Origin of the sequence: Peribacillus frigoritolerans (assembly GCF_001636405.1) — a bacterium.
Taxonomy (GTDB): domain Bacteria; phylum Bacillota; class Bacilli; order Bacillales; family DSM-1321; genus Peribacillus; species Peribacillus frigoritolerans.
Genome location: NZ_KV440950.1, coordinates 4,889,977 through 4,947,647, shown reverse-complemented (window position 1 = coordinate 4,947,647; position 57,671 = coordinate 4,889,977). Strand labels below are relative to the sequence as shown.

The following is a 57,671-nucleotide window of genomic DNA, read 5'->3' as shown; positions in this document are numbered from 1 at the left end:
ACTCATAACCATTCTGTGGGGGTTATCCAATAAGAATTGGAAAGGCATCATGGAGTATTACCTTATTCCATTCATTCATTTAGGGATAAGCATATCCATTTTGGAAACGGCGATCCGGGACTTTCCACTTAACCACGAGTTAGTCTGGGTAGGAGTGATGACTGTACAGCTCTTGTTTGCCTGGTATCTGCTCATGCAAAGGAACTGGCGGAACTTTGTTGCCGCTCCTCTAAGCCTGGCGTTCATCTTCTATAATTTGTATGTAAATACATTGCCGCTGGTTATGGCGTTTATCGTATTGCTTGTATGTATGGTTGTGATGTTGATGGCTAGCAGACGCCTTTTCAAAGGATTGCTCAACCAAGAGGGAACGAAGAGAGTCATTGATCATTATCGGATTTTTGGCTTGCTATATCTGTGTACTCTGAATCTGGAAGTGTTTACGAGTGACTCAGATTCTGTGATTTTGGGGATTTTTGTTTCCCTGCTGTTGCCTAGCTACTTCATCCTGATAGGAAGAATCACAATCTATAAGAAAGAAAAAAGCATTTACTCGGGAATAGCGGCCATCATCGGCCTTTTCCCGTTCATCAATATCATAGATTATGCCCATACACTTCCAATCGTCATGAGTTTGGCTGTTCTTTTTGGCTGTATGGCAGGAATGTTGTTGTTAAGCAGGCTGTATTCCAGCGGATTACTCAAGAAAAACGGATCAGGCATCATCAACTTTGATCCTTTCAGGATTTATGGTTTATTCTTTTTGATCGATATGAATGCAGAGGTTTTTAATGATATTAAACATCAGTTACTCCAAGTCTTTGTATCGCTGCTGTTAACCGCTTATTTCATTTTCCTGAGAAGCTTGACAGCGGAAAAGCTAGAAAGGAAAATCTATTCCAATATTGCTGCACTAGTCAGTCTGTATCCCTTCCTGATCATAGTTGGCTATGCCGACAGCTTATCTGTTGTAATGGGATTGCTATTCCTTTTTGGCTGTATGTCAGGGATGCTGCTTTTAAGCTGGCGTTATTTCGATGGTTTAATCAAAAAGGAAGAAACAGGAATTACCTTCGATGCATACAGGATATATGGCCTGCTGTTTTTACTGGCCATGAATAGGGGAATCCTAGCAACTGAAACATCAAGCCAATTACTTCAGGTTTTCGTCTCGCTCTTGATCACGGTTTACTTCATCTTGATTGGAAGTTTCTCAAAGGGTGTAAAAGAAAAGGGCATCTACGTTTGGCTGACGGGAGTTCTCAGTTTGTATCCGTATTGGATCATCATCATGTACGCGGACACATTACAGCCTTTCGTTGGAACGGCAGTCTTTTTTGGATGTACGGCCATAATGGTCTTGCTAAGCAAGAAATACTTTAAAGGCTTGCTTGATAAAGGTGGGGCAGGACTTCAATTGGATTTTTACAGAGTCTATGGTCTGCTGTTTCTTATTGCCATGAACATGGATGTTTTGACAGGGGGACCGACACATTTCATTTTGGAAATCATCGCGGCACTTCTGATTCCGGCCTATTTCATTTTGATGAGAAGCACGACGACAGGCATGTTGGAAAGAAAATCCCAGATGGCAGCAGCGATTTTGTTCAGCCTATATCCGTATTGGGTCATTGTCGATCAGCTCACGATCCCTCCTGTATTTGAGGAGGAGGTGAATATTCTGCCGCTGTTCATTGTCAGCACCACTCTGCTGAGGAAAATATTTGTTAAAGGCAAAATCACACAATATATCGAAAGCGGCATTGTTTTCCTTTTGTTTTTAGCCCTGATCATTGATGCAATGGCAGGAAACACCTTATATGATGCCCTCATTATCGGAACCGTGTCATTGGCAGCAATGCTCTTTGGATTCATGATGAAATACAAATCCTATTTCATCGCTGGAACTGGGACGATTTTATTCAATGTCTATATGAATACCAATTCGATGTGGGGCGAGATGCCATGGTGGCTGTATTTAATCATCGGCGGAGGGCTGCTTATCGGAATTGCATCTTTCTTTGAATGGAAAAAACAAAAAGACAACCGGACATCGAAGGAGGTTCTTGAGAAAAATAAACAAAGAATCAAGAATTGGTTCAATCGGTGGAATTAATGATGAAGGAAATGGACTGCGTCAGATATCCAAGTTCAAAACCTTGGACGAAAATTCAAAGGGGTTCGGAATTTATTAATTCCGAACCCCTTTTGCCTGTAAAATCGAGAGCACTTAAAAGCTCTCTTTCTCTACTTCTATTTTATTAATTTCTTCTTGCCGATCATGAATTTCTATTTCCCGCTGATCTATATTAGTTTGTAAATAAAAATGGTGATAGGACATTTCCTTATTTTTCCAGTTCCTGAATTAATTTCACTCGATCCTCAGTTAAACCTTGCACTAATTTTTTTTTACTTTCCAAATTTGCATATACAAAAACTGGCTTGAATTTTGAATCTCATTATCATCCATATCAGTTGTAACTCCTTTAAAATTGAGTGAAAAACTAAGCACGATCAATCAGTTCATCTAATGCTTGTGTATACAAAAACGCTTGGATTTCTCCAAGCGAAAAGCTCAAGACGAACAAGAACTGCATGAAGAACAGCTGGAAGAGGAATCAGAACTGCTGTCATGGGAACCGGTATGGCCACCATGATCGGCATGGCCCGATCCGGAGGAAACTGTGTTCGGTTCATTCCCGAATATATCTTTAAATTCGCTGTCAAAATCATCGGTGCTTGCATAAGTGAAATAGGCAGGAGCTGCGTAGTCAGTCTGATCGTACGTTTTCCGCCAATTCAATTCTGTCATGGGGCGATTTTCTTTAAATTGGGAACTGAAAGCTTCAAAGGTCCGTTCCGCCTGTATACTGGTCGGTTTCCGCATATATTTCTCTTTTAACTGCTCCAGCTCCAACGTTTCAAAATCACGGAGAAGTGTTAGCCCTTTATCATGTTTGAAAAATTTGCCCCATTTTTGAATGGAATAGGAGTCCACCGTAAATAGCTGTACATAGTAAAAGTCAAAAAGAGTGCGCTCATCGGGTTTGAAAACAGGTTTTGAATGAGGATGGTGCTGAATGGTCCTACCGATGAAAACCTGGCAAAACTCATCATATTCCTGACTATAGTTCAGCATGATATGCCATAACTCATCGATGACTGAATTAAACATTTCAACTTTTCCAAACACTGCTGCCATAATCAAATAGCGTTTCAATTCACGCCAGGCCTGATTGACCTTTAACTGTGAGTACCGTGGATGCTTCAGGCGGAATTCAGTATTGACCTTTTCCATATAATCGAAATCAAGTGCTTTATTAAGCTTTTCTATCAATGCTTCTGAAACGACTTCAGTTGCATGAAGATCTAAAGTTTCTTCACGGTATTTACGGAATTCATTTTGATAGCGTTCCATTTTAGCCGGTTCACTTAGCCCTTTAACGAAATTGACAAGTAAAACAGCAAAAATTGCCGCAAGAATGACATAAAAGAAGGTCATTTTTGTCCACTCCTCTTAATCTATGGATATATTGCTAACATTATCTTACATGTTAATGGAAGGGATTGTAAGTTGTTTTATCTAAAATGTTCCAGGAAATTGATTAATCTCGTGAGGTTGCATGACAATACCCTGAATCGGGTATCGTCCTTTCCTTGGCATGTAAGGGGTTTTCAGTTAAAAATCAAGCGCTTCAAATAATGCCTCATATCTAGTATAGTTAGAGGGGAAAAGGGGTGAAGGCATGTACTTGACAGTAAAAGAGACTGCGGAATATCTATCGATGCCGGAATCTTATATAGAAAGTTTAATCGTTCAAAATAAAATTCGCACCGTTCATGATGGTGAGCAGCATTTGATTTTTAAAGATCAGTTTAATATGCATCTTGAACAGATGGAGAAATATAAGAAGGATTTAGCGGATTATTATAACGAACCCATCCCCGAAGATATCGATGTGAAGGATGAAGATTAGCATCTGTCCATTTGGCTGATGCTGAGTTTCAAAAAGGAGGAAGGTACGAGAACTCCTGCTTAGAAAAGCGCGTTTAGGGGAGGACCCTGCAGGCTCAAGCCGATGAGGCTCCACGACCGCTCATGGAAAGTGAGTGCCTGGAGTGGAAACCAACGCCCAAATTGTACAGCCATAACAAAAGCTGAGGCCATAGCCTCAGCTTTTGTTTGAAGATAGAAGGGGGCCTGGAAAACATCTCTTTCATCAAAGTTGAAGTTCCGGACCTATTGATCCAAAGCAACACCTTCAATTCCAAAGGTATGGTTCTATCTGTATTTTATACAGAGTTGATTGGAGCGGAAGGTACGAGACTCCTGCTTAGAAAATTGCGTCTAGGGGAGGCTCCGCGACTGCCCGCAGCGAGTGCCTGGAGCATAAATCAACGTTCGAATCGTACAAGCCAAAGCGGAGGCAAATGGGGGTCGGAAAACGTAACGTACCTTTCATCAAAAAGAAGTTCCCGAATCATTTGCCCCAAAACAACACCTTCAACTCCATAGGTAGGTTCGTTCTAAATTTAAGAACAGAGTTGATTGAAGTGAAAGGTACGAGACTCCTGCGGGGAAAGCGTGTCTAGGGGAGACCCCACAGGCGCAAGCCGAGGAGGCTCCCCGACCGCCCGCGGAAAGCGAGTGCCTGGAGCGGAAATCAACGTCCAAATAGTACAAACCAATAAAAAACCTTAGACATACTCGATTTTCATTGAGTTTGTCCAAGGTCTGGCATCTGCCGATTTGTCAGATGTTTTTTCATGCAGAAATGGCTGTCAAAGTAATGGTCGAATTTCCGAAAAAGGTCTTAACTACGTCTCTATCCTGGGTCATACTGATCATTCAAATAATTTTGTTGTCATTGGAAGGTAATTGTAGTAGAATTCCTCAATTCCGTGTAAAATGAAAGGTAGATGGAATTATCACGGCAGAATGGTAGTTAGGAGATAGGTAAGTGGTAAAAGAGTATTTGCAAAGCGAAGGTTTTTCAAGGTTAATTACATTAATTGTGTTAGTTCTCTTTTTAATAAGCATCGGCAGTATGGTTAATATCGTGTTATTCACATTTGTTTTCACTTTCCTGATGGGAAGGCTGGAGCAATTTATCATGATTCGGCTGAATAAAGTGGTGCATATCAACTCTAAGGTTGTCATAAGCTTTTTATATGCAGTCGTAATTTCTTGTTTAGCCATCGTACTTTATAAATATCTACCGGTCATTACGCTACAATTCACGGAATTAGTGACACAGATCGTTTTCTTCTTTCAACATCCACCAGATAGCAGGGTCATTCAATATGCTATTAATATAATGAACGAGCTGGAATCGCCGCTCGATCTTCAAAAACAGATGAATACACTCTATCTTTATATATCCGATTTCGGTAAACTGGCATTTCAAATTTTCATTTCCATGTTACTTAGTCTATTTTTCTTATTGGAAAAAGATAAAATCATTCGCTTCACTTCTAAATTCAAGCGCGCCAAATTCAAGTCTTTCTTTATAAACTTAAGCCACTTTGGCGTCAAATTCATCAATTCATTCGGGAAGGTGATCGAGGTCCAGTTCTTGATAGCCATTACGAATGCTGTCCTATCCGTAACTTTCTTATGGATTCTTGGCTTCCCGCAGTTGCTTGGTCTAGGGATCATGATTTTCTTCCTTGGTTTGATTCCGGTTGCAGGGGTCATCATCTCCCTCATCCCGCTTAGCATGATTGCCTATAGCATCGGCGGCATGCCCAAAGTGATTGCTGTATTAATCATGATTGTTGTGATCCATGCAATTGAAAGCTATATTTTAAATCCGAAATTCATGTCGGCAAAAACGAATCTTCCAACATTTTTCACCTTCATCATCCTATTGTTTTCCGAGCATTTCCTTGGGATATGGGGATTGATCATCGGAATACCGATATTCATCTTCCTGTTGGATATGTTGGATATTGAAGAGGGGAATACGGAAGTACCATAATAATCATTTGAGCAGCGGCCGCTAATATGGCCGCTGCTTTTTTTGTTCCTTAAATCTTTTGAACGGTGGCACTATCTGTTTTCAATATAATATCCATTAACTCGAGTGAAGGGGAGAAAGTTGCCTCTTTCCCTATTAGAGCACAGTTGCGTTTTTAATTTACCGAGTTAATTGATTGAAATTTTATTTTACTAAAGTTATTTATCGACTTTTTATTGCATAAAAAAACAAATAAACGTATAATATTCTTAAAAGAATAAACTGAAAGTTCTCTAAAGTTAGATTTATCTGTTTTTTTTAAAAATGAGAGTTTACGAGAGAGAAGAGGGGATTATTTTGAAAAAGGTTTCTTTTTTAGTGTTTGCCATGGTTGCTTCTTTGTTACTAGTCATGACAGGATGCGGGAAGGATAAGGAAGTCTCGACAACTGGTAAAGAAGAAGAGTCAAATGGGAAAACACTCAGGATCGTGACTGACGCAAACTATGCTCCATTTGAATATCTTGAAGGCGATAAGATTGTAGGATTCGATGTTGATTTCATCAATGCCGTTGCAAAAGAAGCGGGATATGAAGTTAAATTGGAAAGTGTCGGTTGGGATCCGATTTTTGTTGAAATCGAAGGTAAGAGAGCGGATGTCGCCATATCTGCGATTACAGTGAATGACGAAAGAAAACAATCTTATGACTTCTCGGTTCCGTATTTCTTATCCACAAACAAAATTCTCGTTCCTGAGGATAGTGATATAAAATCCGGAGATGAATTGAAAGGTAACGTCATTGCCGTTCAGACCGGTACTACTGGACAGGAAGCGGTAGAGAAACTCCTTGGAAAGAATCATAAGGATATCAAAAAATTCGAAAATAATAACCTGGCCATTCAGGAATTACTGAAGGGCGGAGCATCGGCTGTCGTCGCTGATAATACGGTTGTTGAAGAATATGTAAAAAATAACCCCGATCAAAAACTGAAAGTCGTTGAAGACAGCAAAAGTTTCAATGAGGAGTTTTATGGTCTTATGTTCCCAAAAGGCAGTGAATTGAAATCGGAGTTCGATAAAGCCGTGAATGCCATTTATGAAAATGGGAAATATGCAGAAATTTATAAAGAGTGGTTTGGTACTGACCCAGATATTGAAACGTTGAAAGCACAACAATAAAACAAATGGATAGTAAAAGATTGCGTAACTTTACGTATGAAGTTACGCAGTTTTTTTGGCCTTTAGGAGGGGAACGAAATGAGTTTTCGCTGGGATATTATTTTTGAGTATGCTCCTTTCTTATTAAAAGGGACATTGCTTACTATTGGGCTTTCGGTTTCCTCCATCCTGATCGGAACTTTTTTGGGGTTATTGATCGGTTTAGGGAAAATCATGAAAAACAAAGTGCTTGCCTTTCCATTTTACGGTTATGTCACGGTTTTTCGCGGAACACCGCTTTTAGTTCAAATCTTTTTAATCCATTTTGGAATCGTGCCCTTTTTTACCGGGGAAACGAATGCAGTAACCGCCGGAGTCATTGCTTTATCGTTAAATGCAGCCGCGTATATCGCAGAAATATTCCGGGCGGGCATTCAATCCATCGATAAAGGGCAAATGGAAGGGGCGCGTTCATTAGGGATGACCCATGCCCAAACAATGATACATATTGTATTGCCACAAGCTTTCAAACGAATGATTCCTCCGTTAGGAAATGAATTCATCGTATTATTGAAGGATTCATCCCTGCTTTGTGTCATTGCTGCCCCGGAATTAATGTACTGGGGGAAAGCGATGGGGAGCCAGTACTTTAAAGTGTGGGAGCCATACTTGGCTTGTGCCTTCATCTATCTATTCCTGACCCTCATTTTAAGTTTCGTATTAAATAGACTCGAAAGAAGGTTGAAAACAGAATGATAAAGGTGGAGAATCTAAAGAAGTCATTTGGCGAAAATGATGTATTGAAAAATATCAATGCAATCGTTTCCCCTCGGGAAGTAGTCGTGGTGATTGGTCCTTCTGGGTCGGGTAAATCCACTTTTCTCAGGTGCATCAATCAACTTGAAACGATAACGGGGGGCCATATTTTCATTGAAGGGCTTGATACGACAGACAAGAAGGTCAATATCAATAAAGTCCGGACGGAAGTTGGCATGGTATTTCAGCATTTTAACTTATTTCCGCATAAGACTGTTCTTGAGAATATAATGCTGGCGCCTATAAAGGTCCGCAAGATATCCAAAGAGCAGGCTTCCCAAAGAGGGATGGAACTGCTTAAGAAAGTGGGACTTGCAGAGAAAGCGAACGCATATCCGGATTCATTATCAGGTGGACAAAAGCAACGCGTCGCAATTGCCAGGGCGTTGGCGATGGAACCCAAAATCATGCTATTCGACGAGCCGACTTCCGCCCTGGATCCGGAAATGGTCGGTGAAGTCCTTGAGGTCATGAAGCAACTGGCCAAGGAAGGCATGACCATGGTAGTTGTGACCCATGAGATGGGGTTTGCAAAAGAAGTTGGAGATCGCGTGATCTTCATGGACGAAGGTTATATTATTGAAGAAAATATTCCTAGTGAGATTTTTAATAATCCCCAGCAGGAAAGAACTAAAGCCTTTTTGAGTAAGGTGCTTTAATTAAAGAAAAAAACCTTCCTTATGGGAGGTTTTTTTTTGGGGGGCATATCAGGGGGCGTCATTTGATGCATGAAGCGCCTAAAAGCGATTCAGGGCTTTTACCGAGCACAAGCATACTGATTTTTGCATATCCAATATTTTTACTTTGGGAGAAGGTCTGAAGTAATGCCTGGATATTCGGATCATCCTTTAACTTTTGAACTTCCTCAATATATAATTCGATAACGGAGGGCATAACGAATTCAGGGGTGTATTCGTTAGGGTTTTCATCCATGATTAATGTGCCCATAAATTGATATTTAAATTGGAGAGCCCGTGTTAAGGCAACGACATGGAGCAGTTTATTAAATAGTTCGGGGTAAGAATATTTAATTTTCTCCAGAGCTGCTTCTGATGCCTGTAACTCATCGACATTAGATAAAGTGATCATGAATATCTCCTTTTTAGAACATATGGAATCAATCAGCATTTAACGTGCTTTTTACTCATACTAGTCTAACCCCGCCGTAACTCATTGTAAAATGGTTAGATGTTATCACGTGCATAACCCAAATCTATGATAGTGCTTTCATCAATCTTGCTGGATAATCCACTACTTATGGGACAATGCTTCCCTAGTATATTTCAGCCATTCTTTTGCAGCGTATGAAAGGTAATGGTCCTTACTCCATATAAATCCTAAATTCCAGCTAATGGAGGGGTTTCTAACCTTGATTGTCTTTACGCGTTCATCATGACGGCATAAGCTTTCCGGTAACAAAGCAACGCCAAGTTTACAGTAAACCATTTCCTCAATGAAATCCCAGCGTGAGCTTTCAGTTACGATATGTGGAGTAAAACCAGCTTCATTACAGGATGAAATGATGAGATCTCGAAGGACGTAATCTTTATTGAATAAGATGAAAGATTCATTTTCCAAGTCGGCCAAATCAATTTCTTCCCCACAAGCAAGGGGATGGGAGGGATGAACTATCAAGTTGATGTCTTCTTCCAAAAAAGCAAAATGGTGAAAAAGCGCGTTGTTGGTTGGCAGGACTATTACGCCTATATCGATTAAATCATTTTGGACGGATTCTTCTATTTTCTTTGAACCATCCTCTACTAATTGAAAGGTGATATTGGGATAGTCCAGGTGAAAACGGCTAAGAATTCGGGGGAAGAAAGAAGCGTCGATGATCGGCGGCAGCCCGATGCGTATATGTCCCTTTTTTAAACCTAATAAATTGTCCATTTCCGTTTCTAAATTGTGAAAGGCCTTATCGATCAATTTTGCCTGGTCTAAGACAACCCTGCCTGCATCGGTCAAGATCAGTTGCTTACGTGAACGATCAAAAAGCTCAACACCTAGCTCGGTTTCCAGGTTTTTAATCATCTTGCTGATGGTCGGCTGTGTAATGAATAAATGATCGGCAGCCCGAGTGAAGCTATTGAAATTGGCAACCTCTATAAAGTATTGCAAATGTTTAATATCCATTGCGTCACCTGTTATCCTCGTTTGAAATTAGTTTCATTTTACCCGTAAACGGAAGTGTTTGTAAAACATGATAAGTTTGGAGTTCATGCACGCATAAATAAGCTGGATTCCAAAGGGGAACCCAGCTTATGAAGGGGCTGGCCATATCTGCCGTAAATTTCATTTGACCAACAAGACTGGAACTGGAGAATGTTGAACGATATAGTGGCTCACGCTGCCCAGGAATTCCTTGAAGCCGCTCAATCCGCGGCTGCCCATGATAATAAGGTCACAATTCTCGGATTTTGCATGTTCCAATAAAGTCGTGATGGCTGAACCTTCTACGACAAATGTTTGGGATGCATTCGGGATTTCGGATAAAAGTGCTTCCGCTTTTTTAATCACTTCCTTGCCATACTTAAGCATGGATTCTTCAATTTCCTGAAAAGCATTGCCATATATATTTGGCTTGATTGGCAGTGTAACAGCGTGAAGCACCTGGATTTCGATAGCGGGATCCAGCTTCGCTAATTCAATCGCTTTTTCTAAAGACTTAAGTGCCAACTCAGATTCATCATAAGCAACTAATATTTTTGAACATAGCATTGATCGATCATTCCCTTCTATAAAAAGAATATACCTATAGTATATCAATATAAATCTATCAGGCAGTTTCATATATTATAAATTTTGTGAATATTTCATTGAAGTTTACGTTAACGTTAATGTTAGAATAAAGGTAAATAATCCCTTTGCAAAGTGTGGTTTTAACATGTACACCATTTCTGATTTAGCAAAAGAATTCGAATTGACGACAAGGACCCTCCGTTATTATGAGGAACTGGGTATGCTTAGGCCAATGCGTACCGAAACGGGAAAAAGAGTTTATGGAAAGAAAGAATATGCACAGCTCAAAATCATAATGCGCGGTAAGAAGTATGGTTTTTCGTTAGTGGAAATAAAGGATATAGTCCTTTTATTCGATAAGGATAGGACAGGCATTAAGCAATTGGAAAAAACGATTGAAACTGCAGGACAGAAGTTAAACGAACTTAATGAACGAATTAAAGAGCTGGATGGGTTGAAGCAGGACTTTGAACAGGTAATCAAAGGCTTTACCGAAACCCTTCATGAGTTGAAAATGAACGATAAAACAGGCAAGCGGTGAAATTAATCTTGAAAATAGGTTTTGATGATAGTGAAAGATGAATATATATTCTAGAAACAGATGGGGTGAGAATTTGGAAATTCAAGAAACCATTGCAGTTGTGACAGGCGGGGCTTCAGGTCTGGGAGCGGCGGCAGTAAGAAACATCATTAAAAAAGGTGGAAAAGCGGTCATATTCGACCTCTCGGAAGAAAATGGCGCTAAAATGGCTCAGGAGTTGGGCGATTCGATCCTGTTTATTAAAACGGATGTAACTAGTGAAGATAGCGTATCTGTAGCATTGGATGAAGGAATAAAAAAATTCGGTAGCATCAATACTGTCATCAACTGTGCAGGCATTGCCATTGCAGAGAAGGTCATAGGCAGGAAAGGCATACATGAATTGAAAGCGTTCTCAAAAGTCGTGCAAATCAATTTGGTCGGTACATTTAACGTAATCCGGCTTGCGGCTGAAAAAATGGTCGAAAATGAACCGAATCAAGAGGGGGAGCGTGGAGTCATCATCAATACAGCTTCGGTCGCTGCCTTTGAAGGACAAATCGGACAAGCCGCATATAGTGCCTCCAAGGGAGGGATTGTCGGTATGACTCTGCCAATCGCAAGGGAGCTTGCCATCAAAGGGATACGTGTCGTATCGATTGCACCGGGTCTATTCCATACACCGATGTTCGATTCATTACCTGAAGAAGCCAGGACGTCATTAGGGAAAACCGTGCCATTCCCATCAAGGCTCGGGTATCCAGAAGAGTACGCTAAACTAACGGAAAGCATCATAACGAATCCAATGCTGAATGGGGAAACAATCAGACTGGATGGGGCCATTAGAATGTCACCAAGGTAAGTTGTCAATCAAACCATTGTAAATCTAGAAAAAGAGCCTCCGACAAAGGAATGGAGAGGAGATAAAACAGATGAAGCATCCGTACCTAAGTGAAGAACATGAAATATTCCGTATGACCTTCCGAAAGTTTTTAGAAAAAGAAGCAGCTCCCCACTATGAACGTTGGGAAGAAGAGAGGATCATTCCCCGGTCTTTTTGGGTGAAAATGGGGGAACAGGGTTTTTTATGTCCGGACCTTGAAGAAGATTATGGGGGTTCCGGGGTAGATTGGGGCTTTGCCGTTATCATTAATGAAGAATTGGAAAGGGTTGGTTCTGGGTTCATTGGTTTCGGACTTCACAGTGATATCACCGTACCGTATATTTCCGCCTACGGAAATGAGTCGCAGAAACAGCGCTGGCTTCGAAAATGTACGACAGGGGAAATCATTACAGCCATTGCCATGACAGAGCCTGGTACAGGTTCGGATTTGGCCAATATTAAAACGACTGCCATTTTGGATGGAGATCATTACATATTAAATGGTCAAAAGACATTCATCACAAATGGCATTCATTCGGATTTGATCATTGTTGCCTGTAAAACGGATCCCAGCGCCGTTCCGAAACATAAAGGCGTTAGCTTAGTCGTGGTCGAAAGGGATACACCCGGATTTTCCAGGGGGAGAAAACTGAAGAAACTTGGCTTGCACAGTCAGGATACAGCAGAACTCATCTTTGAGGATTGCCGTGTTCCAAAGGAAAACCTGCTTGGTGAAGAAGGCAAGGGGTTTATTTATTTAATGGAAAAACTGCAGCAGGAACGCCTTGTGGTGGCAATTTGTGCTCAAACCGCGTCTGAGGATATGCTTGCCGATACGATTGAGTATGTGAAGGGCAGGGAAGCGTTCGGAAAGTCTGTAAGTCAGTTACAAAATACTCAATTCAAAATCGCGGAAATGGCTACGGAGATAAAAATGGGGCGTGCTTTCCTAGATCAATTGATCACCAAACATATGGCTGGTGAACAGGTTGTAACGGAAGTTTCGATGGCGAAATGGCGTTTGACGGAGACTGCCAGAAAAATATCTATTGAATGCATGCAGCTCCATGGCGGCTATGGATATATGGAGGAATACAAAATTGCCAGAAGATATCGGGATATTCCGGTAGCAAGCATCTATGCCGGCACAAATGAAATCATGAAGAAAATCATCGCTAAGAATCTAGGCCTATAGTAAAGATGAGAAGGGAAGAGAGTATATGCGGGAAGTGGTTATCGTTGAAGGAATTCGCACGCCGGTAGGCAGAAGGAACGGTGTCTTGAAAGACGTTCGCCCTGATGATCTGGCAGGGGAAGTATTGAAGAAGCTGATTGAAAAGGCGGGCATCGATCCTGCTATTGTCGATGATGTCATTTTAGGTTGTGTTTCACAGTCGGGCGAACAGGCCGGTGATATAGCAAGGGTTGCCGCACTGATAGCCGGATTTCCGATTGAAGTGCCGGGAACGACGATTGACCGTCAATGCGGATCAAGTCAGCAGGCAGTCCATTTTGCTTCCCAGGCCATCCTGTCGGGTGATATGGATGTGGTAGTGGCAGGTGGAGTGGAAAACATGTCACGAGTTCCCATGGGGTCGAATATTCAAGGTGCTGTAACAAGCCAAAAGTATATGGACCTTTACGAGGTGATCAACCAAGGTTTATCAGCTGAAAGAATCGCAGACAAGTGGGGAATAACACGTGAAGATTGTGATCGGTTTTCCGTTGAAAGTCATGCCAAGGCAATACGTGCTCAAAAAGAAGGACATTTTAACCGAGAAATGATATCAGTAATGGGTACTGATAAAGAAGGAAATCAAATCGAAGTTACGGAAGATCAAGGCCCAAGGGGCGGAACTACGCTTGAAGTGCTGGCTGGATTGAAACCGGCATTTCAAGAAGGCGGTTTAATCCATGCAGGGAATTCTAGTCAGATCAGTGACGGTGCTGCCGCTTTATTATTGATGGAACGCAGTAAAGCAGAAGAACTTGGATTGAAACCGCGCTTTAAAGTGCATACACGGGTTGTTGTCGGGTCGGATCCCACCCTGATGCTAACGGGACCGATTCCCGCCACCCAAAAAGCTTTGGAAAAAGCGGGTCTTACAATTGATGATATCGATATCTTTGAAGTGAACGAGGCTTTCGCTCCTGTACCGATTGCATGGCTAAAAGAAACGGGGGCAGACCCAAAGAAGCTGAATCCAAATGGCGGGTCGATTGCATTGGGGCATCCTCTTGGCGGCAGCGGGGCCCGTTTGATGGTGTCCATGATACATGAATTAGAAAGGACGGGCGGCCGTTATGGGCTGCAAACGATGTGTGAAGGCCACGGCATGGCGAATGCCACCATCATTGAAAGAATGGACTGAAGCTGGACTATCCATTTATGAATATTCGTAATTCGCATGAAAGTAAAAGCTGAAAAAGGGATGAAGTCGACCATCGGCAGGCTTTGCTGAATTCTTCCTGTTGATGGTGGTTACTTGAGGAGGAGAATGATTTGTCAGTAACGATTAAAAATATCTTTGATCAGACGGTTCAGAAATTCCCCATTAAAGAAGCTATCTACGACGTGAGAAGAAATATCCGCTATACGTACATCCAATGGAATGAACAGGTGAATAGGTTGGCGGCGGCCCTTCAAGCGGAAGGGGTGCGAAAAGGGGACAGGGTATCTACGTACCTTTACAACAATGAAGAGCTTGCAACAGCGTTCTTTGCCTGTGCAAAAATCGGTGCAATCTTCAATCCGATCAACTTCCGTTTAATGCCGGAAGAGTTGGCCTTCATCTTGAACGATGCTGCTCCAAAGGTCGTTCTATTCGAACGCGAATTGGAAACGAACGTCGCCGCGGTTGAAAAGCGATTTCCGGAAACGGCCTTCTGGTATATTGATGGGGATGTGCCTGGGTATGCCAAAGGTTACCGCCAAAAATTGGCCATTATCTCCTCAAAGCCAGATGAAGTTGAAGTTCACGAAGATGACATTTATGCCATCATGTATACGAGCGGAACTACCGGACGTCCCAAAGGGGTCATCCACCTTCATAAAGACATGGTCAAACAAGCCGAGATTTTAATAGAGGCCATGAAGTATGAACGCTCTGATATCGGTTTGATTACTGCACCGATGTTTCATTGTGCTGAATTGCACTGCTCTTTTTTACCTCGTGTACAGGTCGGTGCAGCTAATGTCATATTACATCAGTTTCATCCCAAAAAGGTCATGGAACTGATTGAATCCGAGGGGGTCACCAAGTTTTTTGCTGCACCTACGATGTGGAACATGCTCATTCAGGAAAAATTGGAGGAGTATAAATTCCAGAGCTTGAAGTTAGGGCTTTACGGGGCAGCCCCGATGGCTCCATCCCTTGTCCGTGCCTGTCAGGAGAAACTCGGCATCCAGTTCATCCAGGCCTATGGAATGACTGAAATGGGGCCGGCCATAACTCTCCTATTGGAGGAAGATCAAATTAGGAAAGCGGGTTCTGCCGGCAAGGCATGTTCCGAACATGAAATCATCATTGCCCGTCCGAATGACGAAGGGCCATCAGATCCCGAGGATATGCTGGAACCTGGGGAAACAGGAGAAATCCTTGTAAAGGGCCCGTGTATCATGCAGGGTTACTTTCAAAAAGATAGAGAGACCGAAAAGGCGCTTTACAAAGGCTGGTACCATTCCGGTGACATCGGTTTCCTAGATGAAGATGGATATCTGTGGGTCAAGGACCGTGTGGACGACATGATTATTTCTGGAGGGGAAAATATTTATCCGCGTGAAGTGGAAGATACACTATATGAGCATCAAGGAGTTCTCGACTGTGCGGTACTTGGTCAGCCAGATGATCAATGGGGGGAAACGGTAACGGCATTCATCGTAGCCAAAGACCCAATGCTTGCCGAAAGAGATTTAGAAACTTGGTGTAAGAACAGTAATAGATTGGCGAACTATAAACGTCCAAGGAGATATATCTTCTGTAATGAACTGCCTCGGAACGCAAGTGGGAAGATACAAAAGTTCTTGCTACGTAAACAGTTGGAAGAAAATGTTGATGGCAAAGGTTTGGGGAACCTTCTTTAAATGCAGGGGTCAGCAGCCGATGAAATACCAAGATAGGGTTTAGAATTGCTGGAAAAAGATTTGGATAAATTATTTTATAAATAATAACCTTGTGGAACAAATGAAGGAGAGAGAATAGTTATCCACAACGAAAATGTAGCGTGGTTAGCCCAATCCCTCCTTTATCCACATAATCCACAGGGTTATCCAGAAATAACATTATTTTCATGTTGATAAGGTGAGTTAATTGACTTATTTTTTGTCAGTATTTTCAGAATATATCCACAATATACACAGGGTTGTGGATAAGCTATGTAAATAAAGATGACCAAGGGGCTAACTTATAGCCCCTTGGGTTGGTTTATTCTGCTTATCGGCGATTATGAGCACGGCGGTCAGCCGCATTTGCACGGGCTTGTGCCTCGATATCTTCCTGGTCAGCCAGTTCGGAAGAATATTCAACGTCAAGTCCGTCACTTTTCAGGTTTTTGGGAACCTGAGGAAGTTTCTGTTTGTTCTTATCTCGATTATGGTGTATGTTATTTCGTCCCATGTTATCGTCGCCCCCTGGAATATAAAATAAGCTGGAGATGAATTTCATTAATCATCTCCAGCTTATTTTGTGTTTAGTGGCTGTTCAAAATGTAAGGGAAAAAACTCCAAAACTAACGACGGGATTTCTTCTCGGTATATCCACCAGCTCGATCTGCCTTTTTAAATTCGCGAGCATAAAGAATCGCTTGTGTACTAGTTAAGTTACTTTTTTCTTTATCGTGTTTTTTGAGCAATTAGATCATCTCCATTCACTTAATATCCCTATTTTTTCCTAAAATGACCCTTTCATACGTGGGAATCTTCTTTTAGGATATTTTGTAAGGCTTCTTTAAGGGTTGGAAAGGAGAAGGTGAATCCTTCTTCTTTAAGTTTAGCGGGAAGGACATTTTGCCCTTCAAGTACAAGGATGCTCATTTCCCCCAACAATTTCTTGAGGAAGAAAGGGGGGACAGTTAACCAATGGGGCCGGTGCAGGACAGCTCCTATCGTTTTACCGAATGTATCCATCTGGACGGGGTTCGGTGCCGTAAAATTGACTGGACCTTCTATCCTAGCATCATTCATGCTAAAGATGATTGCACGGACCGCGTCATGGATATGAATCCAGGAAAGCCACTGATTCCCTTTGCCGATCTTTCCTCCGCCAAATAGTTTATAGGGGAAGGCCATCATTGGCAGTGCTCCGTCTTTTTCTCCAAGAATCACCCCGAATCTTGTAAAGATCAACCTTTTACTGTAAGAGCGTGATTTAGCCGCTTCCTTTTCCCATAGTTGAACAGTACGGGCCAAGAAATCATCACCAATGGATTCAGAGGTTTCGGTAAAGGTCTCATCGTCCGAAATACCATAATATCCGATTGCACTTGCATTAATGATGACGGACACTTTAGAGGGCAGTATGGATATGATCCGGTTCATCTCTTTGGAAGCCTCGATCCTGCTTTCGACAATCCGGCGCTTTCGTTCAGGTGTCCAACGGCCGCTGTTCAGAGATTCACCAGCAAGGTTAATGAACACATCGAGCCCCTCCAAGTGCATTTCCGGCGTTGCCTCCTCGGTCAACCAGCCGATATATGTCAAATTAGTCTGTTTCTTAAATTTTTCGGGATGACGTGTCAAAATATATATATCATGATTTTCTTTTGATAATTCTTCAATTAGGGCTGTGCCGACAAAACCGCTTCCACCAGCAATGGCTATTTTCATGAAAACCACTTCCTTTCCCTGTCTTTCCTTCACTTTAACATGCCCATGTTCTTTTTTCATTTTTAGGCATGCTATATATAGAAATGGTAAACGTAAAGGGGTAAAGTAGGTGTGGGGGGTGGATTTATGCCAAACATAACAAAAATAACAACCCAAAAGAAACGTAAAGATCGTTATAACATCTTCGTTGACGAAAAATATGCCTTCAGTGTAGACGAAGAAGTGCTATTGAAATTTCAGTTGAAAAAGGGTATGGAACTTGATGACCTGCTTTTGGCCGAGATACAATTCCATGATGAAATCCAAAAAGCATTTACCGATGCACTTAATTATTTATCATACCGGATGCGCTCGGAATCGGAAATTCGCCTTTATTTAAAAAAGAAGGAAACGGAAGAGCCGATCATTAAGGAAGCGATACATAAACTATACAGTTTTAACTATTTAGACGACCTTGAATTTTCCAAGGCTTACGTGCGGACCCATGTGAATGGAGGGAATAAAGGGCCCACCACCCTTAAGCTTGAGCTTAAGGAAAAAGGGGTGCAAGATAAGTTGATTGTCGAGGCATTGAAGGAATACCCTTATGGTATTCAAATTGAACATGCAAGGAATCTGGCTGGAAAAGCGGTCAAAAAGGAAAAAAACATTTCCGAACGAGCTTTAAGGCTGAAGGTTGAACAAACCTTGTTACGGAAAGGTTTCCCAAGAGATATCATCCATGAAGCACTTGAAGATGTGACGGTGGAAAAGGATGAGGATGAACAATGGGATTCCCTTTGCCACCATGTCGAAAAAATGCAACGCCGATATAAAAACCATGAAGGCTTCGAATATGAACAAAAAATGAAGCAGGCATTATACCGAAAAGGTTTTCCAATAGAATTGATTGAGCGTTATCTTTCCAATCCTGATGGTGATTAAGTGCATCAATAGCCAAATCACAAAATTTTGTTTAATATAGAAGTAAATTAATTATTTCATTTGAGGAGTCATATATATGAGCGACGTAAGATACAGCAAGCTGTCTGCCTATGAACTGCAACAGGAAATCGCAGCGTTGACTGAAAAAGCGAGAAAAGCAGAGCAATTGGGAATGGTTAATGAATATTCAGTATTGGAACGAAAAGTGACGATGGCCAAGGCCTATTTGTTAAATCCTGATGATTTCAAAAAAGGTGAAATATATCAAATTGACGGAGATCCCGGTGTCTATTTCAAAATTGATTATATGAACGGCGTATTCGCTTGGGGTTACCGCTTGGGCGGTAGCGGTAAGGAAGAAGCACTCCCGATTTCAATGCTGAAATAAAAAGGAACCGGGGAAGTACCCGGTTCCTTCTGATGTACCTTTTAATTCGAACGCTCGTTTGAAGCTTTCATTCTTTCTTGAGGGTGTGTATTAATACTTCCATCTGCACGCTTTGAAGCATATCTTGCCTTTGCACGAGGTTCGCCTTGGAATTTGTTATTGTTTTGGTTGGGGAATCCTTTTTGTTTATTTCGCAAATTTTTTCTCCTCCAAGCATCAGATTAAGAAAGAAGCGTTTCCGCTTACAACTAGTATGGGTATGGGACAGTATAGTTCATTCTGTAAAAATATTGGCAATGAGGTGGTTCTAATGAATGATTACCATGAAAGATTAACCAAGATACTGCTTGAGAAAAATGAACACATCACGTATGAGCAAGCTTTGACTTGGGTGGAATTATTATGGGAAGATTTCGAAGCGACCTATGCAAAGGCTGGGCATGAATATGCCGGTGAAGAAATGACATCGCGCGTTGTAAGGACCTGGATTGATAACTACGGTGAGCAATTCCACGAATTCATTGCAAAGAACCCTAAATATCAGCAGTTATTAAATCAGCAGAATCGACTACATTAAAAAAGCTGATTCCAGAGGAGTTCCCTGGAATCAGCTCTTTTTCAATATACTACAAAATAATATTCAATTTCTTCTGCAGCTTCGCTTCGCTAAAGATCCAGCCGGTATAAGAATTCAAGATATTCAATTCGCTGTCTAAATGGACCACTGCCACAAACGGGTAATATCCATTGCTGCGATATCTTAAATCGATAAAACGGACTTCATAATATTCTTTTATCTGTTCGATTTCGAAGCGGTAAACCGGAGAAAAGGACAGAAAGGCTGCCAAGTTGATATCCTTCTTGGCGGCTTCGAGAATTTCACTTTCAGGCAATGGCACCCGATCGAACGTATCAAGAATCTTCACATATCCATTATCGGCTCGTGCCACATAATAATTCTTTTCGGTAATCACCGCAATTTTCCAGCGGTGAAAGCGCATCGTCGGTGATAAAAGAATTTTCCTTGCTCCAGGAATTTGCTGTTTGACCACTCTTTTTATAAAAGCTTGTTCCCTGAACCTGGAAATGTAATAAATGACGAGTATCCCGTAAATGGAAAGAAATAAATAGCCTGGAGGAAATCCGAAGCCCCATAGTATCAGGCCTGCAACATGTATTCCAAAAATGAATGGATCGAATGTATTGATGACCCCTAAAGCTACCCATTTTGACGAAATCGGCCTAAGTGCCTGGGTCCCATAAGCATTGAATATATCCACGAATACGTGAAGGAATACGGCTAAAAAGGTCCAAAGCCAAAGATGAAGGTAATTTGCTTCAGGTATGATGGCGAAAATTGCTACGCTGATAATCAAGGGCCAAAGTAAAACAGCGGGAATTGAATGCGTGATTCCACGGTGGTTACGTATATATACAGCGTTATTCCTTAATTTTAAAACGGTGTCAATGTCCGGAGCTTGTGATCCCAATATCGTACCTGCTATGACTGCACTTGCAGTAACTGGGCTCTGCGCAATGACGGGATCTAATGTGGCAAGACCTCCAAGAGCAATTCCCATGACAAAGTGAGTACCTGTATCCAAAAAACTAACCTCCCTGCCACAAATTGAAAAAAATGGTCTTCTTTCATCATACCGTATTTATATATTAACCATCAAATGAATATAATTTTGACTTATTTCAAGTGACCCGCTACAAATAAATGGATATGAACATGATATTAAAAAAAGAATGGCCTACTATAGGTATTCCCAATTTTGATTAGAGTGTAACATCTTTGGAGGAACTGATGTGAAAGAAATAACGATCCCGACAATAGAAAAAATAAAAATCGATGAATTTCAAAAAGATTTGGTTTCCTGGTTTCTCGAAGAACAAAGAGAATTGCCATGGAGGGAGAATAAGGACCCCTACCGTGTTTGGGTTTCTGAAATAATGCTGCAGCAAACGAGAGTGGACACGGTGATTCCTTATTTCAACCGGTTTATGGAATGGTTCCCGACACTCGAGGTCTTTGCCAATGCGGATGAAGAGAAGGTCCTGAAAGCTTGGGAAGGGCTGGGATATTACTCGCGTGTAAGGAATCTGCATAGTGCCGTTCAGGAAGTGAAGGCTTCCTACAATGGGATTGTACCGGATGATCCCGAGGAAATCTCCAAATTGAAAGGTGTCGGCCCATATACTGCCGGTGCGATTCTAAGTATCGCATACGGCAAGCCGGAGCCAGCCGTTGATGGAAACGTCATGCGTGTTTTATCACGGATATTAATGATATATGAAGACATAGCAAAGCCAAAGACAAGAAAAACATTCGAAGCTGCCGTCAGGAAGCTGATCGATCATGAACATACCTCTGCCTTCAATCAAGCCTTGATGGAACTTGGAGCATTAATCTGCACACCTGGTAAGCCTGCCTGCCTATTATGCCCCGTTCAAAGCCATTGTCTAGCATTTGAAGCAGGGGTTCAGTCGGAATTGCCGGTAAAAATCCAAAAGAAAAAAACAAGGGATGTACCAATTGTAGCTGCCGTTTTAACGAATGAAAAAGGTGAATTTTTAATTCACAAGCGAGCCTCAGAAGGATTGCTAGCTAATCTTTGGGAATATCCGAATTTCGAAAACCATACATCCCTCTTGCATAAGAGGGAATTCTTCGAGAGTCGGTTTAAGGAAATGTATGGCGTCAAACCGGAAATCACTGAATCACTTGTGAGAATTGAACATGTTTTCTCACATCTCGTTTGGAAAATGGACACGTATATCGGTGTGGTCAAAGAGGATATCGGTGAAGAGACGCTAAAAGAACAGCAACTTAAGTGGGTGAGTGAAGCAGAGATGGAGCAGTTGGCATTTCCGGTCTCCCACCAAAAAATGATGAAGGCGTATAAAGAAAAAGGAGTGCATTGAATAAGCGAATGAAATCGTGATATATGCATAAAAGAGGATATCCGATAAGATATCCTCTTCCTTTTGTTGATTTTCAAAGCAATATCCGTATAAAATCATTCGTAACTGGTTTTCGTTCCATGAGTATAATCGGCTTCTTGCCTGTTAAGTCCGCCTCTATTTTCAATTTCTTTGACGATTTCGCTATGGATACTCTGTCCTTCTTGGTTTAAATAAGGTACCATTTGTTGAAGGGAGTGATGAAAATAGGCAAGTTCACTATTTTCCCAATCCGATTTTTTCATCATCGACAACTCAGTCATATCACGTCCAACATACATAACAGTAACACTCCTTAAAAAATGATTTTTATTACTCGGTGTTTACTCAGAAAGGATGAATAAACGAATGGAACAAAAAGTGGCACTCGTTACAGGTAGCAGTAAAGGTTTAGGCAGAAGCACGGCAATAAGGCTTGCGGAGGAGGGTTACGACCTCGTTATTAATTATGCCCGGAGCAAGTCGAAAGCATTAGAAGTGGCAGCCGAAATTGAAGCGTTGGGGCGAAAAGCCCTTGTAGTCAAGGCAAATGTCGGTGATGTTGCGAAAGTGAAAAGCATGTTTGAGGAAATCGATGCTTATTACGGACGTTTGGATATTTTCATCAATAATGCGGCCTCTGGCGTCCAGCGTCCATTGATGGAGCTGGAGGAATCCCATTGGAACTGGACCATGGACATCAATACAAAAGCCCTCCTTTTCTGCGCACAGGAAGCGGCGAAACTAATGGAGAGGAACGGCGGGGGGAAAATCGTCAGCATCAGTTCACTAGGATCCATTCGCTATTTGAAAAATTATACAGCTGTTGGAGTTTCCAAAGCTGCGCTTGAAGCCCTGACAAGATATTTAGCGGTCGAATTGGCTGCTAAAAATATTTGTGTCAATGCCGTTTCAGGCGGTGTGATCGATACGGATGCCCTGAAGTCTTTCCCGAATCGGGATGAAATGCTTGCTGAGGCGGCAGAACAGACTCCCGCTGGACGGATGGTCGAGGTGGAAGATATGGTGAATACCATCATGTTTTTAATTTCCGATGGAGCCAGGATGATTCGTGGACAAACCGTAATAGTTGATGGAGGCATTTCATTGCTTGTTTAATGTAACTGGAAAAATTTAAATGATTTTTGTTGGATAGCCCTCCTGGATAATGGTTATCTTATTATCGTGGAGGTGATATCAATGGCTAAAAACAACATGAATAAATCACAAGCAGGTACTGACGTTCAACAAGTAAGACAACAAAACGCGCAATCTCAGCAAGGCCAAGGCCAATTCGGTACAGAATTTGCTTCTGAAACTAACGTTCAAGAAGTAAGACAACAAAACGCGCAATCTCAACAAAGAAAAGGCCAAGGTCAAGCACAAGGCCAATTCGGTACAGAGTTTGCTTCTGAAACTAACGTTCAAGAAGTGAAACAACAAAACCAAAGATCTCAAAGCAATAAAAACCAAGGCTAATTGCCGATGAAAAGCATCCTTCTTATGAAGGATGTTTTTTTTTGCCTTCCATTGGATTCGACAAATGTTTCGTTGTGTTTACATTTTATGTCAAAGGAGAAAGGTGATAAAAATAGAATATACATACTATAGAAAAAATACAGATTAGGAAGGTGCATTCATGGAGGAATTTAACCGGCTTATAAACAACCAGTTGAAAACGATGGATAAGCTTTTACTTTTACAATCCGAAATCGAAAGATGCCAAGATATAGAGAAGCAACTCCTTGCCCTTGAAGAGGAGAGTGAAGCGGTCACCATTCAGGAAGAGATTCAACTTAAAAAGCAGGAATTGAAAAGTATCCATGAAATGTTCGAAAAGCAAACGGAAGAAGTAATCCGTTATTTTCAGCAAGGACAGGCAGCCATACGATAAATAACCGGCTAATTTCTTAGATGAAATGGGTGGATGGTCAGACTTTTTCGACTTATTTACACATTTTCACTGGGAGATTAGCCACTTTTGTTTTAAATTTATGAATAAATCGCTATAATATAGGAATATAGGGTAAATGGAAAAAAGTATATATTTTAAATACACAAAACAACTGCAAACGGAATAGGGCACAGTACGCTGTCAGGGTGTCTATAGAAAGTAGGGAGAGATAAATGGGGATTGTTCCTGCCGAAGGAGGAAAAATCCAAATCCATAGCTATAAACATAATGGACATATCCATCGTATCTGGGAAGAGACAACCGTTTTAAAAGGGACCCAAAATCTGGTGATAGCAGCGAATGACCGTACTATGGTAACGGAATCAGATGGAAGGACCTGGATTACTAGAGAGCCGGCGATTTGCTATTTTCATTCAAAGTATTGGTTTAATGTTATTGGTATGTTGAGAGAGGACGGGGTTTATTATTATTGCAATATCAGTTCGCCGTTCACATACGATTCGGGAGCATTGAAATACATTGATTATGACCTGGACATTAAAGTATTCCCAGATATGACGTTTAATTTGCTGGATGAGGATGAATATGAAAGGCATCGGAAAGAAATGAATTACCCGGATGCCATCGATTCAATATTGAAACAGAACGTAGACTATTTGATTTATATGATACGCCAGCGAAAAGGACCATTCTCCGCAGAGTTTATTGATAGTTGGTATGAACGCTTTTTAACCTATCGATGATAGAAAAGGCCTGCTGCATAATTGGCAGGCTTTTTCATTGTGTATCTTACCTACACATCTGATTCACTCTTTCAATACGCAGGAACCATTTAACCTCCTACAAATGTTTATGAAAGTAATCCTTTTGATAGTTAATTACCGAAAAGGAAAATATAATTGAATAGTGCATATAAGATTCCAAAATGACCGTTATGGGCTTTTTTAGCATTTGGCTTTATTGATTAAGAAAAGGAGGGATTCCGTGGGGAGCATTAAGAGATATTTGCAATTCGTCAAACCATATAAATGGCAGATAATCGGAACGGTACTGATTGGACTGCTAAAGTTCGCGATTCCGCTTTTGCTTCCATTGCTCAGTAAGTATATAGTGGATGACATCATCGGAAACGGTGATCTGTCCAAAGCCGTGAAGTCCGAACGCCTTATATGGGCGATGGCCATCATGATATTCATTTTTGTTGCAGTTAGACCGCCGATTGAGTATTACAGACAATATTTCGCTCAATGGACCGGAACGAAAATCTTATATGATATTCGTAATGATTTATTTACCCATATACAGAAACTGAGTTTTAAATATTATTCCAATACAAGGGTGGGCGAGGTCATTTCAAGGATGATCACGGACGTGGAACAAACGAAGAACTTTGTCATCACGGGTTTAATGAACCTTTGGCTCGATATCGCAACGATCATCATAGTGATAGTCATCATGTTTACGATGGATGTGAAATTAACCATTGTATCCATCATCATGCTACCATTTTACGCATTTTCGATTAAGCATTTCTTTGGCAAGCTGAGAACGTATACAAGGATTCGGTCCCAAGCCTTAGCGGATGTACAGAGTCACCTTCATGAACGGGTTTCAGGGATGTCAGTCATCAAAAGCTTTGCGATAGAAGACAGGGAACAGGAATTGTTTGCGAAGCAGAACAAGAATTTCCTCGATAAAGCCCTAAAGCATACGAGCTGGAATGCCAAGTCATTTGCTGTCGTGAATACAATCACCGATATTGCCCCCTTGCTCGTGATAGGATTTGCCGGTTATCAGGTCATTCATGAACAATTGTCACTGGGTACCATGGTTGCTTTCGTCGGTTTCATTGACCGGCTATATAATCCCCTCAGACGTTTAGTTAACTCTTCGACGACAATGACCCAGACATTGGCGTCCATGGACAGGGTTTTTGAGTTTGTGGATGAGAAGTATGATATCGATGATGAACCAGGGGCGAAAGAGCTGAAGCATGTAGATGGCCGAATAACCTTTCAGGATGTATCGTTTGCTTATGACGAGAAAGAGGCACCCGTTTTGAAACATATAAACTTGGATGTTAAACCAGGGGAAACCATTGCACTTGTCGGTATGAGCGGTGGCGGGAAATCCTCGATCGTCAGTTTGATTTCCCGTTTCTATGATGTGACGGAGGGAAGGGTATTATTGGATGGGACGGATATCCGTAAATATCAAGTCCGCAGCCTAAGAGATAAAATAGGAATGGTTCTACAGGATAATATCTTATTTAGTGAATCGGTTAAGGCCAACATCCTTATGGGACGACCTGATGCAAGTGATGAAGAAGTATTTGAAGCGGCAAAGGCGGCGAATGCCCATGACTTCATCATGGGTCTAAAAGAAGGATATGAAACGAAAGTCGGGGAGCGGGGAGTTAAATTATCCGGGGGCCAAAAGCAACGGGTGGCCATTGCGAGGGTATTTTTGAAAAACCCGCCAATCCTTGTTCTCGACGAAGCCACCTCCGCATTGGATTTGGAAAGTGAACACTTTATCCAGGAGGCGCTGGATATTTTGGCGAAAAACCGGACCACGATCATCGTCGCCCATCGGTTATCAACCATCACCCATGCCGATCGGATCATTCATATCGATAATGGGGAAATTACGGAAATGGGAACACACGAAGAACTTATGAAAAAGCAAGGGAATTACTACAACCTATTTCAAGTGCAACAATTAGATTCTTAAGGATACAAGATAAAAAAGAAGACCATTCCGCTAAAGGAATGGCCTTCTTTTTTATTCTGATACGAACTTGTGCATCACGTTATGAAATCCTTTTTTCATGCAGCGTTTTTTTTCCAGGAAGGAAATGCGGCAGATGCTTTATTCCCTCAGGCAAGGCGATGCCGACTATGATCAAGCACATCCCGAACCATTGCAATGACGTAACCTGTTCATTCAAGAAGATGACGGAAACGACCATCGCTGAAGGCAGTTCCGCAGCACAAAGAATCGTTCCAAGCCCGACCCCCACTTTCGGTAAACTGACAGCAAAGAAAAAGAAAGGAACTAAAACACCCAATGTGCCGAGCAGCAGACCGTAGTACCATAGGTTCGTTTGGACAAGATTCGTTACAAGTGTGACGGGGTTAGTCGTGAATACAGCAGTCAGCATACCACCCGTTGCAATGAAAAACAGCCGTTTCATGGAAGATTCCCCAACAGCGAATTGAGAGTTGCAGTACATATACAGCGCAAAAAGCAATGCAGACAATAGTCCGAACAATACGCCTTTTAGGCTTAGGCCAGATAGAGGCTGACCAAAGATCGCCCCTGCCAATAATGTACCGATGAAAAGAACGAAAATGGCAATGAGTTTATTTTTATCCGGGCGTCTTTTATTTAAGAAGCTTTCAATAAGGACGCCTATCCAGGTAAATTGAAATAAAAAGACAACGGCAATCGAAGCGGGAAGCTCGGATACGGAAACGGCATATGCCTTTCCGACGAAAGTGGACATCATGCCCGTGATTAAAAGTAATCCGGCACTCTTCCATGAAACTTTATATTTAAACGAAAAGAGAAATATAACGGAGACAATCAGCCAACCGACAAGATATTGACTGCCGACCAGTTCTCCAGAAGAATGGCCATCCATGAATCCAAACTTCATCATGGTGGATAAAGTGCCATATGAAATCGAACCGATTAAGACCATTATGGAATACTTCAAAAGTTGCATATTTTTCACCCCTATAAAAATAAAAATCGCCACCTGCCAAAAAGGCAAGTGACGAACGAAAAAAGGAAATCCTTTTAAAATTCCGTCTCTCAACAAAAGCTGAGTTTAACAAATTGTATGCGTTGCATTACCTTAGCTTAAAGTCTTTGTGAATATTTGTCAACCAGAAAATAAAGTTAAAGACTGCACGTCGATCACTAAGTTGAAGGTGGCCGCAGAATAGGAGAAGATCCATTCAATGGCATATAAAACAAAACCCCCAAATGGCAAATTAGCCTAATGGGGGGGTGTTTTAATCGCCATTCTGTCGGAAGTCCTCCAATGTACCACGGTATTCCTTGTCTTTCATTTTGCGAATATCAGGCTTTTTTTCTGCAGTTGGCTCATCATTTGGTTTTTGTTTATGAAGCTTGGAAAGAGCCAAACGATAATCCTGATCTTTCATTTTCAATTCATCATTGTCTGTGGGGGAGATGATTTCGGTAATGGAATCATCTGCAGTCGGGAAAGCGGACTCTTCCGACGAATTCTCTTCCTCGACTGCAGGCGGCTTACCTTCAGGTGATAAGGCTTTGATATTGAATGTGATCAAGCCCGTAACCGCTAATATGGCAACGATGATAATTAGAATTATGCCCATTGAATCAAGCCTCCTAGAGCCCGTTTATGAATGAACGGGTGACATGGGCTACCCGTTTTCCTAATGCTTCTCCAAGCTTCAAGTCATTGTTGGTGATATTGTCATCCACACCGGGCGGACAGCTTATCCCTACTCCATAGTAGGAACCATATAAGGCATTTTCCGGGACAGTGCCGGGCAAGCCGACAATGATCATGCCTTGATGAAGCATAGGGGTGATTAAGTTCAGCATGGTAGCCTCGAGTCCGCCATGTACGGTGGCCGTGGTACAGAACACAGCACCCACTTTATTGATCAGCGCACCTTCCGCCCATAGATACCCAAGTTTATCGATCCATGTTTTCAAACTCGAACTGATGGTTCCGAAATGACCGGGACAGCCCCAAATGATAGCATCCATTTCCTGAAGCTTATAAACATCCGCCTCGTTTACATGGTCAATGAGAACCTCAGCCCCAGGAACCGCAGCGGCTCCTTGAGCTATTGATTCGGCAAGTGCTTTCGTATGGTTACCTTCACTGTCGTAAACAACATAGATCTTCATTTTAATTCCTCCATTTAATTAAACCGATTTTTTTACTGGCGAAGGAAGCAAAGGTACATCCAAAGGTTCTTGTTTAGCTTGTTTCATTGCTTTATCCTTCCGAACGTCGCGCAAAAATAGTGAGAGAACGATGCCGGCAATTGCGAAGCCTGTTGCCCAAAAGAATGCATCATTGATTCCCATCACATTTGCTTGACCCTGGATTTGAGAAGAAATCAGCGACATGGCAGTTTCCTGTGCCTGTTCACTAGTTTGATTCATCGAAGTCATGATGGATTGAACGATAGTCTGGAAATTCTGAACAAAACCGGGATCACTCGTACTCATTTCCGTTCCTAAAGCAGTTCCATGGAAAGAAGCACGGGTTGTATAAATGGTCGTCACGAAGCTCGTACCAATTGCTCCGGTCACTTGTTTCAGCGTATTGCTCATTGCCGTACCATGTGTATTCAAATGCTTGGGCAGCTGATTCATCCCAGCAGTCATGATCGGCATCATCAGTAAAGACATTCCAAGTGCGCGGATGGCATAGATGATGACCAAAGTCGAATAGGTAGTTTCCGTAGTCAATTTAGCGAATTCAAAGGTTGTGACGGCAGTGATCGCCAACCCAATTAGTGCTAATGGACGAGGTCCGATTTTGTCAAATAATGCTCCTGAAATGGGTGACATCACCATCATCACAAGGGCTCCGGGCAGCATCAACAGGCCTGATTGAACTGGCGTGAAGCCTCTTAAAGTCTGCAAATATATAGGCAATAAGAATATCCCGGTAAACATGGCCACTGTGACGATTGCAGAAATGATATTGGATAATACGAACATGTCATACTTAAATACACGGAAGTCGAGCATAGGTGTTTCCGATTTTAGCTGTTGAACCACAAAAAGCGTCAAAAGGATCAGCCCAATGATGATCGTTCCCAGAACGATTGGATCCGTCCAGCTTTTGGAACCTGCTTCACTGACACCGTATAGTAATGATGCAACACCTAGCAAGGATAGAGAGGCACCCAGCAAATCCAATTTGATTTTCCTTGGTTCCGCTACATTACGCATACTTAAAAATGCGAGTGTCATGACGATCATGCCTAATGGCACCATTGCGTAGAACATGACCCGCCAGCTATATTCCTGAATGACCCAACCTGATAAAGTCGGGCCGATTGCAGGGGCAAACATAATGGCAAGTCCAAAGATCCCCATCCCTTTCCCGCGCATTTCCGGAGGGAAGATGAAAAGAATGATCGTCATGACCAAAGGCTGCAGGATTCCGCCGCCAGCGGCCTGAATCAGCCGGCCTGTAAGGATGACGGGGAAATTTGGTGCGATGCCGCAGATGAATGTCCCGACGGTGAATAGAAACATGGCAGCCAGGAATAAAATGCGCGTGCCAAACCGTTCTATTAAAAAAGCGGAAAGTGGGATCAAGGCTCCATTCACGAGCATGAATCCAGTTGATAACCATTGAATCGTAGTCGCAGCTACATTGAATTCTGCCATCATCCTTGGCATGGCGACACTAAGCAGGGTTTGATTCAAAATGACCATGAACAAACCTAGCATTAGGATAATTAACATGGGGGCAAACTGTTTCATTCCCTTGTTTTCATTTACTGTGATGGTTTGAGAAGCCATGTAAAGAAAAGCCTCCTTTCTGTATAACTGTGTAGCCGGTTTATTTAGTCGAAATTTTCACTTCTGCGTTCATTCCAGGCAGAACTTTATCGGATGGTGCTTTGATGGAAATTTTCACTGGTACTTTTTGAGTGACTTTCGTATAGTTCCCGCTGCTGTTTTGATTGCCCATCACTGAAAAGACAGACGTTGTAGCATAACCGATCTGTTCCAATGTACCTTCGAAGACCGTATCGGGATCTCCATCGATGATAATATCGACGCTGTCACCTTTTTCGATATCCTTCAATTTATTTTCTTCAATATTAGCCGTTATGGACAAATCTTCCATATTGATGGTTTGAGCTAGCGTTTGACCTGCTTGAACAAGCTGCTCATCATGCACTTGTGTTTTAACGATCGTACCTTGTGCTGCGGTTTTTACCGCTTCTTTACCGTCTAAGGTGGTTACATTGGCAACTTTGTCATCCTTACTTACACTGTCTCCTTCGTGTAAGTCCCAATCTGCTAGTTTACCGGCAGCGGGGGCAACGATGGTATATAGCTCACCTGACACTTTCGCTTCATCCGTTTTAATGAAATTCGTGCTTTCATAATAGTAATAAGCCCCACCGGCCAATGCCGCTATTATAATAACCAAACCAATGACATTGATTAAAACTAAACGTCCTCTATTCACTTGTTTCGCCTCCAAAAATATATTGATGATGTGTTCCTTTTTTTTGATTTACGTTCATTAGCTAGAAATGAAATAACCTCCTATTCTAATGTTTATTTATTAATTTTAATAAATATTAATTTTTATAAGTATTAATATTATTAAGTAAAGAGTTTACCAGTTTAATTATTTTTTGTCATGTAATTTATTCGGAAAAATGGTGGGAAATAAATACAGTGAAATAGTAAAAATTTGAATTTTTTTTAGTTTTAAGGATATATGGAAAGTAAAGTTGACATTGGAATGCCATTTAATTAAATTTAAGAGGTAGGATTGTCCTATATAAGGAGTGAGAAGGCTGGAATTTAAATGGGAAGTAACTAATAGTATTGAGATGCAGATTTTTCGGATTAGGAAGAAGCTTAGGGCCATCGTAGCAAAAAATCTTCAGCCTTATGGATTAACATCGCCTCAGTTTTTCATTTTATTGATATTGAAAAAAGAGGGGTCGATTAAATCGACCCAGCTGGCTGACTTCTTAACCGTAAAGCCAAGTGCGATTACAGTATTTGTAGATAAGCTGGTCGAAATGGATTATGTGAAACGGCAGCCCTCTGATAAGGATCGCAGGGTCATCAACCTTGAATTGAAAGAGGCTGGGGAAGCGATTTTGGGGAGAGTCCTTGCGGATCATAACAAATCGATGGGCAAGAACTTCAATTCATTCTCGGAAGATGAGCTGCAGGATCTTTTGAAGAAATTGGATACGATTGAAAAGGCTGCTGATAAGAACCTTTTGGATGATTGAATGAGGGCATGCTCTAAATAGAGACGAAAAAAAAGACGGTTCCCGGGAACCGTCTTTTTTAATCTTCTTCGTACTGGACAGATATTTCGTTATCTTCCTTATGGAACGACTGGAAGCTGACGATCAGCTTTTCAAGGTGTTCCAATTGTTCGTCATATTCTATGACTGCAGAAATCAATGGTACAAGGCGGGCAGAGAGGTGGCCTAGGTTATCATGCATTTCGTCCACTTGATTCTGCTGTTCGAAAAAATGGGCGAGCAGCTCTTTACGACTTAAACAATCCTGGTCCCAATCTTCAATCTCCTCGATTGACTTGATTTTTTCGATATGCAGTAATATCAACTGCTCATGCTTGCGGATCAATGAATCAAGCTGCTGTAAGATGCTCCGTTGGAAATCTTCAGGCATTTGATATACTTCATTCTCGAATTTATGGATTCTCTTCAAGGTTTCAAACGCTTTTTTCGTCGTTATGATCATTTGCCGATAAACGACAAGCTTTCTTGCTTTAGCAACACTGTTCTTCTTGAAATATTCCCGTTCCTCTTTGTACATGGAATAGATATGTTCCAAATCGAGTAACTCCGCCTTCAACCGGCTGATGTCCTTTTTCAATAAAGTGTGTTCTGTAGCATGTCTTGTGCTGATTCTGATCCATTTCAAGATGTCTTCCGTTACATCTGTAATGCGTGTATAAAGCTTTGCTTCGTACTTTGGAGGAATGAAAACAAGATTCACGATAAACGAAGAAACGATTCCAAGCAAAACGGATGAGAGACGAATAAAGGCAAAATTAAGGAATTCCCCGTCCTGGCTTTCCATGATGGCAATGACCGTCACGATGGAAAGGACAATCGTTTTATCCATTTTCAGTTTTAAATTGATGGTTATGACAACCATTACGGCAAGACCGATTATAAAAATATCATTTCCGAACAACAAAACGAAGGAGACAGCAACCAATGCGCCAATGATATTTCCTTGAATTTGCTCCAATACCGTTTGATATGAACGGTAAATGGTCGGCTGTATTGCAAAAATTGCAGCAATCCCAGAAAGGACAGGAGCAGGAAGGTTAAGCAGTTCCGATAGGTAAAGCGCTAAAACAATTGCTATTCCTGTTTTGAGAATGCGGGCACCAAACTTCATATATGGGTTAATCCTTTCTTTGTGTTGTAATGGATCTGGCGAGAAAAGGCTCTATTAATATATAGGCCTTTGCTTAAAGTTGTATTCTAACTTATTTGTTAGTACTTTACACTAAAATAAGATGATGTAAACAAAAAGTAATATACAGGATTTTCCTAAGAGTTACAATAGTTAAAATCAAGTTTAATATATAAAGAAACGTTAGGCAATTTCTTGATTGCTTTCAGCATTGTTTTTCAATCGTTTGAAGACGAGCCCAGAGGTATATGACGGGAAAAGGCTGATGCTCGAATTGAAGAGCATCAGCCTTTTTTAATATATATTTTCGGCATCACTCCGTGGATACAGCAGGATCCGCCTGTTCTTTAACTGGAACGACCTGAAGGAAGTGCTCTCCAGGATCCTGAAGCAGTGTCTCTAAAGAGGCAGCTTCTTCGGTTTGGCCATGGTCTTTCAAGAGGGCCGTGTATTTGCCAAGGAGTTCAACCACATCCTGCAGGCCTTTTGCAGATAGGGACTCAATGGAAATCTTTGCCCCTTTCGCAACCCGTTTCTTAATGACCTCTTTGGTTAATCCAGATTCAGGCTGTTGCCGTAAATAAACGACACCGCCTGTCATCCCTGCGCAAATCCATGGACCGGGATCACCAAGAACTAAACCTCTTCCATTTGTCATGTATTCAAAAGCGAATCCCTTAATATTGGATGTTACCGCAATATTACCGTTTTCCTTTTTAGGAAGCGGTTGTTTCAATAATCCGCCAATGATCATATCCGCTCCGGAAAGCCGGATTCCCGCCCTGGCATCGGCATCTCCCTGGGCAATGAGGAGACCATGCTGTGCACCGTAACCAAAGCCCTTACCGACAGAGCCATTGTAAAACTTCCCATCTTTTCCTGGGGATTTAAAGATGGCAATGTTACCGCCAATCGATGTTTTGCCGATACCATCCTGGGCACCGCCATTCACGCTGATTGAAATTCCCTCCGTATTGTATGCCCCAAGTCCATTACCCGGAATGGAACCATCCTGGTAGGATAGGTGAACGGGAGGAAGTTTTTTGTATGATCCATCCAATCTGCCCCTAACGCGGTGACAGGAGACCCTGCTGCCGAGTACACGCTGCTCGGAAGTGATCGAGCTATAGCTGCGGGATTGCTGCAGTTCATCTACATGCGAATCAAGATATTCTGCGCCAACGGCTACCTGCATGGAGCCTTCATTCAAATATGCCGCCGCTTCCTTATGCGAGAACGGTGTTATATCCAGATTTTTTAATAAATAGGTTAAATCCAATGATTGTTGCCCTTTAACTTGCTGCAGCAAATCAGAACGCCCGACGATATCCTGAAGATTCTTCACCCCAAGTGATCCGGTCAAAGATTTGAGTTCTTTTGCAAATGCACTGAACATATTCGTTAACCCCTGTACGGCTAAATCAAATTTACGTGGAACAAAACGGCGCAGCCCGTGTTCTTTCGCCTGAGCTTCCGATTCAATTTGGGTGGCGATGCCCACATGGCAAGTATCAAGGTGACATCCGCGGCACGTTGTGCAGCCGACTGCAATCATCGAAAGGGTCCCAAAGCCTACACGATTTGCCCCAAGCAGCATTACCTTCAAAACATCCATCGAGCTTTTTAACCCACCGTCAGCCCAAATTTCAACGTTCTGCCGGATACCTGATTCAAGCAGTGCATTATGTGCCGCTTTCACACCTATCTCAACTGGCAGGCCGACATGTGAGAGTGCATGGATCCTGGCAGCACCCGTTCCGCCATCAAAACCGGAAAGCGTTATGATATCGGCCCCGGCTTTTGCGACGCCGACAGCAATCGTACCGATGTTTGGAACGACTGGTACTTTGACGGCAACTTTTGCCTTGTCATTTGCCGTTTTTAGCTCATGGATCATTTGGGCCAAATCTTCAATTGAGTATATATCATGGTTATTGGAAGGGGAGATCAAATCGGAACCGATTGTAGCATTTCGGGCTTCTGCGATTTTCGCTGTGACCTTGGAACCGGGAAGGTGACCGCCTTCACCGGGTTTTGCCCCTTGACCAATTTTAATTTCCAATAGATTTGAAGAGTTCAGGAGTTCTGCATTGACACCGAAACGTCCGGAAGCGATTTGCTGTCCGCGGGATTTCGGGTACTTGCCCAGCATATCCTTTATTTCCCCGCCTTCGCCATTCATACTGATCATGCCTAGCCTCTCGGCTGCTTCTGCATAGGCACGGAAAGCAATCTCATTTTGTGATCCAAAGGACATGGAGGCTATGACGAACGGCAATTCCTGTTCACCGACCGAAAGAGTGACTTCTTCAGAAGGGACGGAAGCATCTGAAGTTTTTAATGATGTCAAGTGGCGGATCGTCGTCGGATTGGATTCTTCCTGTTCAGTGATCTTTTCGCGATAAGCATCATAGTCCCCGGTTGAAGCAACTTCCCCAATAGATTTCCAAATTCTAGGGAATAGATGGAAAGTCTTGCCCATCCGTTCTTTTTCATTGCCGTAATCCTCTGCACGCTGGATGGCATCTGCCTTGATTTTATCAAAATTATAGTCCAGATCATTGGAACCGAAGAAATTAGCCACATTTAAATATTTCGCGATTTCCTCATGTAAACCGATGCTTGAGAAAAGTCTCCCATAGCCGCGCAGCTCATGAATGCCAATGGTGGAAATGACTTTCTCAAGCCCTTTCGTCAAGGAGTTATATAGATTGGTAACCCCCTTATGGTCATCTGAAGATAAGGAAAGGAACATATAATAAGGGCTGATTAAGTTGGCCCCTAGACCATAAGAAACGATGATATCATGCAGTGACCTTAGCGATGCTGAACGTAAAAGGATGGAACAATCACGACGCTTGCCTGTACGGACCAACGCTTGGTCTACGGCTGAAGTGACCAGGTGTGGATCAAGCCAAAGGTTGCCGTTTTGATGGGCAAGGGCATCATCCAGAACGAGCAGCGTTTTTCCTTCATCCACAGCATTGACACTTTCATCCGTAATCCTGGTCAGGGCATCCGTGATGTTTTCATCCTCTTTGAATGTGCTTGAGATGATGTGCATGAGTTTTTGATCTTGGTTATATTTAATGAACTGGTCGTAGCTTGGCTGCGATACGATGGATGAGCACTCATAACCCGTTGATCCTTCGATCAATAAGGGAGTCAGCAGCTCCGTCACCTTTCCTGCCTTATTAGCTTCGAATAGGGAAGGGCGCTTTCCGATGATCGTCCTTGTTGAGAAGTGCTCGGTTTCCCGGTCCCGGTCGATCGCCGGGTTGGTTACAACGGCCACGCTTTCCTTGATGAAATCAGCAATGTTGGTCCGTTGGGGATTAAGTGCTGCCAGCGGCGCATCATGACCAAGTGAACGAATGGGCTCAGCGCCTTTTTCGGCCATCTGTTCCACTAATTGGACATGCTCCCTTTCCCACCCAAAGGCCTTATACTGACCATTATGAATGGCTTGCGTGTTTGTCATGGAGACAACCTTTTCAAAAACCTGGGGCTGTAAGCGGACTCGGTCATTGGAAAGGACGAAACGATCATTGAATAGTTCAAACACTTTATTCTGGTAATCCTTGTATGTGTACAATTCAATTCGGTCGCCGTTCCATTTCAACCCGATTTTTTCCCCTGGACCCATCGGTTTCGGATCTCCGGTATATTCACTGGAAGGGATGATTCCTGGTTCGGAAGTGAACATATAGGATGATTCCGTTTCAATATTCCATAACGGGCGCAAGCCTAGAGAATCGACAGAGAATACGGCTTCATCGCCGAAACGGGAGATGATGCCTGCCGGACCTTGTGCAAAATGACCCCATGCTTCCCTTAAATACGTATATAAGTCTTGTAAGTGCTCGGGATATTCCTTGATTTCATTGATGATTGGCGGAAACATAAGATCGACAGCTTCGAATAAAGAGTAGCCATGACGGCAGATGAAAGTTTCGATCGTCTTGTTTAAATCCTGAGAGTCGCTTCCATCTTTAGCGATGGGAACTCCGATCATTTTCGCTTCATCACGCAATTTGGCGATGGTATTGATTTCGCCATTATGACCAAGCACGCTGAAAGGCTGGACCCGGAAGAAGCTTGATAGAGTATTGGTTGAAAAACGATTATGTCCCAGTGTCATGGTGGAGGCAGCCAAAGGATCGGCAAGATCAAGATAATAGGCAGGGAGCGTATCCCCCGCACCCATCACTTTGTATACCGCATGATGCTGGCTTAAAGAGGCGACATGGATGAAATCGCTTTTTTCGATGTCGGAAGTCAGCTCAAAAAGAACATTTGAAAGCTCCTGGTTGTTATTGATGGTTGAGGAACAGGCGAATTGCCAGAACATTGGGTCTTCTTGAATGGCAATCGGTCCCAATGCCTCGGAACGGTAGGTTTTATCCGTTTCGAATATCAATGAGAGACCATGTTGGAGCAGTTTCTCCTTAACTTCGACCTTTAAGTCGTTCGCTTCTGTTTTTTTGCTTAGAAATAAGTGGCCGACTATGAAGGTATCTTGATCGACGATGCCTGAATCGACATTTGCCGCTTCAAGTTTCTTTTTCCAAAGAGCCCGGGGAATATCGATATGGATGCCGGCGCCATCGCCCTCACCATTGATGAAGCCGCAGCGATGGTTCATTTTAACCAGGGCGTCGATACAGGCAAAGATGTTTTCGTTAGTAGGGATCTTCTTTTTTTCAATGCAGGAAACGATTCCGCAGGCATCATGTTCTTCCTTGTGAAATTCTTTGAATGTAGCAGGTGTCCATTGTTGGGCCATATTTGTGGCTTGAATAAGGTTACCCTTATTCTCTGCCTTTCACCTCCTGTAGCATGTGTTTAATGGGGGAAATATTAGTAAACCCGAACAATAGTCCAAGTTTTGATAGATTGAAAGAAAGTGTATAAATGTATATAAATGTATCCATATCATATCATTTAAATATTCAGAAATCAATTTTTTATACAATGGAATGGATGCTGTGATTGATGGGATTTTTATGAAGATTGGCTTCAAATGCTAATATTAAAGATTAATTACAGGGAAATAAGAAACCCTCAAGATAGATGTACATCCTGAGGGTGTATAAAAAATGCATAATTATGCTGATTCGATTTGTTATATTAGGTTTTTGAATGCATGTTCAACCGCTTTTAGAGTATAAGCGATATCATCATCCGTGTGAGCGATTGTCAAGAACCAGGCTTCGTATTTGGACGGTGCCAAATTGATTCCCTGATTGAGCATGAGTTTGAAGAACTTGGCGAACATTTCGCCATCCGTATTTTCCGCCTGCTCATAGTTTTCAATTTTTTCTGTCGTGAAATAAATCGTCAACGCCCCTTTAAGGCGGTTGATGGTGATCGGAACATTATATTGGCCAGCCGCTTTCAGGATACCTTCTTCAAGGATTTTCCCCAGGCGGTCAAGCTCTTCGTAAAGCCCCTCTTCTTTAAGTACTTCTAAGCAAGCTATCCCGGAAAGCATGGAGGCCGGATTTCCTGCCATCGTACCAGCTTGATAGGCTGGTCCCAGAGGTGCGACAGAATCCATGATCTCTTTTTTACCGCCATAGGCACCAATGGGAAGCCCGCCCCCGATGATTTTTCCAAGCGCGGTCAAATCAGGTTGAATTCCCAAGTAGTCCTGTGCCCCTCCATACATGAATCGGAATGCTGTGATGACCTCGTCGAAAATGACGAGTGATCCTGCTTCATGAGATAATGAAATGACTTCTTCCAGGAAGCCAGGACTTGGTTCCACGATTCCAAAGTTGCCGACGATCGGTTCTACCAACACGCCTGCAATTTCATTGCCCCATTTATCAAGTGCTTCTTTAAATGAACCGATATCATTGAAAGGTACCGTTATGACTTCTTGTGCAATGCTTTTTGGAACGCCTGCAGAGTCCGGTGTACCTAGAGTGGACGGGCCGGAACCTGCAGCGACGAGAACAAGGTCGGAGTGTCCATGGTAACAGCCTGCAAACTTGATGATCTTATCGCGCCCTGTGTAAGCGCGGGCAACACGGATGGTGGACATGACTGATTCGGTGCCTGAATTGGTGAAGCGGACTTTATCCATGGATGGTATGGCTTCTTTCAGCATTTTGGCAAATTTGACTTCATGTTTTGTCGGAGTGCCGTATAAAACGCCGGATTCCGCTGCTTTAACGATAGCCTCCGTTATATGTGGATGCGCATGCCCTGTGATGATCGGGCCATATGCAGCTAAATAATCGATATATTTATTGCCATCAACATCCCAGAAATAAGCCCCTTTGGCATGATCCATCGCAACTGGCGAACCGCCGCCTACAGCTTTGTAAGAACGGGATGGGCTGTTAACCCCGCCAACGATATGTTCCAATGCCTCTTTATGTAAAAGCTCCGAATTTCTAAAATCCAATCTTAAAACCTCCTATAAATATAAACATATTTCCCCTTAATCATAGCACTTTTCTCTCTGGAAATCTGGGGTGGAAGGCTAGGAAATGTGATTCGTACCCTGGTGGAAACGCAGCACCCCCAGAAGAATCAGGATTCCGGGCCAACATTTTTTTGGGGGGATCCCAAAACTCCTGTTATGAAAGTAAGGATGGCCAAGATGGTGTCAGGATTTTCGATGTCGAAGGATTGGCGGTTCACTTCGCCCTGGGCTTGGTAATAGATTAGCTGCCCGGTTCCTTTCTCTTCATTAATGCGAAGGTGGAAACTGATGGGTGTGCTTTCGATCGACCCGCTGGAATCCCTTTGGATGACCTGGCATAATAATTCACCGCACTCATCTTCATAAAGGAAGTCATATCGAAGGTCGAAAACGACCTTTTCAATTTGGGATAGTAATAATTTTTTGATATTCATAGCATACTCGTCTCCTTTATATATGTATCTGGTACAACGGCCATTTCCTCCCTGAAAATGGTATATGGCATCCAAGCATTTTTATTGTCTAAAAAGGTTGGTTTGGATAAACTAATTCATTAGGACAAGAGATTACGGAGGATGTAACAGGATGAGTGATGCAATTCAAGTGAAACAGCTTCGGAAGGAATTTAAGTCGGCATCAAGCCGTTCAGGGCTAAAGGGTGCCTTCCGGGATTTACTTACCAGAAATTATAAGGTCGTCCCTGCCGTCAATGATATCAATTTTACTGTAAAAAAGGGTGAGATGGTAGCTTATATCGGGGAAAATGGTGCAGGGAAATCGACCACGATCAAAATGCTGACAGGTATTTTGGAACCGACAGCAGGCGAAATCACGGTCAATGGCATGAATCCGCATAAAGAGAGGGAAAAGTTCACTCAGACTATCGGAGTCGTATTCGGTCAGCGCTCACAGCTTTGGTGGGATATTGCGGTTCAAGAATCGTTTAGGCTGCTGAAAAAAGTCTATAAGGTAACGGATGAACAATATAACGATCATATGGAACATGTCATCAAGACGCTTGATATCGGTCCTTTGCTGGACAAACCAGTGCGTAAACTCTCGCTTGGTCAGCGAATGCGCTGCGAGCTTGCGGCAGCCTTGATCCATAATCCGCCTTTGCTGTTCCTGGACGAGCCGACAATTGGACTTGATGTGCTCGTGAAAATGAAGATTCGTGAGTTCCTGAAAGAAATCAATGAGAAATATAATACGACAATCCTTTTGACCACCCATGATTTAGGGGACATTGAAGCATTATGTGAGCGTGTAATCATGCTTGATGAAGGGCAAATCATCTATGATGGGGAATTGCAGAGTTTAAAAGATAACTGGGCTGAGGAAAAACAGATCCATTTTCAATTCATCGAGCCGATCGCATTGAAGGAATTGCAATCATTAGCGCTCCCATTTACCGCTAACTGGGTTCATGATGAGAAAAATCAAACATACATTGCCTTGTTGAAAGAAGAAAGTGATCATATTTCACAGCTTGTTTCAGCTGTCGTATCTCATTTTAAAATAAAGGACATCAAAATTCATGAAACGTCCATTGAAGAAATTGTTCGCAACATTTACGAAGAAGGCACTGTCTGACTCTCTTATCATTAAGAAACAACGTGTCTATCAAGAAGGGGGAGGGCCATGGGGAAGTATCTTGCCATGATCCGCATGCGTTTTTTGATGATGCTTGCGTATCGAACGGATTATTATACCGGCATTTTAATTTATAGCATTAATATCGGTGCTTATTATTTCTTATGGAATGCGATATATGGAGAAAAAAGCTCCATCGAAGGACTTTCAGGTATGCAGATGACAACCTATGTTGCGGTTGCATGGATGGCGCGCGCTTTTTATTTCAATAATATTGACCGCGAAATCGCCACTGAGATTAAAGACGGCAAGGTCGCCATTGAAATGATCCGGCCTTATAACTATTTAGGCATGAAAACGATGCAAGGACTTGGGGAAGGGATATTCCGTTTTTTCTTCTTCTCGATTCCGGGGATGCTGCTGGTAGCTTTCATTTTTCCTATTGAATTGCCGCATGATCCGGCTGTATGGGGGATCTTCGGCATTTCCTTGCTGTTCAGTTTCATCATCAATACACAAATTAATTTATTGACGGGAATCACTACCTTTTTCTTATATAATAATGCCGGATTAATCCGCGCTAAAAGGGTTATCATTGATTTATTTTCCGGTCTGCTGCTGCCCATCAGTTTCTATCCTATATGGGCGCAGGAAGTGATGAAATATTTACCCTTTCAAGGGATCAGCTATGTACCAAGCATGATTTTTACGAACGGTTACAGTTCAGGCGAAATTGGCATGGCGCTTTTACAGCAGTTAATTTGGTGCATCATTCTCATAATACCGATTCAGCTTTTATGGATAGTCGCAAAAAAACAGCTGATTATTCAAGGAGGTTGACGGGATGTTTTATGTATCGATGTTTTTTCAATATGTGAGTCAATATATGAAGACAAGACTGCAATATAGAGCCGATTTCTTCATGGAAATCCTATCTGACTTGCTCAATCAGGTCGTGAATCTGGTATTTATCTTGGTCGTTTTTGGACATACGCAATTTTTAAGCGGCTGGAGCCGTGAAGAAATCATATTCATTTATGGGTTTTTCCTTATCCCATTCGCCCTTTTTTCGGCCTTTTTCAACATCTGGGATTTTAATGACCGCTATATCGTCAAAGGTGAAATGGACCGGATATTAACAAGACCGATACATAGCCTGTTTCAAGTCATTTTAGAAAGAATCGAGCTTGAAGCGTTATTTGGTGTTGTGACCGGTTTGATCATCATATTCTATTCGGCGATTTCATTGGATCTTCAGCTTGCGTGGTATGACCCGATTCTTTTCATCATTTTTGCAATAGGCGGGGCACTTGCCTATGCAGCCATATTCGTTGCGATAGCAAGCATTGGGTTCTGGTCGGATGCGAAAACATCCATCATGCCAATGATGTACAATATCGGGAACTACGGGCGCTATCCTGTTGATATTTATAATAAGGTCATCCGTTTTGTCCTTACATGGGTGCTGCCATTCGCGTTTGTCGGTGTCTATCCGGCATCTTATTTCCTAAGAAAAGAAGAGTGGTATGCATATGCATTTGCCACACCTGTAATTGGGGTTGCCTTTTTCGTGATATCCGTTTTTATATGGAATCAGGGAGTGAAGAGGTACCGCGGAGCAGGGAACTGAAAGAACCCCTTCAACAGCATTCATGTTGAAGGGGTTTTTGTTTAGTTCCGTTTTTTCTTTCTTTCAATATATCTAGCTTGGGCTTGAACATATTGCTGTTTTTCCTCTTCCGTTTCCGGGATGACCTGTGGTACGTTTGTCGGCTTACCGTCTTCATCAATGGCAAGCATCGTTAAAAAAGCGCGTGCCGTTAGCTGTTTTTCACCTGTTAGTAGGTTCTCACGTTCCACTTTCACGAATACCTCCATTGATGTGCGATGAGTACAGGTGACATAAGCTTCAAGGTTGATCGCGTCCCCTGTTTTGATGGGGGCCAAAAAATCAAAAGAGTCGCTTGAAGCAGTCACAACGGGTTTTCGACAATGTCGCATAGCGGAAATGCAAGCTATTTTATCAACATAGGCCATTACTTTTCCGCCAAAGATGGTATTATGATGATTTGTATCCGGTGGAAAAACAAGGTCAGTTAAAAAAGTCCGTGACTGCTGTGTTGGATGAGCAACGTTCTTTTCAATCATTTGCCTGCTGGTTTACTAAAAGTTTTTTACGGACGGCTTTTGCTGCTTCGACCATGTTTTTCAGGGAAGCGACGGTTTCCGGGATACCCCTTGTTTTCAGGCCGCAGTCGGGATTGATCCAAAACTGGTCTTTATCCAATACCTTGATGCCCCGTTCAATCATATCGACCATTTCTTCCACTGCCGGCACACGCGGGCTGTGAATATCATACACACCCAGGCCAATGCCTTTTTCATATGTTTTTTCCTCGAATGCGGAAGCGAGCTCCCCATGACTGCGGGATGTTTCGATGGAAATTACATCGGCATCGAGGGAGGAGATGACATCCATGAAACTATTGAAGTCGCAATAGCACATATGCGTGTGAATTTGGGTTGTATCCTCCACGCTAGATGTGGATATCAAGAATGAATTCACTGCCCAGTTCAAATACTCGTCACGATCGCTTTTTTTCAATGGCAGACCTTCTCTAAGTGCAGGCTCATCAACCTGAATCATTTTAATTCCAGCAGATTCCAAGGCAATGACCTCTTTTTCCAAAGCGAGCGCCAGCTGATAGCAAACATCCTCCCTAGAAATATCATCACGGACGAAAGACCAGTTCAAAATCGTAACAGGACCTGTCAGCATTCCCTTCACCGTCTTCTTCGTCAGTGATTGTGCGTATACACTTTCCCTGACTGTCATCGGTTCGATGAAATGGATGTCGCCGTAGATGACTGGCGGTTTCACGCAGCGGGATCCATAGGACTGTACCCAACCCTTTTCTAAAAAGACGAATCCGCCTAATTTATGGCCGAAGTATTCAACCATATCCGTCCGTTCGAATTCCCCATGAACGAGAACATCCAAACCGATTTCTTCTTGGATTTCGATCCACCTGCCGATTTCTTCGTTAACGAATGTTTCATATTGCTTTGCTGTCCATTCTCCTCTATTGAATTTCCCGCGTGCTTGTTTAACTTCAAATGTCTGCGGAAAGCTGCCGATCGTAGTCGAAGGGAGAAAAGGCAATTTGAAAAATTCCTGTTGTTTTTGGTAACGGTCTTTAAATGGAAGCTGCCGGCCGGCGGTCCCGTTTTTAACCTTTTCGACATTGGATTTTACAGACCCGTGATTTCGGACATTTGAATTGGCTAACGTTTGAATCGTAAATTTATTGGCATCGACTTTTTCGGCGATCGCTTCAATGCCTTGATTATTCCCTTTGACCAAAAGTGTGATTTCCTCAAGTTTTTCATCAGCGAAAGCAAGGGCCTCTTTCACTTCTTTTGAAAGGGCGGTTTCATTTCGAACGGTCACCGGGACATGAAGCAGGGAACAAGAGGGCTGTAGCCAGATTTGGTCCTCGGCTACCTGTTTCTTAAGTGTCTCGATCAATTCGATTTTTTGGGATAAATCAGATAGCCAAATGTTTTTTCCATCAATCACACCTGCTGCAAGCACTTTATCCTTCGGGAAACCAAATGCCTCAAGGTTACTTAAATTCCTCCCTTTATCATGTACAAAATCAAGACCGATCCCTTGGACTTGTAATTCGATGACTTCTTGGTAATGTTCCACCGCATCAAAGTATGTTTGTAGCATGATGTTCAGGTTTGGTGCTGCTTCATTCAGTTTTTCATAAAGGTAAGTAACGGTTTGCATATCATCTTTGGAAATGGATGAAACAAGGGAAGGCTCGTCCATTTGAACCCACTTCACGCCTTCTTGCTCCAACTCCCGCAGGATTTGCGTGTATAGGGGAAGCAGTCTCAGGATGATGCCAGGGATTTCTTGTTTATTGAAGCCTTTTGAAAGGGAGAGGAAAGTATAAGGTCCGATCAAAACGGGCTTCGTTTCGATCCCTAGCTTTTCCTTGGCTTCCCGATATGCTGTAAGTGGTTTATTTTCTGTTAAAGTAAGCTGTGCCAGTTTTAATTCAGGGACAATATAGTGAGAGTTCGTATTGAACCATTTCGTCATTTCTGAAGCGACTTCATCATTGTTTCCCCGGGCCATTGAATAATAAACGGAAAGGGGGACACTTCCGCCTTCATAAGCTGAATAACGTTCAGGAACAAGACCGAACATGACGGACATATCGAGCATTTGATCATAGTAAGTGAAGTCGTTGACTGGGATGATATCAATGCCTCGTTGCTTCTGTTTTTGTAAGTTGCCTAAACGGATGGCTTTTAGTTGTGACGTAAATTCCGCTTCATCGATTTTACCGGACCAGTAAGCTTCCAATGTACGTTTCCATTCACGATCTTCCCCGATTCGAGGGTAACCCAAACTGCTGCTCTTCAAAATTTCCATCCTCCTACATTCAATTGATCGAACAATAAAAAAAGCATTCCTAACCGTCAAAAAAGAAAGTTAGAAATGCTTAAAATAAAGAGGCATGCAAAATGCCCCTTACAATTATAAGGTCCCTAACACCTCCCTATCTCCCGTAGGTTAAAACAGTGTTGTCGAAATAGGCAGGTCTCCTGACTTAGGGAATATCATTAGCGGCTGGCCTTCCCGATCCGTTGATCAGTGGCAAATTGATTGACGCTAACATTCCCATTACAGTGGCGGGACCGTGCCGGAATTACACCGGACTTCCCTTTTAATCCTAATGAAAATTAGGAACCTATTTCCACATATGAAATTTTGCAAAACCTGCCTTGTTAACTGTTTGCAGGTCAAAGATTTATAAAATAAAAACTATTATAAAAATTTAGGCAATCTTAACATATCCGACCAAAAGGGTCAACATGGAAAAAGAATTAGGGAAAGTTTCCGTTTAATGCGTTTGTCGGTGATAAGGCTGATTCCTAAAAAGAATATATTGTTTGGACAGGGAGTATGTATAGAGGAAGTGGCGTTTTGAAATGGGGCGTGGGGGATGACTTTCTACATCTTGATTGCAGGGATCATTTTTTGCATGGTGATGAGCATTCGTACGTTATTTCTTGTTGAGTCGGGAGGAAAGAAGTTTTCTCTTGAGGATATGCTGTGGCTTGGCAATTTATATGCGACGATATTAGTTGGATTTGCACTGATATATTTATTATACGAGCTTCAGAATCATTCGGTGATTCTTGATATGGGCAATCGGTTGGATGGGACTTTCTATGAACAATTGAAGACTTCTTTTTATTTTAGTGCGATGACGATGTTTTCTGTAGGGTATGGAGATATAGCCCCGATTGGCATGGGCAGGATGATAGCTACCATTCAGGCCTTCATTGGGTATACACTGCCGGCAGCGTTCGTGATTCGGACGGTGATCGATCTGGAGCAGAAAGATAGGAAGGATAAATGAAAGTTGTGTTTCTTTCGATTATTGGGTACTCTTACCATAATGAAAGAAATGGAGGGTTCAATATGACTGTTAAAATTGGAGAAAAAGCACCTGATTTCAAACTCCCTGCAAACAATGGTGAAATGGTTTCCCTATCGGATTTTAAGGGGAAAAACATTGTTTTATATTTTTACCCAAAAGACATGACGCCAGGTTGCACGACGGAGGCCTGTGATTTCCGGGACCATAATGAGCAATTCGAGGAACTGAACGCGGTCATCCTTGGTATCAGCCCAGATCCAGCGGCACGTCATGAAAAATTCATCGAAAAACATGGACTGCCTTTTCTGCTGCTGGCTGACGAAAATCATGAAGCGGCTGAATCATTTGATGTTTGGCAATTGAAAAAGAACTTCGGCAAGGAGTATATGGGCATTGAACGTTCAACTTTCCTCATTGATAAGGCTGGAAATGTAGTCAAAGAATGGCGTAAAGTAAAGGTTAAAGGCCACGTCGAAGAAGCGCTTGAAACTCTTCGCGAACTCGAAAAATAAGGGATAGGCAGATGAGGGATGAGAGGATAACGAAGCTTGCAGCCAGGCTGATTCATCATTCGATACAATTACAGCCTAAAGAGAGAATCCTCATACGGGGGCATATCAACACGAAACCATTATTGAAAGAGTTGATTGATGAAATATACAGAGTGGGTGCTTATCCATATGTGGAACTCGAGGACGATGAGATAAGCCGCCACCTGTTACTAGGGAATGTGAAGGAGCAGCTTGACACAGCTTCACAATGGGCCTTGAAGAAATATACGGATATCGATGCGGTCATCATCATCACTGGGGAAGAAAACAATGCCGAAATGACTGATGTTCCCATCGAGAGGCACCGTCTTCAAGGGGAGGCAATGAATTCCCCTACACTTTTTTATGTAAACAACCGACGTTGGGTCTTACTTAATTATCCCACCAAGGCATCAGCGCAAAAAGCCGGCATGACCTTCAAGAGGTACGAAGACTTTCTTTTGAACGTATGCACAATGGATTACGGGAAAATGGAGGCGGCTTTGAAGCCGTTAAAACAATTGATGCAACGTACTGACAAAGTCAGGATCGTTTCACCAAGGACAGATTTGACCTTTTCCATCAAAGGCATGCCGGCCGTCATATGTGCCGGAAAAAACAATTTACCGGATGGGGAAGTATTTACGGCACCCATAAAAGATAGTCTCAATGGAAGGATATCCTTCAACACACCCACAACCTATGAAGGAATCACCTTTAGTGACATAGAATTAAACTTGAAAAAGGGGAAAATCATTAAAGCGACTTCCAATCGTGACCCTGAAATGAACCAAATTCTGAATATTGATGAAGGGTCCCGGTTTATAGGGGAGTTCGCTATTGGAATCAATCCATACATATTGGAACCTATGGACGATATTTTGTTGGATGAGAAAATAAGCGGGAGCCTGCACTTGGCTCTTGGACTTGCCTATGATGAAGCGGATAATGGAAACAGGTCATCGATACATTGGGATATGGTCTTGATCCAGCGTCCGGAATATGGGGGCGGTGACATCTATTTCGACGACGTCCTGATCAGAAGGGATGGCTTTTTTGTTTTGCCGGAATTACATGCATTAAACCCAAATTCTTTAAAATAAAGCCTTTTTTAATAAGGATGAGGCTTTTGTCCAACTCAAAAAGGGGACACCCGAATATGCTTTATTAAGGGAATACCTCCTCAGAGAAAGTTGCGCGGGACACATAGAGCCCGTGTTTTTTTATGTTAATTAAAAGGGGGAGATATACATGTTAGTACTTTCGACTGTCATTCCGAATGAAGGTATCCAAACGGAAATGATGAAAGCTTTTCCTGATTTGAACTTCATTTATCAAAAAGGATGGGCCGCTTCGTGAAGCGGAAATCTTAATTACATATGGTGAAGATTTAACTGAAGAAATCATTCAGAAAGCAGCGAACTTGAAATGGATCATGGTCATGAGTGCAGGGATGGAAATAATGCCATTTAAAGCCATCGAGGAACGAGGCATAATGGTGACCAACGCAAGAGGCATTCATAAAATCCCGATGGCCGAGTATACGATAGGGATGCTTTTGCAATATGAAAAGAAATTGAAGCTGCTTATGAAGAATGAATAGGAAGAATGAATAGGAAGAATTGTGGGATAGAAAGATTGAAGTAGGGGAATTGAATGGCAAGACCATGCTCGTAATGGGCGTGGGTGCAATTGGAGGGGAAGTGGCTTGTCTTGGGAAAGCCTTTGGGATGAAGACGATAGGAATGAACCGGAGCGGGAAACCGGTGCAATCCATCGATCACCTTTATGACCTGGATCATTTAATGGAAGCCAAACCGCGAGCCGATTATATTGTATCGTCCTGCCAAGTACGGATGAAACGAAAGGCCTTCTGCAAAAAGAACACTTCAAAGCCATGAAAGAATCTGCAGTATTCGTGAATATTGGCCGCGGCGACCTGATTAAAGATGAAGTGCTGATCGAAGCCCTGGATGCCGGAGAATTGTCTCATGCCATCTTGGATGTATTTGATCCGGAGCCTTTAGGAAAAGGGCATCCGTTTTGGAGGATGGAGAATGTTACAGTCACATCGCATCTTTCAAGTAAAAGCGGAGAATATTTACCAAGGACCATTGCCATATTTCGAAAAAAATATGCGTGAACCTAAAAGCTGGAAAAGACTTCACCAACGTAATCGACTTATCTAGGGGATACTAAGTTTCAATGCAAAAATGGGAAAGAATCAAGTCTTCATGAATAAACTAAAAAAGAATGGTTAAGCCATTGAATTATTGACAAATTCAACGTATAAAAGGTACACTATTTATAAACATTATAATTTAAGAATGCATACTTAATGAGAAAAAGAGGTGGATGACGGTGTCTGAAGTTCAGTTAAAAGAAGCGTTGGATTCCTTAAAAGATACCGGTGTAAGAATAACTCCTCAACGCCATGCGATACTTGAGTATTTGATAAGCTGCATGTCCCACCCTACCGCTGATGATATATATAAAGCGCTGGAAGGCAAGTTTCCGAATATGAGTGTGGCAACGGTTTATAACAACCTGCGTGTGTTCCGTGAGGTAGGTTTGGTAAAAGAACTTACGTATGGGGATTCTTCGGCAAGGTTTGATTTTGTGACGACGAATCATTATCATGTAATTTGCCAAACTTGCGGTAAAATTGTGGACTTCGATTATCCTGCATTGGATGAAGTCGAGCATTTCGCAGCACAAGTCACTGGTTTCAATGTTAGTCACCATCGGATGGAAATCTACGGCGACTGTATGGATTGTGCGAAAAAAGAATCGCATTAAAAAAAGTTCCTCCACTTGGTTGGAACTTTTTTTCATGTTTATGAAGAAATGATACAATTGTTAAAGCCTTCTTGAAAGGGAATTCAGCTAATCGACTTAATCATGCAGGCTTTTCCGGTTATATTTTTCATTGAATTCTTCGCCTTCCAACTTTTTGTCAAGTGTCAATGGTTCTTCACAATGCATGCAAATATCTACACGTCCTAGTATTTTTGTAGGTTTGCTGCAGTTAGGGCAGACAACCTGGATCGATTTTGTAGAAAGCATTCCAATCCAGAAATAAACCCCTGTGCTTGCGATTATGAATAAAAGGCCCAGCCCCATGAAAATCGTCATGACAACAGGATGTGTTTTGAAGAAAAGCCCAAGGTACATTACGATAAAGCCAATGAAAATCAAACTCAAAGCAAAAGTGCGTATTTTATTGATTTTACTAGAATATTTAGCCATGGATTGTCCCTCCTAAAATATAACTTTAACTATAACATAAACAATGGATGGAACAAAAAAGAAATAAAGGATACATATTACTTTTGTTGAATTGGTTTGGGGTAAGGGAACTAAGCAGGAATTTGAAGAGTTTTGTCGAAAATCTAAAAAAAAGGTTTTGGAGGAATTTATGATGGAAGATATCCTTCGCCCGATTTATCAAGAGCGAGCAAGTTTAAAATCTACACTTGGAATCTTGTTAGTAGAAAAAAGAGATGATAATAGCCCGATTACCGATACGTTTGACTACATCCTTTTTGTAATTGCAGACGAAGCAGAAGAGGCCGTGTTTTTAAAACATTACACATACCAGGATAAAAAGGCGGCCTTGCATATCGTAAAGGAAGACCAATTAAAAGAATGGCTCCTATTAGGCACGAACCGCAAAGTGGTTGACTGGATATATAACGGGAAGGTCCTTTTTGACCGGAACGAATATCTGGACCGTTTGAAAACCGAAATCCGGGAGTTCCCCTTCTATGGAAGGAAGTTAAAGATGGGGATGGAGTTCGCGAAGTTAATTCGCAGGTACATGGATGGGAAAAGCTTCTTTGAAAAAGGCCATCATCTTGAGGCATACAATCATATCGTTCATTCCCTGCATCATTTGGCCCGTTTGGAGATAATAGAACAGGGCTTTTATCCGGAGGTTACTGTCTGGAACCAAGTGAAGCATATGGAACCTGAAATTTACAAGCTGTATAAAGAATTGATCAGCAGTGAGGAAACGCTCGAAAAAAGATTGGAGCTTTTATTCCTTGCGAGCGAATTTCTTATATATTCGAGGACGAATGCAGGTTCACAGCATTTGGTCGAAATAATGGGAATGAAAGAAGATCCGTGGACGATTGCAGAGCTTATGGAGCATCCGGAAGTTAAGTTTTATTCAGTAGACCTAGGCGTTTTATTGGAATATTTGATAGAGAAGAAGGTAATCGATGTCATCAAAGCGGAGACAAAAGGGCACGAGGTATATCATCGGTTTTATCGTGTATCAAAAAACTTTTAAAAAAATGCATTTTTATTGTTGACCAATAATAATATAGGTGTTATATTAATACATGTCGCTGCGGGACATCAGCTTTCGCAGCTTCATCAAAACAAAAAAATAAAAAAACATGTTGACAACAGAGTTGAAAACATGATAAGATGTAAAAGTCGCTTACGAAGTAGACGACATCGAAATTGCTCTTTGAAAACTGAACAAAACAAAGCGCCAACGTTAAATTTTAAGTGAGCACACACTATCAAAAAAGCAAATGAGCAAGTCAAACATTTCTTCGGAGAGTTTGATCCTGGCTCAGGACGAACGCTGGCGGCGTGCCTAATACATGCAAGTCGAGCGAATCGATGGGAGCTTGCTCCCTGAGATTAGCGGCGGACGGGTGAGTAACACGTGGGCAACCTGCCTATAAGACTGGGATAACTTCGGGAAACCGGAGCTAATACCGGATACGTTCTTTTCTCGCATGAGAGAAGATGGAAAGACGGTTTACGCTGTCACTTATAGATGGGCCCGCGGCGCATTAGCTAGTTGGTGAGGTAATGGCTCACCAAGGCGACGATGCGTAGCCGACCTGAGAGGGTGATCGGCCACACTGGGACTGAGACACGGCCCAGACTCCTACGGGAGGCAGCAGTAGGGAATCTTCCGCAATGGACGAAAGTCTGACGGAGCAACGCCGCGTGAACGAAGAAGGCCTTCGGGTCGTAAAGTTCTGTTGTTAGGGAAGAACAAGTACCAGAGTAACTGCTGGTACCTTGACGGTACCTAACCAGAAAGCCACGGCTAACTACGTGCCAGCAGCCGCGGTAATACGTAGGTGGCAAGCGTTGTCCGGAATTATTGGGCGTAAAGCGCGCGCAGGTGGTTCCTTAAGTCTGATGTGAAAGCCCACGGCTCAACCGTGGAGGGTCATTGGAAACTGGGGAACTTGAGTGCAGAAGAGGAAAGTGGAATTCCAAGTGTAGCGGTGAAATGCGTAGAGATTTGGAGGAACACCAGTGGCGAAGGCGACTTTCTGGTCTGTAACTGACACTGAGGCGCGAAAGCGTGGGGAGCAAACAGGATTAGATACCCTGGTAGTCCACGCCGTAAACGATGAGTGCTAAGTGTTAGAGGGTTTCCGCCCTTTAGTGCTGCAGCTAACGCATTAAGCACTCCGCCTGGGGAGTACGGCCGCAAGGCTGAAACTCAAAGGAATTGACGGGGGCCCGCACAAGCGGTGGAGCATGTGGTTTAATTCGAAGCAACGCGAAGAACCTTACCAGGTCTTGACATCCTCTGACAACCCTAGAGATAGGGCTTTCCCCTTCGGGGGACAGAGTGACAGGTGGTGCATGGTTGTCGTCAGCTCGTGTCGTGAGATGTTGGGTTAAGTCCCGCAACGAGCGCAACCCTTGATCTTAGTTGCCAGCATTCAGTTGGGCACTCTAAGGTGACTGCCGGTGACAAACCGGAGGAAGGTGGGGATGACGTCAAATCATCATGCCCCTTATGACCTGGGCTACACACGTGCTACAATGGATGGTACAAAGGGCTGCAAACCTGCGAAGGTAAGCGAATCCCATAAAGCCATTCTCAGTTCGGATTGCAGGCTGCAACTCGCCTGCATGAAGCCGGAATCGCTAGTAATCGCGGATCAGCATGCCGCGGTGAATACGTTCCCGGGCCTTGTACACACCGCCCGTCACACCACGAGAGTTTGTAACACCCGAAGTCGGTGAGGTAACCTTCATGGAGCCAGCCGCCTAAGGTGGGACAGATGATTGGGGTGAAGTCGTAACAAGGTAGCCGTATCGGAAGGTGCGGCTGGATCACCTCCTTTCTAAGGATAATTACGAGAGCGCTTTTGTTTTGTTCAGTTTTGAATGAGTAATTCATTCAAATAGGAAAGACGAACATCACGATGTGATGGATTCTTTCTGCTTTGTTCCTTGAAAACTAGATAATAGATAGAAGGCAATTAATTTTTTTCAAAGCATCTGTAAGATCTTTTTTAACGGTTAAGTTAGAAAGGGCGCACGGTGGATGCCTTGGCACTAGGAGCCGATGAAGGACGGGACTAACACCGATATGCTTCGGGGAGCTGTAAGTAAGCTTTGATCCGGAGATTTCCGAATGGGGAAACCCACTGTTCGTAATGGAACAGTATCTTTACCTGAATACATAGGGTACTGAAGGCAGACCCGGGGAACTGAAACATCTAAGTACCCGGAGGAAGAGAAAGCAAACGCGATTTCCTGAGTAGCGGCGAGCGAAACGGAATTAGCCCAAACCAAGAGGCTTGCCTCTTGGGGTTGTAGGACACTCAACATGGAGTTACAAAGGAACGGGGTAAATGAAGCGACCTGGAAAGGTCCGTCGAAGAAGGTAAAAACCCTGTAGTTGAAACTTCGTTCCCTCCTGAGTGGATCCTGAGTACGGCGGGACACGAGAAATCCCGTCGGAAGCAGGGAGGACCATCTCCCAAGGCTAAATACTCCCTAGTGACCGATAGTGAACCAGTACCGTGAGGGAAAGGTGAAAAGCACCCCGGAAGGGGAGTGAAATAGATCCTGAAACCGTGTGCCTACAAGTAGTCAAAGCCCGTTAATGGGTAATGGCGTGCCTTTTGTAGAATGAACCGGCGAGTTACGATTTCATGCGAGGTTAAGTTGATGAGACGGAGCCGCAGCGAAAGCGAGTCTGAATAGGGCGAATGAGTATGAGGTCGTAGACCCGAAACCAGGTGATCTACCCATGTCCAGGGTGAAGTTCAGGTAACACTGAATGGAGGCCCGAACCCACGCACGTTGAAAAGTGCGGGGATGAGGTGTGGGTAGCGGAGAAATTCCAATCGAACCTGGAGATAGCTGGTTCTCTCCGAAATAGCTTTAGGGCTAGCCTCAAGATGAGAGTATTGGAGGTAGAGCACTGATTGGACTAGGGGCCCCCAACGGGTTACCGAATTCAGTCAAACTCCGAATGCCAAATACTTATTCTTGGGAGTCAGACTGCGAGTGATAAGATCCGTAGTCGAAAGGGAAACAGCCCAGACCACCAGCTAAGGTCCCAAAGTATACGTTAAGTGGAAAAGGATGTGGAGTTGCTTAGACAACCAGGATGTTGGCTTAGAAGCAGCCACCATTTAAAGAGTGCGTAATAGCTCACTGGTCGAGTGACTCCGCGCCGAAAATGTACCGGGGCTAAACGTATCACCGAAGCTGTGGATTGACACCGTATGGTGTCGATGGTAGGAGAGCGTTCTAAGGGCGTTGAAGTCAGACCGGAAGGACTGGTGGAGCGCTTAGAAGTGAGAATGCCGGTATGAGTAGCGAAAGAAGGGTGAGAATCCCTTCCACCGAATGCCTAAGGTTTCCTGAGGAAGGCTCGTCCGCTCAGGGTTAGTCGGGACCTAAGCCGAGGCCGAAAGGCGTAGGCGATGGACAACAGGTTGATATTCCTGTACCACCTATACATCGTTTGAACGATGGGGGGACGCAGAAGGATAGGGTAAGCGCGCTGTTGGATATGCGCGTCCAAGCAGTTAGGCCGGAAACGAGGCAAATCCCGTTTCCATTAAGGCGGAGCTGTGATGGCGAGGGAAATATAGTACCGAAGTTCCTGATTCCACGCTGCCAAGAAAAGCCTCTAGTGAGATGTAAGGTGCCCGTACCGCAAACCGACACAGGTAGGCGAGGAGAGAATCCTAAGGTGTGCGAGAGAACTCTCGTTAAGGAACTCGGCAAAATGACCCCGTAACTTCGGGAGAAGGGGTGCTTTTTAGGGTGAATAGCCCAGAAAAGCCGCAGTGAATAGGCCCAGGCGACTGTTTAGCAAAAACACAGGTCTCTGCGAAGCCGCAAGGCGAAGTATAGGGGCTGACACCTGCCCGGTGCTGGAAGGTTAAGGGGAGAGGTTAGCGCAAGCGAAGCTTTGAACCGAAGCCCCAGTAAACGGCGGCCGTAACTATAACGGTCCTAAGGTAGCGAAATTCCTTGTCGGGTAAGTTCCGACCCGCACGAAAGGTGTAACGATCTGGGCACTGTCTCAACGAGAGACTCGGTGAAATTATAGTACCTGTGAAGATGCAGGTTACCCGCGACAGGACGGAAAGACCCCGTGGAGCTTTACTGCAGCCTGATATTGAATTTTGGTACAGCTTGTACAGGATAGGTAGGAGCCTGAGAAGCCGGAGCGCCAGCTTCGGTGGAGGCGTTGGTGGGATACTACCCTGGCTGTATTGAAATTCTAACCCGCGCCCCTTATCGGGGTGGGAGACAGTGTCAGGTGGGCAGTTTGACTGGGGCGGTCGCCTCCTAAAGAGTAACGGAGGCGCCCAAAGGTTCCCTCAGAATGGTTGGAAATCATTCGTAGAGTGTAAAGGCACAAGGGAGCTTGACTGCGAGACCTACAAGTCGAGCAGGGACGAAAGTCGGGCTTAGTGATCCGGTGGTTCCGCATGGAAGGGCCATCGCTCAACGGATAAAAGCTACCCCGGGGATAACAGGCTTATCTCCCCCAAGAGTCCACATCGACGGGGAGGTTTGGCACCTCGATGTCGGCTCATCGCATCCTGGGGCTGTAGTCGGTCCCAAGGGTTGGGCTGTTCGCCCATTAAAGCGGTACGCGAGCTGGGTTCAGAACGTCGTGAGACAGTTCGGTCCCTATCCGTCGCGGGCGCAGGAAATTTGAGAGGAGCTGTCCTTAGTACGAGAGGACCGGGATGGACGCACCGCTGGTGTACCAGTTGTCTTGCCAAAGGCATAGCTGGGTAGCTACGTGCGGACGGGATAAGTGCTGAAAGCATCTAAGCATGAAGCCCCCCTCAAGATGAGATTTCCCATGGCGCAAGCTAGTAAGATCCCTGAAAGATGATCAGGTTGATAGGTCAGAGGTGGAAGCATGGTGACATGTGGAGCTGACTGATACTAATAGATCGAGGACTTAACCAACGCTTTTTAAAAAGTGAAATACCTTCTTATTATCTAGTTTTGAAGGAATGAAAATTTCTTCTTGCATTTTCTCAAAAAGACGTTATAATAATATATGTCTTGAAAAAATGTTAACATTGTTTGGTGACGATAGCGAAGAGGTCACACCCGTTCCCATTCCGAACACGGCAGTTAAGCTCTTCAGCGCCGATGGTAGTTGGGGGGTTCCCCCTGTGAGAGTAGGACGTCGCCAAGCTTATATTGTTCCGCAGTAGCTCAGTGGTAGAGCATTCGGCTGTTAACCGAACGGTCGTAGGTTCGAGTCCTACCTGCGGAGCCATTATTGGAGAGCTGTCCGAGTGGCCGAAGGAGCACGATTGGAAATCGTGTAGACGGGTAACCCTGTCTCAAGGGTTCAAATCCCTTGCTCTCCGCCATTTATACCTGGCCCGTTGGTCAAGCGGTTAAGACACCGCCCTTTCACGGCGGTAACACGGGTTCGAATCCCGTACGGGTCACCATTTAGACAACATATTGGAGGATTAGCTCAGCTGGGAGAGCATCTGCCTTACAAGCAGAGGGTCGGCGGTTCGATCCCGTCATCCTCCACCATTTTTCAATAAGATCAGGTTGTTTCTGCATAAAGGATTGATTATTCAGCCCATTGAAACGCTTAACACGAAAACTTGATGTATAATAGCAACATTATTACCGTCGCGGGGTGGAGCAGTCCGGTAGCTCGTCGGGCTCATAACCCGAAGGTCGCAGGTTCAAATCCTGTCCCCGCAATCTATGGTCCCGTGGTGTAGCGGTTAACATGCCTGCCTGTCACGCAGGAGATCGCGGGTTCGATTCCCGTCGGGACCGCCATTTTTAATGTTTGGCTCAGTAGCTCAGTCGGTAGAGCAAAGGACTGAAAATCCTTGTGTCGGCGGTTCGATTCCGTCCTGAGCCACCATAGTAGTGCCGGTGTAGCTCAACTGGTAGAGCAACTGACTTGTAATCAGTAGGTTGGGGGTTCAAGTCCTCTTGCCGGCACCATGTTTCATCCATATGCGGAGGGGTAGCGAAGTGGCTAAACGCGGCGGACTGTAAATCCGCTCCTTCGGGTTCGGCAGTTCGAATCTGCCCCCCTCCACCATTTTTATTACAGGGGTATAGTTTAAAGGTAGAACAGAGGTCTC

Annotated in this window: 52 protein-coding genes, 9 tRNA genes, 3 rRNA genes, 1 pseudogene and 1 riboswitch (1 of these 66 running past the window's edge); of the genes and pseudogenes, 43 read left to right on the top strand and 22 right to left on the bottom strand. The window is 43.1% G+C overall.

Annotation, left to right across the window (positions count from 1 at the left end; translation table 11 throughout):
* Nucleotides 1–2,116: the final stretch of a hypothetical protein gene (locus A6755_RS23430; RefSeq protein WP_063592122.1), read on the top strand. It extends 2,525 nt beyond the left edge of the window; 2,116 of the gene's 4,641 nt are visible here — the last part of the coding sequence; the start codon falls outside the window, past its left edge; it ends in the stop codon at nt 2,114–2,116.
* Between the two features lie 459 nt (nt 2,117–2,575).
* Here the strand turns inward: A6755_RS23430 and A6755_RS23425 are convergent, their stop codons facing one another.
* Nucleotides 2,576–3,502 (bottom strand): glycine-rich domain-containing protein, encoded by a 927-nt coding sequence (locus A6755_RS23425; RefSeq protein WP_063592121.1) that lies wholly within the window; start codon nt 3,500–3,502, stop codon nt 2,576–2,578.
* Between the two features lie 244 nt (nt 3,503–3,746).
* Between A6755_RS23425 and A6755_RS23420 the strand changes: the two genes are divergently transcribed.
* From A6755_RS23420 to A6755_RS23400, 5 genes are all read left to right on the top strand, one after another.
* Entirely contained in the window at nt 3,747–3,977 is a 231-nt protein-coding gene (locus A6755_RS23420) for an excisionase family DNA-binding protein (RefSeq protein ID WP_048687214.1), read from the top strand.
* Between the two features lie 984 nt (nt 3,978–4,961).
* Entirely contained in the window at nt 4,962–5,981 is a 1,020-nt protein-coding gene (locus A6755_RS23415) for an AI-2E family transporter (protein ID WP_063592120.1), read from the top strand.
* 336 nt (nt 5,982–6,317) lie between these two features.
* On the top strand, nt 6,318–7,139 hold the full coding sequence (locus A6755_RS23410) for a basic amino acid ABC transporter substrate-binding protein (RefSeq protein ID WP_034305421.1): 822 nt from the start codon (nt 6,318–6,320) through the stop codon (nt 7,137–7,139).
* Nucleotides 7,140–7,217: 78 nt separating this feature from the next.
* Complete coding sequence (locus A6755_RS23405) at nt 7,218–7,874, top strand: amino acid ABC transporter permease (RefSeq protein ID WP_063592119.1); 657 nt, start codon at nt 7,218–7,220, stop codon at nt 7,872–7,874.
* Nucleotides 7,871–8,593: an amino acid ABC transporter ATP-binding protein gene (locus tag A6755_RS23400; RefSeq protein WP_048685484.1), complete on the top strand. Its 723-nt coding sequence runs from the start codon at nt 7,871–7,873 to the stop codon at nt 8,591–8,593. The genes A6755_RS23405 and A6755_RS23400 overlap by 4 nt, the downstream gene beginning before the upstream one ends.
* Nucleotides 8,594–8,651: 58 nt before the next feature.
* Here the strand turns inward: A6755_RS23400 and A6755_RS23395 are convergent, their stop codons facing one another.
* The 3 genes from A6755_RS23395 to A6755_RS23385 form a co-directional block, all read right to left on the bottom strand.
* Nucleotides 8,652–9,023: a hypothetical protein gene (locus A6755_RS23395; protein ID WP_063592118.1), complete on the bottom strand. Its 372-nt coding sequence runs from the start codon at nt 9,021–9,023 to the stop codon at nt 8,652–8,654.
* 162 nt (nt 9,024–9,185) lie between these two features.
* Nucleotides 9,186–10,067, bottom strand: a complete 882-nt coding sequence (gene cidR / locus A6755_RS23390) for a cidABC operon transcriptional activator CidR (RefSeq protein ID WP_063592117.1) — start codon at nt 10,065–10,067, stop codon at nt 9,186–9,188.
* A 159-nt stretch (nt 10,068–10,226) separates the two neighbouring features.
* Nucleotides 10,227–10,652, bottom strand: a complete 426-nt coding sequence (locus tag A6755_RS23385; protein WP_048685474.1) for a universal stress protein — start codon at nt 10,650–10,652, stop codon at nt 10,227–10,229.
* 166 nt (nt 10,653–10,818) lie between these two features.
* Here A6755_RS23385 and A6755_RS23380 point away from each other — a divergent pair, with 166 nt between their 5' ends.
* From A6755_RS23380 to A6755_RS23360, 5 genes are all read left to right on the top strand, one after another.
* On the top strand, nt 10,819–11,214 hold the full coding sequence (locus tag A6755_RS23380) for a MerR family transcriptional regulator (RefSeq protein ID WP_034305406.1): 396 nt from the start codon (nt 10,819–10,821) through the stop codon (nt 11,212–11,214).
* Nucleotides 11,215–11,287: 73 nt separating this feature from the next.
* On the top strand, nt 11,288–12,055 hold the full coding sequence (locus tag A6755_RS23375; protein WP_063592116.1) for a 3-hydroxyacyl-CoA dehydrogenase: 768 nt from the start codon (nt 11,288–11,290) through the stop codon (nt 12,053–12,055).
* Nucleotides 12,056–12,125: 70 nt separating this feature from the next.
* On the top strand, nt 12,126–13,271 hold the full coding sequence (locus A6755_RS23370; protein WP_063592115.1) for an acyl-CoA dehydrogenase family protein: 1,146 nt from the start codon (nt 12,126–12,128) through the stop codon (nt 13,269–13,271).
* Between the two features lie 25 nt (nt 13,272–13,296).
* Entirely contained in the window at nt 13,297–14,448 is a 1,152-nt protein-coding gene (locus A6755_RS23365; protein ID WP_063592114.1) for a thiolase family protein, read from the top strand.
* Between the two features lie 131 nt (nt 14,449–14,579).
* Nucleotides 14,580–16,160 carry a fatty acid--CoA ligase gene (locus A6755_RS23360; protein WP_063592113.1) on the top strand — a complete coding sequence of 527 codons (1,581 nt, stop codon included), beginning with the start codon at nt 14,580–14,582 and terminating at the stop codon, nt 16,158–16,160.
* Between the two features lie 349 nt (nt 16,161–16,509).
* Here A6755_RS23360 and A6755_RS23355 read toward each other — a convergent pair whose 3' ends face one another.
* The 3 genes from A6755_RS23355 to A6755_RS23350 all read right to left on the bottom strand — a co-directional run bounded on the left by A6755_RS23355 (nt 16,510) and on the right by A6755_RS23350 (nt 17,900).
* Nucleotides 16,510–16,692 (bottom strand): YfhD family protein, encoded by a 183-nt coding sequence (locus A6755_RS23355; protein WP_034306455.1) that lies wholly within the window; start codon nt 16,690–16,692, stop codon nt 16,510–16,512.
* Between the two features lie 112 nt (nt 16,693–16,804).
* Nucleotides 16,805–16,927, bottom strand: coding sequence for a YfhE family protein (locus tag A6755_RS26420; RefSeq protein WP_081088510.1), 123 nt, complete (start codon nt 16,925–16,927; stop codon nt 16,805–16,807).
* Nucleotides 16,928–16,979: 52 nt separating this feature from the next.
* Nucleotides 16,980–17,900, bottom strand: a complete 921-nt coding sequence (locus A6755_RS23350) for a TIGR01777 family oxidoreductase (RefSeq protein ID WP_063592673.1) — start codon at nt 17,898–17,900, stop codon at nt 16,980–16,982.
* A gap of 126 nt (nt 17,901–18,026) precedes the next feature.
* Between A6755_RS23350 and recX the strand changes: the two genes are divergently transcribed.
* Nucleotides 18,027–18,824: a recombination regulator RecX gene (recX, locus tag A6755_RS23345; protein ID WP_063592112.1), complete on the top strand. Its 798-nt coding sequence runs from the start codon at nt 18,027–18,029 to the stop codon at nt 18,822–18,824.
* Nucleotides 18,825–18,900: 76 nt separating this feature from the next.
* Nucleotides 18,901–19,212 carry a YfhH family protein gene (locus A6755_RS23340; protein WP_034305394.1) on the top strand — a complete coding sequence of 104 codons (312 nt, stop codon included), beginning with the start codon at nt 18,901–18,903 and terminating at the stop codon, nt 19,210–19,212.
* Between the two features lie 41 nt (nt 19,213–19,253).
* On the opposite strand, the gene A6755_RS23335 is transcribed toward A6755_RS23340, so the two are convergent.
* Nucleotides 19,254–19,409, bottom strand: a complete 156-nt coding sequence (locus A6755_RS23335) for a small, acid-soluble spore protein K (RefSeq protein WP_034305387.1) — start codon at nt 19,407–19,409, stop codon at nt 19,254–19,256.
* A gap of 113 nt (nt 19,410–19,522) precedes the next feature.
* Here A6755_RS23335 and A6755_RS23330 point away from each other — a divergent pair, with 113 nt between their 5' ends.
* A complete protein-coding gene (locus A6755_RS23330; RefSeq protein ID WP_034305384.1) occupies nt 19,523–19,789 on the top strand; it encodes a YfhJ family protein in 267 nt (88 codons plus the stop codon).
* A gap of 49 nt (nt 19,790–19,838) precedes the next feature.
* Here A6755_RS23330 and A6755_RS23325 read toward each other — a convergent pair whose 3' ends face one another.
* On the bottom strand, nt 19,839–20,816 hold the full coding sequence (locus A6755_RS23325) for a metal-dependent hydrolase (RefSeq protein WP_063592111.1): 978 nt from the start codon (nt 20,814–20,816) through the stop codon (nt 19,839–19,841).
* A 208-nt stretch (nt 20,817–21,024) separates the two neighbouring features.
* Between A6755_RS23325 and mutY the strand changes: the two genes are divergently transcribed.
* Nucleotides 21,025–22,140, top strand: coding sequence for an A/G-specific adenine glycosylase (mutY, locus tag A6755_RS23320; RefSeq protein WP_063592110.1), 1,116 nt, complete (start codon nt 21,025–21,027; stop codon nt 22,138–22,140).
* Between the two features lie 95 nt (nt 22,141–22,235).
* On the opposite strand, the gene A6755_RS23315 is transcribed toward mutY, so the two are convergent.
* The gene (locus A6755_RS23315; RefSeq protein WP_034305377.1) at nt 22,236–22,460 is read right to left on the bottom strand and encodes a hypothetical protein; all 225 of its coding nucleotides are present in this window, start codon (nt 22,458–22,460) and stop codon (nt 22,236–22,238) included.
* A gap of 67 nt (nt 22,461–22,527) precedes the next feature.
* On the opposite strand from A6755_RS23315, the gene fabL reads away from it, so the two are divergent.
* From fabL to A6755_RS23290, 5 genes are all read left to right on the top strand, one after another.
* Nucleotides 22,528–23,277, top strand: coding sequence for an enoyl-[acyl-carrier-protein] reductase FabL (gene fabL, locus A6755_RS23310; protein ID WP_063592109.1), 750 nt, complete (start codon nt 22,528–22,530; stop codon nt 23,275–23,277).
* A gap of 81 nt (nt 23,278–23,358) precedes the next feature.
* Entirely contained in the window at nt 23,359–23,637 is a 279-nt protein-coding gene (locus A6755_RS23305) for a gamma-type small acid-soluble spore protein (RefSeq protein ID WP_063592108.1), read from the top strand.
* Nucleotides 23,638–23,797: 160 nt separating this feature from the next.
* Complete coding sequence (locus A6755_RS23300; protein ID WP_048685443.1) at nt 23,798–24,052, top strand: YgaB family protein; 255 nt, start codon at nt 23,798–23,800, stop codon at nt 24,050–24,052.
* 233 nt (nt 24,053–24,285) lie between these two features.
* Nucleotides 24,286–24,816, top strand: a complete 531-nt coding sequence (gene ntdP, locus A6755_RS23295; protein ID WP_048685440.1) for a nucleoside tri-diphosphate phosphatase — start codon at nt 24,286–24,288, stop codon at nt 24,814–24,816.
* 241 nt (nt 24,817–25,057) lie between these two features.
* Nucleotides 25,058–26,806, top strand: a complete 1,749-nt coding sequence (locus A6755_RS23290) for an ABC transporter ATP-binding protein (RefSeq protein ID WP_034305364.1) — start codon at nt 25,058–25,060, stop codon at nt 26,804–26,806.
* Between the two features lie 79 nt (nt 26,807–26,885).
* On the opposite strand, the gene A6755_RS23285 is transcribed toward A6755_RS23290, so the two are convergent.
* The 5 genes from A6755_RS23285 to A6755_RS23265 form a co-directional block, all read right to left on the bottom strand.
* Nucleotides 26,886–27,803 (bottom strand): EamA family transporter, encoded by a 918-nt coding sequence (locus A6755_RS23285; protein WP_048678324.1) that lies wholly within the window; start codon nt 27,801–27,803, stop codon nt 26,886–26,888.
* 292 nt (nt 27,804–28,095) lie between these two features.
* Entirely contained in the window at nt 28,096–28,443 is a 348-nt protein-coding gene (locus A6755_RS23280) for a hypothetical protein (RefSeq protein ID WP_063592107.1), read from the bottom strand.
* Nucleotides 28,444–28,456: 13 nt separating this feature from the next.
* Nucleotides 28,457–28,987, bottom strand: a complete 531-nt coding sequence (locus A6755_RS23275) for an NAD(P)H-dependent oxidoreductase (RefSeq protein WP_063592106.1) — start codon at nt 28,985–28,987, stop codon at nt 28,457–28,459.
* A gap of 18 nt (nt 28,988–29,005) precedes the next feature.
* Nucleotides 29,006–30,610: a DHA2 family efflux MFS transporter permease subunit gene (locus A6755_RS23270; protein ID WP_371748515.1), complete on the bottom strand. Its 1,605-nt coding sequence runs from the start codon at nt 30,608–30,610 to the stop codon at nt 29,006–29,008.
* A gap of 55 nt (nt 30,611–30,665) precedes the next feature.
* Nucleotides 30,666–31,304, bottom strand: a complete 639-nt coding sequence (locus A6755_RS23265) for a biotin/lipoyl-containing protein (RefSeq protein ID WP_057278723.1) — start codon at nt 31,302–31,304, stop codon at nt 30,666–30,668.
* A gap of 328 nt (nt 31,305–31,632) precedes the next feature.
* Here A6755_RS23265 and A6755_RS23260 point away from each other — a divergent pair, with 328 nt between their 5' ends.
* Nucleotides 31,633–32,091, top strand: a complete 459-nt coding sequence (locus tag A6755_RS23260; RefSeq protein ID WP_084738069.1) for a MarR family winged helix-turn-helix transcriptional regulator — start codon at nt 31,633–31,635, stop codon at nt 32,089–32,091.
* A 58-nt stretch (nt 32,092–32,149) separates the two neighbouring features.
* Here A6755_RS23260 and A6755_RS23255 read toward each other — a convergent pair whose 3' ends face one another.
* The 4 genes from A6755_RS23255 to A6755_RS23240 form a co-directional block, all read right to left on the bottom strand.
* The gene (locus tag A6755_RS23255; protein WP_034305350.1) at nt 32,150–33,241 is read right to left on the bottom strand and encodes an FUSC family protein; all 1,092 of its coding nucleotides are present in this window, start codon (nt 33,239–33,241) and stop codon (nt 32,150–32,152) included.
* A gap of 331 nt (nt 33,242–33,572) precedes the next feature.
* Nucleotides 33,573–38,045, bottom strand: coding sequence for a glutamate synthase-related protein (locus A6755_RS23250; RefSeq protein ID WP_063592105.1), 4,473 nt, complete (start codon nt 38,043–38,045; stop codon nt 33,573–33,575).
* A gap of 339 nt (nt 38,046–38,384) precedes the next feature.
* Nucleotides 38,385–39,674 carry a glutamate-1-semialdehyde 2,1-aminomutase gene (locus tag A6755_RS23245; RefSeq protein ID WP_063592104.1) on the bottom strand — a complete coding sequence of 430 codons (1,290 nt, stop codon included), beginning with the start codon at nt 39,672–39,674 and terminating at the stop codon, nt 38,385–38,387.
* A 128-nt stretch (nt 39,675–39,802) separates the two neighbouring features.
* On the bottom strand, nt 39,803–40,129 hold the full coding sequence (locus A6755_RS23240; protein ID WP_063592103.1) for a hypothetical protein: 327 nt from the start codon (nt 40,127–40,129) through the stop codon (nt 39,803–39,805).
* A 151-nt stretch (nt 40,130–40,280) separates the two neighbouring features.
* Between A6755_RS23240 and A6755_RS23235 the strand changes: the two genes are divergently transcribed.
* Genes A6755_RS23235 through A6755_RS23225 form a run of 3 tightly spaced genes read left to right on the top strand, consistent with a single transcriptional unit; the run spans nt 40,281 to nt 42,918 of the window.
* A complete protein-coding gene (locus A6755_RS23235) occupies nt 40,281–41,288 on the top strand; it encodes an ABC transporter ATP-binding protein (RefSeq protein ID WP_057278728.1) in 1,008 nt (335 codons plus the stop codon).
* Between the two features lie 48 nt (nt 41,289–41,336).
* Entirely contained in the window at nt 41,337–42,128 is a 792-nt protein-coding gene (locus tag A6755_RS23230; RefSeq protein WP_063592102.1) for an ABC transporter permease, read from the top strand.
* 4 nt (nt 42,129–42,132) lie between these two features.
* On the top strand, nt 42,133–42,918 hold the full coding sequence (locus tag A6755_RS23225) for an ABC transporter permease (RefSeq protein WP_053533803.1): 786 nt from the start codon (nt 42,133–42,135) through the stop codon (nt 42,916–42,918).
* 41 nt (nt 42,919–42,959) lie between these two features.
* Here A6755_RS23225 and A6755_RS23220 read toward each other — a convergent pair whose 3' ends face one another.
* Both A6755_RS23220 and metE read right to left on the bottom strand, forming a co-directional pair.
* Nucleotides 42,960–43,436 (bottom strand): acyl-CoA thioesterase, encoded by a 477-nt coding sequence (locus A6755_RS23220; RefSeq protein ID WP_063592101.1) that lies wholly within the window; start codon nt 43,434–43,436, stop codon nt 42,960–42,962.
* Nucleotides 43,429–45,738: a 5-methyltetrahydropteroyltriglutamate--homocysteine S-methyltransferase gene (gene metE, locus A6755_RS23215; protein WP_174878766.1), complete on the bottom strand. Its 2,310-nt coding sequence runs from the start codon at nt 45,736–45,738 to the stop codon at nt 43,429–43,431. The genes A6755_RS23220 and metE overlap by 8 nt, the downstream gene beginning before the upstream one ends.
* A 146-nt stretch (nt 45,739–45,884) precedes the next feature.
* Nucleotides 45,885–46,076: riboswitch (cobalamin riboswitch) on the bottom strand.
* A 236-nt stretch (nt 46,077–46,312) separates the two neighbouring features.
* Here metE and A6755_RS23210 point away from each other — a divergent pair.
* The 6 genes and pseudogenes from A6755_RS23210 to perR all read left to right on the top strand — a co-directional run bounded on the left by A6755_RS23210 (nt 46,313) and on the right by perR (nt 50,082).
* Nucleotides 46,313–46,732 carry a potassium channel family protein gene (locus tag A6755_RS23210; protein ID WP_034305333.1) on the top strand — a complete coding sequence of 140 codons (420 nt, stop codon included), beginning with the start codon at nt 46,313–46,315 and terminating at the stop codon, nt 46,730–46,732.
* A 62-nt stretch (nt 46,733–46,794) separates the two neighbouring features.
* Nucleotides 46,795–47,265, top strand: a complete 471-nt coding sequence (gene bcp / locus A6755_RS23205) for a thioredoxin-dependent thiol peroxidase (RefSeq protein ID WP_034306447.1) — start codon at nt 46,795–46,797, stop codon at nt 47,263–47,265.
* Nucleotides 47,266–47,276: 11 nt separating this feature from the next.
* Nucleotides 47,277–48,386, top strand: a complete 1,110-nt coding sequence (locus A6755_RS23200; RefSeq protein WP_063592100.1) for an aminopeptidase — start codon at nt 47,277–47,279, stop codon at nt 48,384–48,386.
* Nucleotides 48,387–48,616: 230 nt separating this feature from the next.
* A complete protein-coding gene (locus A6755_RS27810; protein ID WP_347876812.1) occupies nt 48,617–48,886 on the top strand; it encodes a Rossmann-fold NAD(P)-binding domain-containing protein in 270 nt (89 codons plus the stop codon).
* Nucleotides 48,887–48,950: 64 nt separating this feature from the next.
* Nucleotides 48,951–49,426, top strand: a pseudogene (locus A6755_RS28385) (NAD(P)-dependent oxidoreductase).
* A gap of 212 nt (nt 49,427–49,638) precedes the next feature.
* Complete coding sequence (perR, locus tag A6755_RS23190; RefSeq protein WP_034305329.1) at nt 49,639–50,082, top strand: peroxide-responsive transcriptional repressor PerR; 444 nt, start codon at nt 49,639–49,641, stop codon at nt 50,080–50,082.
* 96 nt (nt 50,083–50,178) lie between these two features.
* Here perR and A6755_RS23185 read toward each other — a convergent pair whose 3' ends face one another.
* Nucleotides 50,179–50,532, bottom strand: coding sequence for a YgzB family protein (locus A6755_RS23185; protein ID WP_034305326.1), 354 nt, complete (start codon nt 50,530–50,532; stop codon nt 50,179–50,181).
* Nucleotides 50,533–50,704: 172 nt separating this feature from the next.
* Here A6755_RS23185 and A6755_RS23180 point away from each other — a divergent pair, with 172 nt between their 5' ends.
* The 13 genes from A6755_RS23180 (at nt 50,705) to A6755_RS23120 (ending at nt 57,628) form a co-directional block, all read left to right on the top strand.
* The gene (locus A6755_RS23180) at nt 50,705–51,580 is read left to right on the top strand and encodes a nucleotidyltransferase-like protein (RefSeq protein WP_034305324.1); all 876 of its coding nucleotides are present in this window, start codon (nt 50,705–50,707) and stop codon (nt 51,578–51,580) included.
* Nucleotides 51,581–51,848: 268 nt separating this feature from the next.
* A 16S ribosomal RNA gene (locus A6755_RS23175) occupies nt 51,849–53,399 on the top strand.
* Nucleotides 53,400–53,575: 176 nt separating this feature from the next.
* Nucleotides 53,576–56,508 (top strand): 23S ribosomal RNA (locus A6755_RS23170).
* Between the two features lie 119 nt (nt 56,509–56,627).
* A 5S ribosomal RNA gene (rrf, locus tag A6755_RS23165) occupies nt 56,628–56,743 on the top strand.
* The 16S, 23S and 5S rRNA genes sit together here with 9 tRNA genes alongside, the layout of an rRNA operon.
* A 9-nt stretch (nt 56,744–56,752) precedes the next feature.
* A tRNA-Asn gene (locus tag A6755_RS23160) sits at nt 56,753–56,827 on the top strand.
* Nucleotides 56,828–56,832: 5 nt separating this feature from the next.
* Nucleotides 56,833–56,924: transfer RNA gene (locus A6755_RS23155), tRNA-Ser, on the top strand.
* Nucleotides 56,925–56,933: 9 nt separating this feature from the next.
* Nucleotides 56,934–57,008, top strand: a tRNA-Glu gene (locus A6755_RS23150).
* 15 nt (nt 57,009–57,023) lie between these two features.
* Nucleotides 57,024–57,099: transfer RNA gene (locus tag A6755_RS23145), tRNA-Val, on the top strand.
* 103 nt (nt 57,100–57,202) lie between these two features.
* Nucleotides 57,203–57,276: transfer RNA gene (locus A6755_RS23140), tRNA-Met, on the top strand.
* 5 nt (nt 57,277–57,281) lie between these two features.
* Nucleotides 57,282–57,357, top strand: a tRNA-Asp gene (locus A6755_RS23135).
* A gap of 12 nt (nt 57,358–57,369) precedes the next feature.
* Nucleotides 57,370–57,445: transfer RNA gene (locus A6755_RS23130), tRNA-Phe, on the top strand.
* A gap of 7 nt (nt 57,446–57,452) precedes the next feature.
* Nucleotides 57,453–57,528, top strand: a tRNA-Thr gene (locus A6755_RS23125).
* Between the two features lie 16 nt (nt 57,529–57,544).
* Nucleotides 57,545–57,628, top strand: a tRNA-Tyr gene (locus A6755_RS23120).
* Nucleotides 57,629–57,671 lie beyond the last annotated feature (43 nt).

Bases quoted from the DNA above. Each gene is read 5' to 3' on its own strand.
- A6755_RS23425 (WP_063592121.1), bottom strand. From the start codon at position 3,502: ATGACCTTCTTTTATGTCATTCTTGCGGCAATTTTTGCTGTTTTACTT.
- A6755_RS23420 (WP_048687214.1), top strand. From the start codon at position 3,747: ATGTACTTGACAGTAAAAGAGACTGCGGAATATCTATCGATGCCGGAA.
- A6755_RS23405 (WP_063592119.1), top strand. From the start codon at position 7,218: ATGAGTTTTCGCTGGGATATTATTTTTGAGTATGCTCCTTTCTTATTA.
- A6755_RS23400 (WP_048685484.1), top strand. From the start codon at position 7,871: ATGATAAAGGTGGAGAATCTAAAGAAGTCATTTGGCGAAAATGATGTA.
- A6755_RS23395 (WP_063592118.1), bottom strand. From the start codon at position 9,023: ATGATCACTTTATCTAATGTCGATGAGTTACAGGCATCAGAAGCAGCT.
- cidR (WP_063592117.1), bottom strand. From the start codon at position 10,067: ATGGATATTAAACATTTGCAATACTTTATAGAGGTTGCCAATTTCAAT.
- A6755_RS23385 (WP_048685474.1), bottom strand. From the start codon at position 10,652: ATGCTATGTTCAAAAATATTAGTTGCTTATGATGAATCTGAGTTGGCA.
- A6755_RS23380 (WP_034305406.1), top strand. From the start codon at position 10,819: ATGTACACCATTTCTGATTTAGCAAAAGAATTCGAATTGACGACAAGG.
- A6755_RS23370 (WP_063592115.1), top strand. From the start codon at position 12,126: ATGAAGCATCCGTACCTAAGTGAAGAACATGAAATATTCCGTATGACC.
- A6755_RS23365 (WP_063592114.1), top strand. From the start codon at position 13,297: ATGCGGGAAGTGGTTATCGTTGAAGGAATTCGCACGCCGGTAGGCAGA.
- A6755_RS23355 (WP_034306455.1), bottom strand. From the start codon at position 16,692: ATGGGACGAAATAACATACACCATAATCGAGATAAGAACAAACAGAAA.
- A6755_RS23350 (WP_063592673.1), bottom strand. From the start codon at position 17,900: ATGAAAATAGCCATTGCTGGTGGAAGCGGTTTTGTCGGCACAGCCCTA.
- recX (WP_063592112.1), top strand. From the start codon at position 18,027: ATGCCAAACATAACAAAAATAACAACCCAAAAGAAACGTAAAGATCGT.
- A6755_RS23340 (WP_034305394.1), top strand. From the start codon at position 18,901: ATGAGCGACGTAAGATACAGCAAGCTGTCTGCCTATGAACTGCAACAG.
- A6755_RS23330 (WP_034305384.1), top strand. From the start codon at position 19,523: ATGAATGATTACCATGAAAGATTAACCAAGATACTGCTTGAGAAAAAT.
- A6755_RS23315 (WP_034305377.1), bottom strand. From the start codon at position 22,460: ATGTATGTTGGACGTGATATGACTGAGTTGTCGATGATGAAAAAATCG.
- fabL (WP_063592109.1), top strand. From the start codon at position 22,528: ATGGAACAAAAAGTGGCACTCGTTACAGGTAGCAGTAAAGGTTTAGGC.
- A6755_RS23305 (WP_063592108.1), top strand. From the start codon at position 23,359: ATGGCTAAAAACAACATGAATAAATCACAAGCAGGTACTGACGTTCAA.
- A6755_RS23300 (WP_048685443.1), top strand. From the start codon at position 23,798: ATGGAGGAATTTAACCGGCTTATAAACAACCAGTTGAAAACGATGGAT.
- ntdP (WP_048685440.1), top strand. From the start codon at position 24,286: ATGGGGATTGTTCCTGCCGAAGGAGGAAAAATCCAAATCCATAGCTAT.
- A6755_RS23285 (WP_048678324.1), bottom strand. From the start codon at position 27,803: ATGCAACTTTTGAAGTATTCCATAATGGTCTTAATCGGTTCGATTTCA.
- A6755_RS23280 (WP_063592107.1), bottom strand. From the start codon at position 28,443: ATGGGCATAATTCTAATTATCATCGTTGCCATATTAGCGGTTACGGGC.
- A6755_RS23275 (WP_063592106.1), bottom strand. From the start codon at position 28,987: ATGAAGATCTATGTTGTTTACGACAGTGAAGGTAACCATACGAAAGCA.
- A6755_RS23255 (WP_034305350.1), bottom strand. From the start codon at position 33,241: ATGAAGTTTGGTGCCCGCATTCTCAAAACAGGAATAGCAATTGTTTTA.
- A6755_RS23250 (WP_063592105.1), bottom strand. From the start codon at position 38,045: ATGGCCCAACAATGGACACCTGCTACATTCAAAGAATTTCACAAGGAA.
- A6755_RS23240 (WP_063592103.1), bottom strand. From the start codon at position 40,129: ATGAATATCAAAAAATTATTACTATCCCAAATTGAAAAGGTCGTTTTC.
- A6755_RS23235 (WP_057278728.1), top strand. From the start codon at position 40,281: ATGAGTGATGCAATTCAAGTGAAACAGCTTCGGAAGGAATTTAAGTCG.
- A6755_RS23230 (WP_063592102.1), top strand. From the start codon at position 41,337: ATGGGGAAGTATCTTGCCATGATCCGCATGCGTTTTTTGATGATGCTT.
- A6755_RS23225 (WP_053533803.1), top strand. From the start codon at position 42,133: ATGTTTTATGTATCGATGTTTTTTCAATATGTGAGTCAATATATGAAG.
- A6755_RS23220 (WP_063592101.1), bottom strand. From the start codon at position 43,436: ATGATTGAAAAGAACGTTGCTCATCCAACACAGCAGTCACGGACTTTT.
- metE (WP_174878766.1), bottom strand. From the start codon at position 45,738: ATGGAAATTTTGAAGAGCAGCAGTTTGGGTTACCCTCGAATCGGGGAA.
- A6755_RS23210 (WP_034305333.1), top strand. From the start codon at position 46,313: ATGACTTTCTACATCTTGATTGCAGGGATCATTTTTTGCATGGTGATG.
- bcp (WP_034306447.1), top strand. From the start codon at position 46,795: ATGACTGTTAAAATTGGAGAAAAAGCACCTGATTTCAAACTCCCTGCA.
- A6755_RS23200 (WP_063592100.1), top strand. From the start codon at position 47,277: ATGAGGGATGAGAGGATAACGAAGCTTGCAGCCAGGCTGATTCATCAT.
- perR (WP_034305329.1), top strand. From the start codon at position 49,639: ATGACGGTGTCTGAAGTTCAGTTAAAAGAAGCGTTGGATTCCTTAAAA.
- A6755_RS23185 (WP_034305326.1), bottom strand. From the start codon at position 50,532: ATGGCTAAATATTCTAGTAAAATCAATAAAATACGCACTTTTGCTTTG.
- A6755_RS23180 (WP_034305324.1), top strand. From the start codon at position 50,705: ATGGAAGATATCCTTCGCCCGATTTATCAAGAGCGAGCAAGTTTAAAA.